The 57,671-nt window shown below is 35.9% G+C and carries 62 protein-coding genes and 1 tRNA gene; 19 read left to right on the forward strand and 44 right to left on the reverse strand.

Translation table 11 applies throughout. From position 1 onward, the window contains the following. From LMC10_RS04190 to recX, 18 genes are all read right to left on the reverse strand, one after another. A partial coding sequence (locus tag LMC10_RS04190) for a KxYKxGKxW signal peptide domain-containing protein (protein ID WP_229269018.1) occupies positions 1–834 on the reverse strand: 834 nt, incomplete at its 3' end. A gap of 81 nt (positions 835–915) precedes the next feature. Beyond that, complete coding sequence (locus LMC10_RS04195; protein ID WP_229269019.1) at positions 916–1,878, reverse strand: glycosyltransferase family 2 protein; 963 nt, start codon at positions 1,876–1,878, stop codon at positions 916–918. A gap of 3 nt (positions 1,879–1,881) precedes the next feature. Continuing rightward, positions 1,882–3,072, reverse strand: coding sequence for a putative hexosyltransferase (locus tag LMC10_RS04200; RefSeq protein ID WP_229269020.1), 1,191 nt, complete (start codon positions 3,070–3,072; stop codon positions 1,882–1,884). Between the two features lie 9 nt (positions 3,073–3,081). Further along, complete coding sequence (locus tag LMC10_RS04205) at positions 3,082–4,728, reverse strand: glycosyl transferase (RefSeq protein WP_229269021.1); 1,647 nt, start codon at positions 4,726–4,728, stop codon at positions 3,082–3,084. Next, positions 4,729–5,835 (reverse strand): acyltransferase, encoded by a 1,107-nt coding sequence (locus LMC10_RS04210; RefSeq protein WP_229269022.1) that lies wholly within the window; start codon positions 5,833–5,835, stop codon positions 4,729–4,731. Positions 5,836–5,855: 20 nt separating this feature from the next. Next, a complete protein-coding gene (locus tag LMC10_RS04215; protein WP_229269023.1) occupies positions 5,856–6,806 on the reverse strand; it encodes a glycosyltransferase family 2 protein in 951 nt (316 codons plus the stop codon). A 91-nt stretch (positions 6,807–6,897) separates the two neighbouring features. Beyond that, on the reverse strand, positions 6,898–8,415 hold the full coding sequence (locus LMC10_RS04220) for a KxYKxGKxW signal peptide domain-containing protein (RefSeq protein WP_229269024.1): 1,518 nt from the start codon (positions 8,413–8,415) through the stop codon (positions 6,898–6,900). 54 nt (positions 8,416–8,469) lie between these two features. Continuing rightward, on the reverse strand, positions 8,470–9,546 hold the full coding sequence (locus LMC10_RS04225) for an acyltransferase family protein (RefSeq protein WP_229269025.1): 1,077 nt from the start codon (positions 9,544–9,546) through the stop codon (positions 8,470–8,472). Positions 9,547–9,557: 11 nt separating this feature from the next. Further along, positions 9,558–10,568 (reverse strand): glycosyltransferase family 2 protein, encoded by a 1,011-nt coding sequence (locus tag LMC10_RS04230; protein WP_229269026.1) that lies wholly within the window; start codon positions 10,566–10,568, stop codon positions 9,558–9,560. A gap of 10 nt (positions 10,569–10,578) precedes the next feature. Then, positions 10,579–11,997, reverse strand: a complete 1,419-nt coding sequence (locus LMC10_RS04235) for an oligosaccharide flippase family protein (protein WP_229269027.1) — start codon at positions 11,995–11,997, stop codon at positions 10,579–10,581. Between the two features lie 139 nt (positions 11,998–12,136). Continuing rightward, positions 12,137–13,255: a UDP-galactopyranose mutase gene (gene glf / locus LMC10_RS04240; RefSeq protein ID WP_229269028.1), complete on the reverse strand. Its 1,119-nt coding sequence runs from the start codon at positions 13,253–13,255 to the stop codon at positions 12,137–12,139. A gap of 56 nt (positions 13,256–13,311) precedes the next feature. Beyond that, positions 13,312–14,193 carry a beta-1,6-N-acetylglucosaminyltransferase gene (locus LMC10_RS04245; RefSeq protein ID WP_229269029.1) on the reverse strand — a complete coding sequence of 294 codons (882 nt, stop codon included), beginning with the start codon at positions 14,191–14,193 and terminating at the stop codon, positions 13,312–13,314. A 17-nt stretch (positions 14,194–14,210) separates the two neighbouring features. Then, positions 14,211–14,831, reverse strand: a complete 621-nt coding sequence (locus LMC10_RS04250) for a Wzz/FepE/Etk N-terminal domain-containing protein (RefSeq protein ID WP_229269030.1) — start codon at positions 14,829–14,831, stop codon at positions 14,211–14,213. Then, positions 14,821–16,011, reverse strand: a complete 1,191-nt coding sequence (locus LMC10_RS04255; RefSeq protein ID WP_229269031.1) for a polymerase — start codon at positions 16,009–16,011, stop codon at positions 14,821–14,823. The genes LMC10_RS04250 and LMC10_RS04255 overlap by 11 nt, the downstream gene beginning before the upstream one ends. A 3-nt stretch (positions 16,012–16,014) precedes the next feature. After that, entirely contained in the window at positions 16,015–16,662 is a 648-nt protein-coding gene (locus LMC10_RS04260) for a sugar transferase (protein WP_229269032.1), read from the reverse strand. Positions 16,663–16,673: 11 nt separating this feature from the next. Continuing rightward, positions 16,674–17,603 (reverse strand): glycosyltransferase family 2 protein, encoded by a 930-nt coding sequence (locus LMC10_RS04265; protein ID WP_229269033.1) that lies wholly within the window; start codon positions 17,601–17,603, stop codon positions 16,674–16,676. Positions 17,604–17,620: 17 nt separating this feature from the next. Then, positions 17,621–18,388, reverse strand: a complete 768-nt coding sequence (locus LMC10_RS04270; RefSeq protein ID WP_229269034.1) for a DUF4422 domain-containing protein — start codon at positions 18,386–18,388, stop codon at positions 17,621–17,623. Positions 18,389–18,462: 74 nt separating this feature from the next. Then, positions 18,463–19,257, reverse strand: coding sequence for a recombination regulator RecX (gene recX, locus LMC10_RS04275; RefSeq protein WP_229269035.1), 795 nt, complete (start codon positions 19,255–19,257; stop codon positions 18,463–18,465). Positions 19,258–19,358: 101 nt separating this feature from the next. Here recX and LMC10_RS04280 point away from each other — a divergent pair, with 101 nt between their 5' ends. Together LMC10_RS04280 and LMC10_RS04285 are read left to right on the forward strand one after the other, a co-directional pair. Next, a complete protein-coding gene (locus tag LMC10_RS04280; RefSeq protein WP_003670641.1) occupies positions 19,359–19,574 on the forward strand; it encodes a DUF1659 domain-containing protein in 216 nt (71 codons plus the stop codon). A 21-nt stretch (positions 19,575–19,595) separates the two neighbouring features. Further along, positions 19,596–19,823 carry a DUF2922 domain-containing protein gene (locus LMC10_RS04285; RefSeq protein WP_003670642.1) on the forward strand — a complete coding sequence of 76 codons (228 nt, stop codon included), beginning with the start codon at positions 19,596–19,598 and terminating at the stop codon, positions 19,821–19,823. A 51-nt stretch (positions 19,824–19,874) separates the two neighbouring features. Here the strand turns inward: LMC10_RS04285 and LMC10_RS04290 are convergent, their stop codons facing one another. After that, positions 19,875–20,765: a YihY/virulence factor BrkB family protein gene (locus tag LMC10_RS04290; RefSeq protein WP_122481473.1), complete on the reverse strand. Its 891-nt coding sequence runs from the start codon at positions 20,763–20,765 to the stop codon at positions 19,875–19,877. A 117-nt stretch (positions 20,766–20,882) separates the two neighbouring features. After that, a complete protein-coding gene (yjeM, locus tag LMC10_RS04295) occupies positions 20,883–22,388 on the reverse strand; it encodes a glutamate/gamma-aminobutyrate family transporter YjeM (protein ID WP_169470857.1) in 1,506 nt (501 codons plus the stop codon). A gap of 330 nt (positions 22,389–22,718) precedes the next feature. Between yjeM and LMC10_RS04300 the strand changes: the two genes are divergently transcribed. Both LMC10_RS04300 and LMC10_RS04305 read left to right on the forward strand, forming a co-directional pair. After that, positions 22,719–24,140: a basic amino acid/polyamine antiporter gene (locus LMC10_RS04300; RefSeq protein ID WP_229269036.1), complete on the forward strand. Its 1,422-nt coding sequence runs from the start codon at positions 22,719–22,721 to the stop codon at positions 24,138–24,140. A gap of 15 nt (positions 24,141–24,155) precedes the next feature. Next, the gene (locus tag LMC10_RS04305) at positions 24,156–25,277 is read left to right on the forward strand and encodes an aminotransferase (RefSeq protein WP_229269037.1); all 1,122 of its coding nucleotides are present in this window, start codon (positions 24,156–24,158) and stop codon (positions 25,275–25,277) included. A 195-nt stretch (positions 25,278–25,472) separates the two neighbouring features. Here LMC10_RS04305 and map read toward each other — a convergent pair whose 3' ends face one another. Then, positions 25,473–26,330, reverse strand: coding sequence for a type I methionyl aminopeptidase (map, locus tag LMC10_RS04310; RefSeq protein WP_003664420.1), 858 nt, complete (start codon positions 26,328–26,330; stop codon positions 25,473–25,475). A 113-nt stretch (positions 26,331–26,443) separates the two neighbouring features. Between map and LMC10_RS04315 the strand changes: the two genes are divergently transcribed. The 3 genes from LMC10_RS04315 (at position 26,444) to LMC10_RS04325 (ending at position 27,879) form a co-directional block, all read left to right on the forward strand. Next, positions 26,444–26,902, forward strand: coding sequence for a flavodoxin (locus tag LMC10_RS04315; RefSeq protein WP_003674777.1), 459 nt, complete (start codon positions 26,444–26,446; stop codon positions 26,900–26,902). Then, the gene (locus LMC10_RS04320) at positions 26,895–27,332 is read left to right on the forward strand and encodes a GtrA family protein (RefSeq protein WP_229269038.1); all 438 of its coding nucleotides are present in this window, start codon (positions 26,895–26,897) and stop codon (positions 27,330–27,332) included. Before LMC10_RS04315 ends, LMC10_RS04320 begins: the two co-directional genes overlap by 8 nt. A 97-nt stretch (positions 27,333–27,429) precedes the next feature. Beyond that, complete coding sequence (locus tag LMC10_RS04325; RefSeq protein ID WP_229269039.1) at positions 27,430–27,879, forward strand: UCP014422 family protein; 450 nt, start codon at positions 27,430–27,432, stop codon at positions 27,877–27,879. A gap of 43 nt (positions 27,880–27,922) precedes the next feature. Here the strand turns inward: LMC10_RS04325 and wecB are convergent, their stop codons facing one another. The 4 genes from wecB to LMC10_RS04345 form a co-directional block, all read right to left on the reverse strand. After that, positions 27,923–29,044 (reverse strand): non-hydrolyzing UDP-N-acetylglucosamine 2-epimerase, encoded by a 1,122-nt coding sequence (gene wecB / locus LMC10_RS04330; RefSeq protein ID WP_229269040.1) that lies wholly within the window; start codon positions 29,042–29,044, stop codon positions 27,923–27,925. Between the two features lie 79 nt (positions 29,045–29,123). Continuing rightward, positions 29,124–29,196: transfer RNA gene (locus LMC10_RS04335), tRNA-Arg, on the reverse strand. A gap of 59 nt (positions 29,197–29,255) precedes the next feature. Beyond that, positions 29,256–30,557, reverse strand: coding sequence for a DEAD/DEAH box helicase (locus LMC10_RS04340; protein WP_229269041.1), 1,302 nt, complete (start codon positions 30,555–30,557; stop codon positions 29,256–29,258). 11 nt (positions 30,558–30,568) lie between these two features. After that, the gene (locus tag LMC10_RS04345) at positions 30,569–31,588 is read right to left on the reverse strand and encodes a Gfo/Idh/MocA family protein (protein WP_229269042.1); all 1,020 of its coding nucleotides are present in this window, start codon (positions 31,586–31,588) and stop codon (positions 30,569–30,571) included. Positions 31,589–31,748: 160 nt separating this feature from the next. Here LMC10_RS04345 and LMC10_RS04350 point away from each other — a divergent pair, with 160 nt between their 5' ends. Beyond that, complete coding sequence (locus LMC10_RS04350) at positions 31,749–32,111, forward strand: DUF4828 domain-containing protein (protein ID WP_003670659.1); 363 nt, start codon at positions 31,749–31,751, stop codon at positions 32,109–32,111. Positions 32,112–32,147: 36 nt separating this feature from the next. Here LMC10_RS04350 and LMC10_RS04355 read toward each other — a convergent pair whose 3' ends face one another. The 5 genes from LMC10_RS04355 to LMC10_RS04375 all read right to left on the reverse strand — a co-directional run bounded on the left by LMC10_RS04355 (position 32,148) and on the right by LMC10_RS04375 (position 36,898). Further along, the gene (locus tag LMC10_RS04355; RefSeq protein WP_219178469.1) at positions 32,148–32,723 is read right to left on the reverse strand and encodes an LOG family protein; all 576 of its coding nucleotides are present in this window, start codon (positions 32,721–32,723) and stop codon (positions 32,148–32,150) included. 4 nt (positions 32,724–32,727) lie between these two features. After that, complete coding sequence (locus LMC10_RS04360) at positions 32,728–33,651, reverse strand: lactate/malate family dehydrogenase (protein WP_020843255.1); 924 nt, start codon at positions 33,649–33,651, stop codon at positions 32,728–32,730. Positions 33,652–33,755: 104 nt separating this feature from the next. Next, entirely contained in the window at positions 33,756–35,285 is a 1,530-nt protein-coding gene (locus tag LMC10_RS04365) for a glutamate--cysteine ligase (protein WP_229269043.1), read from the reverse strand. A gap of 136 nt (positions 35,286–35,421) precedes the next feature. Continuing rightward, positions 35,422–36,453, reverse strand: a complete 1,032-nt coding sequence (locus LMC10_RS04370; RefSeq protein WP_229269044.1) for a DUF3114 domain-containing protein — start codon at positions 36,451–36,453, stop codon at positions 35,422–35,424. Beyond that, the gene (locus LMC10_RS04375; RefSeq protein WP_229269045.1) at positions 36,443–36,898 is read right to left on the reverse strand and encodes a GNAT family N-acetyltransferase; all 456 of its coding nucleotides are present in this window, start codon (positions 36,896–36,898) and stop codon (positions 36,443–36,445) included. The genes LMC10_RS04370 and LMC10_RS04375 overlap by 11 nt, the downstream gene beginning before the upstream one ends. 136 nt (positions 36,899–37,034) lie before the next feature. Here LMC10_RS04375 and LMC10_RS04380 point away from each other — a divergent pair, with 136 nt between their 5' ends. Together LMC10_RS04380 and LMC10_RS04385 are read left to right on the forward strand one after the other, a co-directional pair. Further along, positions 37,035–37,742: a Bax inhibitor-1/YccA family protein gene (locus LMC10_RS04380; RefSeq protein WP_229269046.1), complete on the forward strand. Its 708-nt coding sequence runs from the start codon at positions 37,035–37,037 to the stop codon at positions 37,740–37,742. Positions 37,743–37,754: 12 nt separating this feature from the next. Beyond that, entirely contained in the window at positions 37,755–38,930 is a 1,176-nt protein-coding gene (locus LMC10_RS04385) for an MFS transporter (protein ID WP_229269047.1), read from the forward strand. A gap of 23 nt (positions 38,931–38,953) precedes the next feature. On the opposite strand, the gene LMC10_RS04390 is transcribed toward LMC10_RS04385, so the two are convergent. Both LMC10_RS04390 and LMC10_RS04395 read right to left on the reverse strand, forming a co-directional pair. Next, a complete protein-coding gene (locus tag LMC10_RS04390; RefSeq protein ID WP_229269048.1) occupies positions 38,954–39,523 on the reverse strand; it encodes a hydrophobic protein in 570 nt (189 codons plus the stop codon). Positions 39,524–39,583: 60 nt separating this feature from the next. Further along, positions 39,584–40,093 carry a GNAT family N-acetyltransferase gene (locus LMC10_RS04395; protein ID WP_153706507.1) on the reverse strand — a complete coding sequence of 170 codons (510 nt, stop codon included), beginning with the start codon at positions 40,091–40,093 and terminating at the stop codon, positions 39,584–39,586. Positions 40,094–40,239: 146 nt separating this feature from the next. Here LMC10_RS04395 and LMC10_RS04400 point away from each other — a divergent pair, with 146 nt between their 5' ends. Both LMC10_RS04400 and LMC10_RS04405 read left to right on the forward strand, forming a co-directional pair. Next, entirely contained in the window at positions 40,240–40,674 is a 435-nt protein-coding gene (locus LMC10_RS04400; protein WP_020843261.1) for a LytTR family DNA-binding domain-containing protein, read from the forward strand. Then, on the forward strand, positions 40,671–41,117 hold the full coding sequence (locus LMC10_RS04405) for a DUF3021 domain-containing protein (RefSeq protein WP_122481487.1): 447 nt from the start codon (positions 40,671–40,673) through the stop codon (positions 41,115–41,117). The genes LMC10_RS04400 and LMC10_RS04405 overlap by 4 nt, the downstream gene beginning before the upstream one ends. 7 nt (positions 41,118–41,124) lie before the next feature. Here the strand turns inward: LMC10_RS04405 and LMC10_RS04410 are convergent, their stop codons facing one another. Further along, on the reverse strand, positions 41,125–42,048 hold the full coding sequence (locus tag LMC10_RS04410) for a peptidoglycan recognition protein family protein (RefSeq protein ID WP_229269049.1): 924 nt from the start codon (positions 42,046–42,048) through the stop codon (positions 41,125–41,127). Positions 42,049–42,297: 249 nt separating this feature from the next. Here LMC10_RS04410 and LMC10_RS04415 point away from each other — a divergent pair, with 249 nt between their 5' ends. Beyond that, complete coding sequence (locus LMC10_RS04415; protein ID WP_229269050.1) at positions 42,298–43,380, forward strand: LLM class flavin-dependent oxidoreductase; 1,083 nt, start codon at positions 42,298–42,300, stop codon at positions 43,378–43,380. Between the two features lie 51 nt (positions 43,381–43,431). Here the strand turns inward: LMC10_RS04415 and LMC10_RS04420 are convergent, their stop codons facing one another. The 4 genes from LMC10_RS04420 to LMC10_RS04435 form a co-directional block, all read right to left on the reverse strand. Continuing rightward, the gene (locus LMC10_RS04420) at positions 43,432–43,890 is read right to left on the reverse strand and encodes a methylated-DNA--[protein]-cysteine S-methyltransferase (protein WP_229269051.1); all 459 of its coding nucleotides are present in this window, start codon (positions 43,888–43,890) and stop codon (positions 43,432–43,434) included. A 14-nt stretch (positions 43,891–43,904) separates the two neighbouring features. Next, the gene (locus tag LMC10_RS04425) at positions 43,905–44,558 is read right to left on the reverse strand and encodes a nitroreductase (protein WP_107721442.1); all 654 of its coding nucleotides are present in this window, start codon (positions 44,556–44,558) and stop codon (positions 43,905–43,907) included. Between the two features lie 83 nt (positions 44,559–44,641). Further along, positions 44,642–45,181, reverse strand: a complete 540-nt coding sequence (locus tag LMC10_RS04430) for a hypothetical protein (RefSeq protein WP_003664443.1) — start codon at positions 45,179–45,181, stop codon at positions 44,642–44,644. 97 nt (positions 45,182–45,278) lie between these two features. Further along, positions 45,279–46,610: a dihydrolipoyl dehydrogenase family protein gene (locus tag LMC10_RS04435; protein ID WP_324294040.1), complete on the reverse strand. Its 1,332-nt coding sequence runs from the start codon at positions 46,608–46,610 to the stop codon at positions 45,279–45,281. A 225-nt stretch (positions 46,611–46,835) separates the two neighbouring features. Here LMC10_RS04435 and LMC10_RS04440 point away from each other — a divergent pair, with 225 nt between their 5' ends. Then, complete coding sequence (locus tag LMC10_RS04440; protein ID WP_229269053.1) at positions 46,836–48,017, forward strand: ammonium transporter; 1,182 nt, start codon at positions 46,836–46,838, stop codon at positions 48,015–48,017. A gap of 78 nt (positions 48,018–48,095) precedes the next feature. Next, positions 48,096–48,926 (forward strand): Rpn family recombination-promoting nuclease/putative transposase, encoded by an 831-nt coding sequence (locus tag LMC10_RS04445; RefSeq protein ID WP_229269054.1) that lies wholly within the window; start codon positions 48,096–48,098, stop codon positions 48,924–48,926. Positions 48,927–48,971: 45 nt separating this feature from the next. Here the strand turns inward: LMC10_RS04445 and LMC10_RS04450 are convergent, their stop codons facing one another. From LMC10_RS04450 to LMC10_RS04460, 3 genes are all read right to left on the reverse strand, one after another. Continuing rightward, entirely contained in the window at positions 48,972–49,517 is a 546-nt protein-coding gene (locus LMC10_RS04450) for a hypothetical protein (protein WP_229269055.1), read from the reverse strand. A 533-nt stretch (positions 49,518–50,050) separates the two neighbouring features. After that, positions 50,051–50,368: a DMT family transporter gene (locus LMC10_RS04455; protein ID WP_218046880.1), complete on the reverse strand. Its 318-nt coding sequence runs from the start codon at positions 50,366–50,368 to the stop codon at positions 50,051–50,053. 311 nt (positions 50,369–50,679) lie between these two features. Continuing rightward, on the reverse strand, positions 50,680–51,003 hold the full coding sequence (locus tag LMC10_RS04460) for a multidrug transporter (RefSeq protein WP_229269056.1): 324 nt from the start codon (positions 51,001–51,003) through the stop codon (positions 50,680–50,682). A 291-nt stretch (positions 51,004–51,294) separates the two neighbouring features. On the opposite strand from LMC10_RS04460, the gene LMC10_RS04465 reads away from it, so the two are divergent. The 4 genes from LMC10_RS04465 to LMC10_RS04480 are packed head-to-tail and all read left to right on the forward strand — an operon-like array spanning position 51,295 to position 53,842. Next, positions 51,295–52,146 carry an ABC transporter ATP-binding protein gene (locus LMC10_RS04465; protein WP_229269057.1) on the forward strand — a complete coding sequence of 284 codons (852 nt, stop codon included), beginning with the start codon at positions 51,295–51,297 and terminating at the stop codon, positions 52,144–52,146. Position 52,147: 1 nt separating this feature from the next. Next, positions 52,148–52,999, forward strand: coding sequence for an ABC transporter permease (locus LMC10_RS04470; RefSeq protein WP_003668726.1), 852 nt, complete (start codon positions 52,148–52,150; stop codon positions 52,997–52,999). A gap of 2 nt (positions 53,000–53,001) precedes the next feature. Continuing rightward, on the forward strand, positions 53,002–53,454 hold the full coding sequence (locus tag LMC10_RS04475) for a LytTR family DNA-binding domain-containing protein (protein ID WP_229269058.1): 453 nt from the start codon (positions 53,002–53,004) through the stop codon (positions 53,452–53,454). A 1-nt stretch (position 53,455) separates the two neighbouring features. After that, positions 53,456–53,842 (forward strand): DUF3021 domain-containing protein, encoded by a 387-nt coding sequence (locus LMC10_RS04480; RefSeq protein WP_218046692.1) that lies wholly within the window; start codon positions 53,456–53,458, stop codon positions 53,840–53,842. 631 nt (positions 53,843–54,473) lie between these two features. Here LMC10_RS04480 and LMC10_RS04485 read toward each other — a convergent pair. The 4 genes from LMC10_RS04485 to LMC10_RS04500 all read right to left on the reverse strand — a co-directional run bounded on the left by LMC10_RS04485 (position 54,474) and on the right by LMC10_RS04500 (position 57,399). Beyond that, entirely contained in the window at positions 54,474–54,947 is a 474-nt protein-coding gene (locus tag LMC10_RS04485) for a GNAT family N-acetyltransferase (RefSeq protein WP_229269059.1), read from the reverse strand. A 145-nt stretch (positions 54,948–55,092) separates the two neighbouring features. Further along, entirely contained in the window at positions 55,093–56,712 is a 1,620-nt protein-coding gene (locus LMC10_RS04490) for a plasmid pRiA4b ORF-3 family protein (RefSeq protein WP_229269060.1), read from the reverse strand. An 85-nt stretch (positions 56,713–56,797) separates the two neighbouring features. Beyond that, positions 56,798–57,133, reverse strand: a complete 336-nt coding sequence (locus LMC10_RS04495) for a type II toxin-antitoxin system PemK/MazF family toxin (protein ID WP_229269061.1) — start codon at positions 57,131–57,133, stop codon at positions 56,798–56,800. Beyond that, positions 57,133–57,399, reverse strand: a complete 267-nt coding sequence (locus tag LMC10_RS04500) for an AbrB/MazE/SpoVT family DNA-binding domain-containing protein (protein ID WP_218046694.1) — start codon at positions 57,397–57,399, stop codon at positions 57,133–57,135. Before LMC10_RS04500 ends, LMC10_RS04495 begins: the two co-directional genes overlap by 1 nt. Positions 57,400–57,671 lie beyond the last annotated feature (272 nt).

A 57,671-nucleotide genomic window follows, 5' to 3' on the forward strand; every position in this document is an offset into this window, starting at 1 on the left:
AAAGTAATAGGTATGACCCCAATTATTATAAAAACCATTGTCTAAACGTGACCCATCTTTTTGGAAGTAGTAAGTATGACCCCAATTGTTGTAGAAACCATCGTCTAAACGTACTCCTCCTTCTCCAAAGTAATAGGTATGACCCCAATTATTATAAAAACCATTGTCTAAACGTGACCCATCTTTTTGGAAGTAGTAAGTATGACCCCAATTGTTGTAGAAGCCATCATTCAATCGTGTTCCATCTGCTTGGAAGTAATATGTGTGGTTATTTTGATTTAAGAAATAGTTTTTTTGTTGCTGACCTTGATCATTGAAATAGTAATCTCTTCCATCGATATTTTGTTGGCCAGTTACCCGTTGACCATCCTTAAAGTAATAACTAGTTCCATCTTCGGTTTGCCATCCATTTTGTGGAGTGGCATTTGCTGATTGAGGGACTACCGCAACGTATTTTTCAGTAGTAGGCTGTGACTGAATTTGAGTTTGTTCCCTACTTACCGGTCTGCTAACCTCATTAGATACTTCTGGTTGTTCCAAATTATTAGAATTATGCTCGTTATTATCTTGAACATAATTAGAGCCATTTGTTTCTATTTGTACATTTGATTGTTCTTTTTCAGATGTTATTAATTGTAGTGTACTCTGATTTAGATTTTGTGTAGTGTTTCCCGTGATTGCTTTACTACTTACATTCTCTGTTCTTATAGCATCGGCGTTTGCATTACTTTGAGAAATAGTTAATGCTCCAACAGCTACAGATAGTGTAGCTAATGCCATGTAGCACCAGTTCTTACCTTTTTTAAACATTTTATAATGTTTATAAACACTCATCAGTTTATGTACTCCTTTTTATCTTTAATACTGTTCTATCCTAACATACCTAGTTCCATTTTTAATACCTAAATTAGAAATTCACTTCATTTTTTGTGAGTAGTTCTCATACTTTATATGAAATCTTGGTCTTCTTTTTACTTCAGTGAAGATTTTTCCAATATATTCTCCTAACACGCTTAATGATAGTAATTGTATTCCACCTAATAGCCAAATAGAAATCATTAATGATGACCAACCAGAGACTGTTCCACCATTAAATTTTTGAACCAAAGTATAAACCATTAGAATAATACTAATAAGGATAATCAAAATCCCCAAATTCATAATCAATTTAATTGGCATTGTGGAAAAAGAAGTGATTCCATCTAACGCAAAATGAACCATTTTTTTTAATGGATACTTTGATTTCCCAGCAAATCTTTCTTTTCTTTCATAAAATACTTTACTCGATTGATATCCTACTAAAGGAACCATTCCTCTTAAGAAAAGATTTCTTTCTTGGTATTCTAACAAAGCTAGTACAGCTCTTTTACTCATTAAACGATAGTCAGCTGAGTTAGGTACTAACTGTACTCCCATCTTTTTCATTAAACTATAAAACGCTAATGCAGTATTCTTTTTAAAGAAGGTATCTGTTTGTCTACTGCTACGAACACCATATACAACATCATTGCCTTGATAGTATTTATCAACCATTTCATAAATAGCCTTCACATCATCTTGCAAATCTGCATCGATGGTAATCATTATGTCAGAATATTTAGAAGCAACACTTAAACCTGCCAACAATGCATTTTGATGTCCATAATTTCTAGTGAAGGTAATACCTGTAATGTACGAATATTGCTTACTATATTCTTTTATTAGTCTCCATGTATCATCCTTACTACCATCATCAACAAACAGTATTTTACTTTTAGGCGATACCTTTTTTTCGCTAATTAAATTATTTAAAATGTCCCCTACTTCGCTACGCGTTTCTGGTAAAACTTCCTCTTCATTAAAACAAGGAATAATAATTGTCAATATATTATTATTCATTAATCAACTCTCCTTAGTTGGACTAGTTACAATTCTATATAATTGTAGAGAAAAGATCATATATATAATCACCGCAATATACGATAGTACTAATAAATGATATTGCAATCTAAAAATATACTCACAGTAAACAATAAAACTGTTTATTATCGAAATAGTTGCTAGTATTGTCATTAATCTGTTCTTAGTAGCAATAGAAAGTAAAACTAGCAATAAATCAATAAAAAAACCGTATCGATCATGCATATTTGGTAAAAACATAACACACGTCCAGTTAATCCATAAAGCTAAGTATACTAATTCTAGCTTGCTGAAATTTCTTTCATATTCAAATACGATCATTAATCCAATACATAAAACGGCTAGTGTCAAAAACATCAAAAAGCGATGGAGCATCCAAAGTTGAGCCTCATTGGCATTGATAATACCGAATAATCCTGAAAAATTAGGATAACCCACGTTTAAGCTTGGCATACTATCTGACTGGTTCATATAAATTTTAATAGGATCAAATAATGACCGGCCGTAAATAAATCCAGGAAGACAGCATAAGTAAAACGATACTATTGAAATCAAAAAATAACTGCAACTAAAACTTTTCCTAATTGCATACACTAAAATAAAGAATGGTAAGATGAATATAGTTTGTAATTTAAAAGCTAAAGCGACTCCTAAAAGTGCAAAAGATGTTTTATATTTTCTATTTAGCAAATTAATAATCGACATCAAAATAAACGAAACATATATTGAATCGCATTGTGCCCATAAACTAGAGTTGAAAACAACTGTTGGTAAAAACAATACAATTGCATAGGTAAAAATAAAAAATTTTTTAGACCCACTATTACTAATTAATTGACAAAGACGTCCCGCTGATAACGCTAAAACAAAGTCAAAAAAAGCCGAAAAACTTTTGTACCAAAAAAGGTCTTTCCCTGGTAAATAAGTAAACAGAGCAATAAAAAACTGGTAAGTAATACTATAATTACCAACTTGATGCCGTAAGGCCGGTAAGCCGCCATATCTATCTATTTGTTCATACCACGGATGTAAAAATGTAATATAGTCATCAGTTGTATTGTAGTTGAAAACACTTACTCGGATTAATATCGCAAATATTGTTATAAAAAGAATAAATAAATATTCTTTTTTTGAAACTAAATAATCAACTACACTTGCTTCTTGTTTTCCCATTATATCTCCTTATTTTTCAATATAATCATAGTATTGACCCCTATACAGGTGGTAATCTTTGTGTTCTTTCATAAATTTATTTACATTAACTGTTCTTTTTACTATTAAAATATTTGAATCACCCTTCATTACTTGAGGCAAATCTTTAACGAAAGAATATTTGCCAAACGTAGTATATGGAGTAAAGGCTGCCGGACTCACATTAACTGTCTTTGAATTAAATTCATAAGGACTCATTGGCTTGGCAAAGAGAACAACGGTATATATTCCCGTATACGTTTCATCGCCAGTTACCAAATATATTGGTCTATTACTTGAATTAGCTTTACGAATCATCTTTTGTAATTCAAGTGGACTCTCATGATTTCCATTTACTAACTGCGAATGATATATATGGACATATTCATAACTAAATACCGAAAATAACGCAAAAAAGAACATAAGAAAGATTCGTATAGCAAATGGAGAGCTAAATACACTCATTACCCCCTTACTTTCAAAATAAAGTATTGGCAATATTAAAGCATTTAAATGCGTAAAATTAGGAGAAATGAGCATTACTGTAAAAATATTCGAGACTAACATTATGAACATGAATTGGTCTAACATATTTTTTGAATCTTCAAAAAAATAAATAATTCCTATAATAGCGAACGACACCATTAAAGGATAGAATAATCCAATACCCGGCAAACCATTTTTTAATAAACCATCATTTCCCTGGATTAACACTTTAAATGTTTCAAAAATATTATAAGCAATTGATTCCAATATTGGCTTACCAGACTGAATTATAAACTGAGAATTACCACGCGATTCAGCTAATTTAGTGATTGTCATTCCGCAAATAGTTAATTGCTTGTGGGAAACATAATTTACATATATAAATGCTATTAGTGGCCAATCAATAAAGAATAAAGTTATTAATGAAAGTAAAATAATTTTGATTGAATGGAAAAGCTTCCTGTAGCTCCAAATAAAAAATAGTAAAACAAAAGCAAACAAAAATAACCAATTATTCGAATATGCATAAGCACTAATGCTTAAGGTAAAAATGATTAACCAATACCATATCTCCTTTACTTTCCGTGATTGAGCATAAAGCAAGAATATAAAAAATGATAATATAAAAGTTAATAGAATTGGAAAAATATTGCTTTCAACAGCCCACCGACTAGGAATAATTAATCCAGGACTTAGAAGAATGATAATTGAGTAAATCAAGACTTTCCTATAACTAAATTTTGCATAAAGGAAAGAAATGATTAGCAATAAAGAACTAGCAATACTTAGTAGTACCATTGGTAGCCTATAACTAAGTACAGATAAGCCCAATACTTTTACGAATGGAACCGTTAATAGTGGATAAAGAATATTCATTCCAGATCCCCAAGCATATAAATATACTGGATTATGAACTAAATGAAAGTCAACTCCATAGTTCGCAATTGACCAAGAATTTATCCCTCCCATTGCTTCATCTAGATCTAAACCCTGCAAGCTATCAATTCGATAAGTTCTAACAAAGATAACTAGAATGACAACACCTGCCAATGCTAGTCTAAAATAGATTTCTTGCTTTGATGGATTTTTATATGTTAACAAAAAATAAACTAATCCTAAGAATAAGCTAAAGCATACTATTATATATATCATTTATGCTCCCTCTTTCTTAGTAATTCTAGCTAATATTCGGCTGACAGCCTCAGTTAATTTAGCAATAGGCCATAGTAGTAAAATCCTTCTAAATAAAATATCGATTGCGATACATGCAACAAAAACTAAAAGTGATATTTGTAACCCATACATCAAATATTCCAAAGCATTATTCGAATACTGAGAAGAATCTGATAGTTTTTGCCAAATAATCGGTCTAATGAATGAATTTTCATGCAGTAAATAAACACCAAACATTGAGCCACTTAGGTAATTTATAAAGTTATTATGAAAATCAAACTTTAAAAAACATTTGAAAATACTAATAGCTAACAACAGTGATACAGGATTAAATAAATAGGCCATTATACTTGTAAAGCTAAATAAAGTAGTGCTTCTAGTAAACACTATTACATACATTACGCTGATTGACACTAAAAAAATTATTTTGAGTATTTCTTTTGATAAACTTATTTCACTGATAATACCTTTCTTTCTTAAATAGCCTCCAATAATATAGATAAGTAAGAAATATGTTCCACTAGAATATCCAAAATTACCTGCATCAAAATCCAATTTATAGTTAAAAAGAGTAGTAAATGTAGGAAAAAGTGACCACAATATAAATAACAATGTAATAATATATTTAATTTTTATTAACGAAAAATTTTTTAAGCATAGATTTAATATTGGCATCATCAATAACATAAATAAATAGGAATCAACAAACCAATACCCTGTTGGTGAAGGAAATGGTAATAATGCTTGAAACCATTTTTCTTTATTCCAAATATACTCAGGTGCAAAAGCCATCAAAAGTGAAAAAATAGATAAGCTATATATCACCGTAGTTATTGCAAGATTCACTGGTCTTTTAAAATTAAAAATTTTTCCACTTAAAAAATAAGCGCCAATCATTACAAAAATATCAACAGCTACTTTTCCAAAAAAAAGGAATATCAAATTAACTCGTAAAGCACTAACATGCGAAAAAACAAAATTTGTTCTATTAAAGGTACCATAAAAAGCGTAATGATGAGCAACTATAAAAAACATACTAAAAATTCGTAATAACTCAAAACTAGAATTTCTTTCCTTATGTTTCACAATATTCACCTATTTTAAAATTAATAATTAGGATCAATTCGTTTACCCATTCGATTATGCATACCATCTGAATAAGCTTTAAATAATAAAGGTAAATTTTGTTTTGCATAACCATCAAGAATTGATTTAATCGTTTTGTGGACTAATAATAGTCGGGGACTAATTTCTTTTACTCTCCAATTTTTACCATATTTTCTTTCAAAAATAATATCATTACGTAATGTATAATATGTACGCCACGTATATAAATCTTTATTATTTTTCTTTAAATTTAATGTTTGCTGTTTCCTAGCTAATTGCCTATGCAAGATAGCTTTAGTTACATAGATGATTTTGGAATACTCCTGTAACCTTTGGGCATAGTCTGAATCATCATATTCCAAAAAGAAGCCAGCATTGGGTATACCAACTTTCTTAATTAAATCTACTTTAACTAAAGGACCCTCAAAGGGCATATCAGCAACATAATAAAAATCTTCAGTTAGTGGATATGAAATTGTCTGTTTCCGTGAATAAGGACAATATTTTTTTACACTAGCAAAATCAAACTTACTACAAATGCGATCTTGATAAAATTCATCATTTCTACTAGGGATAGCAACCTGTACCTTAGTTTTATCCATCATTTGTACTAAACGGGCTAAACAATCCTTTTCCGGCAAGACATCGTCATCCATAATCCATAAATAATCATAATCTAAATTTTTAGCTATTTTTATTGCATTTGCGAAGCCACCAGACCCGCCAAGATTTTGCTCACTATTGAAAACATATTTATTATTAGTATTTTCTCCTTTGGAAATATCTGTAAAACCCTCTCTCGTCAAAAAATCAGTAGTTCCATCCGTACTGTTGTTATTGAGAATAAAGATTCCCGACAAAGGATATTCCATTTTTTCTAATGAACTTAATAATTTTTTTAAATATTTAAGACGATTATAAGTTACTAAAACTGCACAAATTTTTTTCATTTTTTTCTCCAAACTTATGAATTATAATTTTTGTGAAAAAGGTGGGAGCTTTTTATTATAAAAGCTTCCACCTTTTAAAATTTTTTGCTGATTAATATATAGTAATAGCTTTGCCAATATACTCTGATGCAACTGCACCCCAAGATTGCCAACTATCAGCACCCCAGTCATAGGCATTGCCACCTGCTGTATGAGCACGTTGACCTTGATTCCAATAACAAGGATCGTAAATATGGAAGTATCCATTATTTTCACCAACAATTACTTTGGCATGGTTTCTCTGGCCAGCTCGTTCAAATGAAGACATTCCATAATATAGAACTGGATGCCCAGCCCAAATCAATCTAGAAATGTCTTCTAAAGATGAACCAGTGATATTACGTACATTTGAATCCCATTTATGGGCATAGTTTGTTAAAGCTTCAGGTGAAATAATTCCTCTAAATGCTCCTGTATTATAAACTCCACCATATTGAGGTAAGTTATTATATGCATCAGCTAGATTAAAGTACTCATTCTTTATACTTAATAGCATTGCCAAAGATGCAACCGCACAGCCTTCAGGCGCATAAATTGGAGTAAACTGGCTAAAGTATCGTGGCGCATTCAATACACCATTAGATAAAGCATAATAGGTTTGTCCACCATGTTGAACAAATTGATTTGTAACTAATGCACCATCATTACCGAAATAGTACATATGGCCCCAATTGCTCATAAAGCGATTATCCCAACGGGCACCATCATTACCGAAGTAGTATGTGTGACCCCAATTATTGTAGAAACGATTATCCCAACGGGCACCATCATTGCCGAAGTAGTATGTGTGACCCCAATTATTGTAAAAACCGTTATCTAGGCGGGCACCATCATTACCAAAGTAGTATGTGTGACCCCAATTATTGTAGAAACGATTATCCCAACGGGCACCATCATTGCCGAAGTAGTATGTGTGACCCCAATTATTGTAAAAACGATTATCCCAACGGGCACCATCATTACCAAAGTAGTATGTGTGACCCCAATTATTGTAAAAACCGTTATCTAGGCGGGCACCATCATTGCCGAAGTAGTATGTGTGACCCCAGTTATTGTAAAAACCGTTATCTAGCCGTGTACCATCATTTTGATAATAATATGTATGATTATCTTTAGTCAAAAAGTAATTTTTCTGAACTACTCCCTGATCATTGAAATAATAATTCTTACCATTAAGTAATTGTTGTCCGACTAATTTAGTGCCATCTTGATAATAATATGTATTTCCATTTTCATTTTGCCAACCTTCTTGAGTAGCTGACGTGGAAGCGTGTGGATCTACAGAACTTATATCGACAAACGCACTATTATTATTTTCTGCTTGTTTAATGTTATCTTTCGTATCTTGAACTACTTGTACATTGTCCCTCTCTGTAGTCCGTAAAGTAGTTGTTGCTGCATCATTTGCAGCACTTTGTTGGCCTACATTCACAGTATTTTCTGTACTAGAGGTATCGGCTTGAATTGACTGAGAAGAAGTTATTAACCCTAACGTCGTAGATAATACTACTATCCCCATATAACACCAAATTTTACCTTTTTTAAACATCTTAAAATGCTTTTTTTCCATTACTTTCCCCCACTTTTACAATTCGAATTCCTAAAGTATGATACCACAATATGCCTATTTTTGCCATGTAAACTTTCGCTCTCTATTATCGTATATACTCTTTAAGAACGGAATTTTAGTAACTACATATATACCAAAGATTGTTATCGCTACATGATAGCAAAGATTAAATAAAGTAATTAACCATATAGGTTTTGTTACTAATAAACCTATATATCTATTTAGACAATAGGTGTTCCCATCAATAATGTGTACACAAAGAACAATAAGTGAATATTTACCATATAAAGAAATAAATCTTAAAATCTCATTGTCTTGTTGACTATTAGTAACATATTGCATCAGTAAAATAAGAAAAAATGAGCCACAAAAGGCACTCAATATAGCTAAAAAAATATTATTGGTAGCTGCAATATTCATCCAAAAATATATTTTAAATACTCCAGCTAAACACCATCCTAGAAATAATAATAATGAAATGATTAATATTTCAATCTTTGAAAATCTCAAAAAATTGCTTTTCTTTAATAGATATCCTCCCCACATAAAACCAAAGCCAATCATCGAAGCATTCAACGACCATGGCAAAATACCATAATGAGTTAATTCAAAGCCTAGCACCAAAAGAATGATTGAAAAAATACTCATAAAGATTCCAAAATATCCTTTGCTTATAGTTTTTTTTACTAAAAAGTTGAACAAGATTTCATCCCACAGTAACGCTATCAAAAACCAAATTGCCCCAATTGCTGGCACATTGATATGGGTACCCATTAAAAGAACCGGCGTTCCCATAGCAAAAATGGACGCCTTAATTACATCCTTTAGGCTTCCCATACTCTTAAAAATCAATTCACCACCAGTTAAATTTGCAACCATTGTATTAAAAGCCATAAAGGCACAGGTAACGATATACGGAAGAAGTAAGTTATAAAACAGCTTATAGACTTGAACACTTATCTTCTGCTCATGATATAAGTATCCTGATAAGATAAAAAAAAGTGGTACATTAACTTCAAATAGCATTGTTCCTAAAAAGCTCTGCGCATTGCTTAGGGAATGTCCCCAAATTATAAAGAACATCCCTAAGCCTCGTAAGAGATCAATCCACAAAATTCTTTTTTTTACCATTATTTCTCCTTTCAACTATGGTCACGTAAATTTAATAAATTCCAAATTCTACCTAGCGTTCTAGGGAAAAACCAATTTACCCAATAAATAATTTTATCCCTTGGCGGAAGTATATCGTTTCTCATGAAATCCTTTCGGTACTTTTTCGCTATTTTTCTTAACGAATCAATAGTCTTTTTATCTATTTCATTTCGATTAGGTGCAGCTGCAATTGATCTCAGTAAGGTAACAGCAAACCAACAAACACGTGCATTTACATCCGAAATTTCCTTAGTATATTTAAGTGGGACAGTTTTTCTTATCTTTGAAAAGGTGTCAAGAATGCTTATCGCATTATTATCAAAAGGGTTACCTATTCGATGGCTATGTAACTGACTATTTGCATAATAAACATAATGATAAACTGGCTTGGGATTAAAGCTAATTTTTTGACAATAGTTAAGATAATTACAGCAAAATAATAAATCTTCTGAAAATTTTGCCTCTTTGTCAAGCCACAAATTATTTGCTTTGATTATACTAACTTTAAATAATTTGTTTACAAGATAACCTTCAAAATTATAGCTGATAAAAATATTGTGAAATGCTTCTTCTTGATTCAAGATAGCTTTCTCACCATTTCCAATCATTGTAATTTGCCCATCAGCTAATTCCTTTTGGTAGCCACAAATAGCTAAGTCGCAATCAGGCAATTGCAAATATTGATTAAGTAAAGTATCAAGATAGTCATCCGCAACATAATCATCGGCATCGACAAAGGTTACAAAATCAGTATTCACTTGCTTTAGAGCAACATTTCTAGAGTCAGATGCACCAGTATTCTTTTTATTAATAATCGAAACTTTAGTATTTGAACGGTATTTACTTAATCGTTCTAAAGTATTATCAGTTGACCCGTCATTTACAATTATTATTTGATAGTGATCTATATTTTTTTGTTTTAGTATGCTAACCAAACATTTATCAATTGTATCTTCTGCATTATATGCAGCGATAATAACTGAAATACTGTCATTAGTCATCTTAAATTTCTCACTTTCTTACCATTTCTTTAGCTTGTTCAATAATTGGAGCTTTTAATATAAATAAGCAAATCCCATAAACTGCAATTCCAACAAAAATTTGTACAACTAAATTAATAATTGTCATATTCATAATTTCATCTATTCTTGATACAACCAAATACATAAATATACCACTTAGCAAATATCGCCAGATAGGTGCAAATAAAGCCCGTCGTCGAATAGTCCCCTTAATATAAAATAGTTGAACTGTTGTTACTGCAAATTCAGAAATAACAGTTGCGATTGCTGCACCATTTGCCCCGTATAATGAGATAAGAAATATGTTAGCAACAATGTTTACTACTGCTCCAATAGTGACCGAAATAGTATACTGGTGCTCACGATGAGTCGGCATAAGATATTGGGTCCCCGTTACGTTACTCCATGCGATCATTAGAATTGCTGGAGCTTCCCAAAAAATCACTCCACCAGTTGGTCCATATTCGTTTCCCAAAAACCATGGAGCAAATTTATATGCAATGGCCATTAGTCCAAACATCATCGGAACAGATACTGCTGTTACAAAGTCAAATGACTTATATAAGCTATCGCGGACACCCTTTACATCCCCAGAGGCAAATTTATTGGCAATATGTGGTAGCATAACCGTCCCTGTTGCTGTCACAATCGCTAGAACTAGTTTAACGATGTTATCCCCGAAGTTAAATTGCGAGACAGCTGCCTGTGGTGCCATTCTTCCTAACATAATCCGATTAACTACTAGGTAAATCTGAGTAGTAATGGTTGGGATAAATAGAAGTAAAGCCGGATAAAAGTGTTTTAATGGGTGCCATTCACTAATTTTCACCCACTGGATATTCTTACGTAAATATGGCCATAAGGTAAGACTTCCAGCTAATTGAGCAAAACCTAATAGAAAAATATACTTAGCCAGATCATTTTGATTACGCACTAAAATAAATATCAAGGCAATTGTTATTAACTTGACAATCGTATTTCGCGAAACAGTTTTCTTAAAGTCTTCCATCCCCATAAAATACCAGGAAATATCAATCCCATAAGCAACAATCCATAAAGCTTGCAGGAGAAAATATGTCTTAAAGGCACTACTAAATAGAAAAACAGCTATTAAGTAAGCAATTAAAGCGATTGAACTGGTAAATATTTGTAATGAGATAATGCTCCAAAAAGTTTTTGACCGCTTATACTTATTCTTACGCTGATAGGCAATTTCCCGATTTCCATATAACGAAATTCCTAACTGCCCAGCTAAATAAAAGAACGTTACCCATCCATTAGTATAAGTATTAATTCCGTTATTATTAGCCCCTAAAACCCGTGAAACATATGGTGTTGTCAATACAGGAGCCAACATCAATAAAATTTGATATCCCGCATTATATAAATAGTTTTTAATGACCTTCATATAATAACCTCATTTAACTTTTTCAAACTAAAGATTAATTTTACCACTGTCTCATTTCAAACAAAAGGTACTACCGACTAACTTTGGCCAATATTAAAAGACGAATTAAGATTCCGATCCTAATTCGTCTTTCAACATCTTATTTAAATTCTTCTTTAACAGCTGTCAAGGCTGCATGTAATACTTGATCCATATTATAGTAACGATATTGACCTAAACGACCACCGAAGATCACATTATTTGCCTCTTCGCTCGCTAACTTTGCATATTGCTTATAAAGTTCGTTATTCCGTTGATTATTAATTGGGTAATATGGTTCATCACCACGATGCCAATCAGCCGGATATTCACGGGTAATCACCGTCTTATCCTTATCACCCTTACCGAATTCAAAGTGCTTATGTTCAATAATCCGAGTATATGGTGTTTCTGCATCAGTATAGTTAATTACCGCGTTACCTTGGTAGTTTCCAACATTCTTTTCTTCAGTTTCAAAACGAAGACTACGGTATTGTAGTTCACCTAACTGATAGTCAAAGAATTGATCAATCATTCCGGTAAAGACAATCTTTGGATAATTTTTAAGATATTCATCCTTCTTATCAAAGAAGTCTACTCTAGTTTCAACATCAATCAAATCACTGTCTAACATTTTTTCAACAATCTGGGTGTAACCACCAACCGGAATTCCTTGATAGGTATCATTAAAGTAGTTGTTATCGTAAACTAATCGCACTGGCAGACGCCGAATGATAAAGGCTGGCAATTCAGTTGCATTTTGTCCCCACTGTTTTTCAGTGTAGCCTTTAATAAGCTTTTCATAGATATCACGACCAATTAAAGAAATAGCTTGTTCTTCTAAATTTTGTGGCTCTTTACCTGCCATCTCTTGGCGTTGTTCATTGATCTTCGCTATTGCTTCTGCTGGTGTCCGTACCCCCCACATTTGGCTAAAAGTATTCATATTAAATGGGAGGTTGTACATTTCGCCCTTGTAGTTAGCTACTGGACTATTTGTATAGCGATTGAATTCTGCAAACTGGTTTACATAATCCCACACTTCCTTGTTAGACGTATGGAAAATATGAGCCCCATATTGATGCACTTGAATGCCATCTACTTCCTTAGTATAGATATTACCAGCGATGTGATCTCGCTTTTCAATCACTTTTACACGCTTACCACGTTTAGCAGCTTCATAGGCAAACGTCGCACCAAAAAGGCCCGTACCTACTACTAGATAGTCATATTTTTGCATAATTTGCTGATTCCTACTTTCTTCTTGGTGTATTTATTATCTTTGTAAAACTACAATTAGTTCTTATCATTGTATGAGTCCAACATTTCTAACAAACGACTAGATTTCGGCAATTCTACTTTTCTTCCCCACCAGTAATTTCCTTTAATAATTTTAGAATAATCATTTTCTGTCAATACCGCGGGATTAGTACTACCATGAATTGTTATTGTGTTTATATAATGATGGATATTCCTATCAATTCTGTCTTTAAACTTTGAATTACACAAAATTGTTTGTGCCCACATTTCATCTGAACAAAAACTTGTTGAAAATATTTTCTCCCATTTCGGGTTGTTTTGATAATAGTTTAGCAAATACTCTAGGGCATCTCGTGGAATATCTATCCATTGTTGTCCAGCATATATTTCCGTTTCACTTACACCATACTTTTTCAACTTATTAATCCGCAAAATAGTTTGCACTAATAGCAGTAGTCTATGGTACACCTTTCCTCCAAAAGTACGGCGATTAATTTGATCGTAATTGAAATAATACTTCGTCCACCAAATTTCTGGCTCACCTGTTTTTTTCATAGATACAGCTTGCCAGTAATTCATAAATATCCTATCTGTCTTTTCAAAAAAATTATATATTTTGTGTAGAGATTGCATTGGCCAATCTTGACCAGAAATCAAATGAAAGTATGTATTTTGCTTATTTTCTAAAGCAACTTTCATTAGAAAAATCGTTGCTTTTACAATACTATAACTTCCCCATTTAACATCATATTTTGAGACTACAAATGTCGAAGCTCTTTTTATATTTTCTTTTTGTTTTGGAGTTAAATTTGTTTTTTTATCTAAGTGAATATAAACGTTAAATGTGCTAGAAAGACGCTCCGCAAGTTCGATTACCTGATTAATATTTTTATGAGCCAATATTAAAACAGCTTGCATGATACTACTATGCTCCTTTAATTAAATTCCTTAATAGAAGTAACCGTAAATGCAACAACCATTCCAGCGATAATTCCTAAAGCTACTCCAACTAAAGTATATTTTTTTACAGATGAGTGAACTTCTACTGCAATATCTTTTGAAGTAGCGGCAGGATACAAATAGATGCCACCCATTCCTCTTTGAATCTTTGGCAATTCTGCCTTTGCCGCTTTTGCTACACTATTTACATATGCAATTGAATCGCTTTTATTATCAGTGGTTGCCTTTATTGAAATAATCAATGAATTGGGATGATTGTTTGTACTAATAGCATTACTAACATCTTCCACACTTGTTCTTTTCTGAAGATTCTTTGGCAATTCTTTTCGTGCATTGAGCATAACTTGACGACTAGTAAGCATATCACGATATGTCGGAATCATCTCCAATTCAGTTCTCAATCTTTGGTAAGCTGCTCGATTGCTTAAATTATTTCTTATCATAATATCCCGTTCAGCGGAATAGGTAACGCTAGTTTTATGCTTTGCAATAGTAAAAAAAGTAAAGCCTCCGACAAATGCAAATAAAATAATAACTATTATGTTCTTCCAGATTATTTTAATTAATTTATTTAGCGTAAAATTTTCATTTTTCATAATTTACCTCCGAGGATTTAATGTTTGCCAGTAAAGCTAATAAAAATGGGTTAAAGGATACTTCAAGTAGGTGTTGTTCTACTAAACAACTAAATGTTATAACAAGAATTATTGCTGTCAACTCATACTGATGACGGCTTAATCCCTTAATTGAAACTAAAGTCATCATTATAATGACAACAATAGTTATTGCCAAACCATACATTAAAATTAAACGTATATATGAAGAGTCAATAAAAAAATACCCATTGTTATGATTATTAAAAATCTTCATACCAGAATTACCACCTAGGCCATGTTCAACTATTCTTTGCCCAAACCACGTTACAGGATATAGCTCCATGGCTAAGTGACCATACCCCAGTCTACCCGATAACATTCGATCTACGGTAAAAAAAAGATGGTTATCTTTATCAAAAAAATATGCAGAGACAAATGCTATAAAGGTAGCAATAGGTATATACATCCAAAAGGTTGAAATAAATTTCTGAAAAATTTTATACCGCTCTGCAAGTTTGGCAATAATTAAAACAGCAATGCTTAATATCATACATAGGACGCTCAATCTTGCATCAGTTATTAATTTAGTAATAATTGCGACTATAAAATAACCTATGTAGTATTTCCAATTAATTTTTCTAAAATTCAGATACTCATGTGCTAGCAATAGATACAAAATATGTGCTGCTAGGTCAGTTGGATAAATTATACCTAATGAATACCTAGTTGCTCGTCCTGGTACTACAAAGACAAGATCTTTAATAACTCCAATTAACGAAAAAAATATCACAAAAGATAAAATAATTATTGCTGTTCCAAAGTAAAACTTAACAATCTTTCTAAAATTCACCTTATCTGCAGCCAAAATAAAACTCATCATTACAATAATTAAATTAGAATTTGAATTTCGCCATGAAATTGCTGCTAAAGTAAGTATAAAGAAAGAGACAATTTTCTGTTTTATTGAAGAATCATCTAAAACAAATATTTTAAAAACTAAAATTAATATCACCAAATAGGAAGCTATATTAAAGGGCCTGCTCCCAATATAAGGATCAAATGTTGTATTTCTTAAAAATAAAACAAATATATAGAATACCATTGTGGAAAGGTATAAATTTTCTCTATTAATCGGTACATTAAATATTTTTTTTATTCTCAACAAAAGTACATCCCACACTTCCTAATATGCTCCTTCACTCTTAAAGATACTAATAATATTTTTAAACATTATTTTCATATCAAATCCAAGCGAAGCCTCATCAACATATTCTAATTCAACATCACAACGTTCTGGATATGGTATATTACTCCGCCCACTTGATTGCCACAATCCCATTGCTCCCGGTTTTACCGATAAAAATTTATCAACCCGGTCACCATATTCTGCTAATTCTGCCTTAACAACTGGTCGCGGTCCAATGATACTCATCTCGCCACGTAAAATATTAATAAATTGGGGAATTTCATCAATTGATGTCTTCCGCAACCATTCTCCTAAGCGAGTAATTCGAGGATCTTCTTCTGGTTCCAACTTATAGTTATTTGCCACATATTTAGCATAAAGTTCAGGATCATCTTCCAAAATTTTATCTGCATTCACAACCATTGAACGGAACTTATAAATCTTAAAGGGCTTGCCATGCCAGCCAATCCGTTCTTGTTTATAAAACAGTGGTCCCTTATTATCACCAAAGCGATTCATTATAAAAACAGCTAAAAACACTGGGCTAAAGCAAACTAATGCTCCTGATGATAGCACAACATCAAAGAACCTCTTCCAGAAAAGGTAGCTCTTAGATTGTTGTTTAATTTTTACCTTCTCACTCATGATTCTCAACCCTACTTTTTCTCTTTAATAATATATATCGGCCGCTTCTTTGTCTGCATATAAATGCGTCCAATATAACGCCCAACTATTCCGAGGCAAAGTAACTGGATACCACCTAGGAATAGAATGATACAAACCATTGACGCCCAGCCAAAAGCGCTACTCGATGGCTCAATAATTTTACGAACAATAACAATAATCATCCCAATAATGGAAATGAAAGCTGTCAAGCCGCCAGCCCAGGTAGCAATTGCTAATGGAGCTTCTGAAAAATCAGTAATCCCGTCAATCGCATATTTAAATAACTTCCAGGTCGACCAATCTGTTGTTCCAGCTACTCGTTCGACATTTTTATAGGGAAGATATTTAGTCTTAAAACCAACCCAGTTAAAAATCCCCTTTGAGAACCGGTTATATTCAGTTAACGATAGCACTGCATCCACCATCTGACGCGTCATCATCCGGTAGTCACGAGCCCCAGAGACAATTTTGGTATCAGAAATTTTATTGATAACATTATAGAATTGGTTGGAAAGGAAAGACTTAAACTTCGCCTCACCCTTTCGATCTGTCCGCCGCATCCCCACACAATCATATTCACCAGTAGAAATATCCTTATACATCTCTGGTAAATATTCTGGTGGATCCTGTAAATCAGCGTCCATCACAACAATATAATCACCTGTTGCGGCCTGTAAGCCGGCATAAAGCCCTGCTTCTTTACCAAAATTCCGTGAAAAAGAAACATAATGAACCCGTTCTGGATCCTGTTTGTGAAGCTTGCGTAGTTCTGCTAAAGTCCCATCACTTGATCCATCATTAACAAACCAATATTCTGTTTCTACTGGCATCTGTTTAACCACTTTTTCAACGGCTGGGTAAAAAAGTGGGATAGCCTCTTCCTCGTTATAACAAGGAACAACTATTGACAATTTTGGCATTCTTGTCTCTCCAATCGTTAATGCTCACCATGACCGGTGACTTTACGTTTTAAGAACTTCGCAATCTTTAACGGCCAGTTTTGCTTTTCAAGAAATACTCGGTTAACTTCCACTGTCTTGTATTGTGGATTAGTCAACAACCAAGTATCGAGTAAAAGCTCACTCAAAAAGCCAAAGACCCGTTGCTCATATGGTGTATAGTCAGAATAATCAACTTTTTTCTCAACTTCGCCTAAAACATCAAACAGCCAGGTACAATATTCGTCCAATGGCTTTTTCTTCATAATCATCATATTGAAATAGTGAGCTGATGTCTGTTTCATTACTTTTTCAAAAGCGGGTAAGTACTGGGGATATTTCTCCTTTAATACCTGCCGAGTAATTTCAAGCGGCTCGTGCTCATGAACATGAAGGTAATGTGATTCATTTGTTTCAATGTAGTAATGCCGCTTCTTTGGCAAGACTACATCGGCATCTGTCAATAACTCTTCAACTTGTTCATGATTAAGGATAGTTGAAAGATCCTTTGAGTGCCCCATCGTTAAGTAACGACGGTAGTGGACCAATCCTAACGCATCCACATCAAGGTTTTGCCATCCCCAGTACAAGGCTGTTAACTCATTGTAGTGCGGATTCTTTTTTGAAATATTATCTCCGGTATTATCACCCTGAAATGTATGGTTAACAGTCGGGTGAATCTCTTTACCAACAAAAACTGGTAAATACATTGGATCACCTGGCATCCGATAATTTTTATGGACAGCCACTAAGATTTTAATATTCACTATTTTACTCCTAATTATTGTTTTTAAACATAATCATTAAAATAATACCAGTAATTCCCAATCTTGGAAAGTTATTATTGGAAATCCTGCGCATCTAGCCAGCTCTGCACGTCATCAAGATCAAAGCCCTTTCGATACATCGCCTGCTTAAAATGCTGCTCACGCTCGTATCCTTGATAACGACGAACACGATGCCATTGCTTTGCTGCTTCTTTTGCTAAAAGGTCGTTCTCTTGCTCCAGATCAGGTTGTGGAACAACTTCATCCTTAATCATTTCATACACACTACTAGAGAAGCCTTTTGTCATAACCCCCTGTTGTACTTTTTGTTCTCGTCGCCGCTCTGGCTGGTTCCGATAACGGCGAAATAACTTTACAGCTAACTTCTTTGCCAATTCTGCTTGAACTTCAGGAGTAAATTGCGTTAAAGCATCATCAATATCGTTTTCGCCAATCCCTTTTTGTCGTAAGTGTTGACGAATTACCCTAGGGCCCTTCAAGTCCGTATTAATCATCGTGCGGACATAAGAAGCTGCATAGGCATGATCATCGATTAACTGTTGACCGCGCAGCTTTTTCAAGATTGGCTCAATAAACTCTTCTGGCGTATCAATTTCTTTTAGCTTCTTAATGATGTCACTTTCCGTCCGCATCTGGTAAGAAAGGTAGTCAAGCATTTGGGAATAAGCCTTTGCTTGCTGGTCAGCAGTCGCAATAGCCGCAATTTGCTTTTCATCTAGCTCGGTCCCCTTCATCAAACGGAACTGAATCAAAACACTTTCTGCAACTGGAAAAGCATACTTACCATCAAGGTATATATTATATCGACCCTTCCGTTTTTGCGCCTCAATTTTCGAAATTTTTGCCATTTTTAAATTTCTCCTTAACATTCTCAATTTTTAATCGTTTATAAAGGTGTAAGCAGTGGCCGCTACTTAACAAATCAAATTAAACAAAGGAAGTTTTTATCATGCAAATGGTTCGTAATTTCAAGTCCGCTAAAATTCAGCTTACCCTCACTAACAGTGAACATCCCAAGGGCGTTAAACATCCCTTTAACAACATTATTGAGGATGTCACTAATGAGCAGGTAGCACAATTTAGTGCGGCAATTGAAATGCTTACTGCTGAAAAATGCCTTGATACAGACATTATCGTTACTAGTCAAGTCGCATTGAACAACTAATTTCAAGGAGGAAACTAACTTATGCGTACATTAAGCTTAACTTTCAAGGGTAGTCTTGGTAAAAAACATTCATTAAAGTTGAACTATGCCAGTGGTGATCTCGATGCCGAAACTGTTCGGAAGGCAATGCAAGAAATTGCGCAAACCCACCTTTTTACTAAAGAAGGCGAAGATATTTATCAGCAACCTCTTTCTGCAAAATACATTGATACTGTTTCTACCGTTATCTTTAACGACGAACAAAAGTAATTAAATATCGAGTTCTAAAGATCTTCAACATTTGGAGGCTAGGAAAATTTCCTAGCCTCCATTTTTGTTTTTTCTTTCTACCAGTTGCCAAAAGTGTTTCTTGGCGTGCAATTCACCTTCATGGCATTCTTGCAAAGCAGCATTGAGAGCCGCCCCCAGCATGATAATATAGCCAGAAAAGTCAAGCCATACCATCATTGCAATAAAAGCTCCAATTGTCTTATAGGAAATTACCCCATGACTAAATAATAAGGTATAGAACGAGAATAAACGTGATAATCCCATCCAAAGCAAAGAAGCCAAGAATGAACCAGCAAGTGCATAGCGCAACCGGACCTTCGCATTAGGAACAAAGTAATACAAGAGCGTAAGAGCAATAAACAAGACGCCAAATGTTACCGGCCACCTTAATGAGCTAAAGATAGCAATGTAATCGCGCCGGAAATTAAAAATTGGCTGGATACTCTTAAGAACCTGCTCCCCAAAACCATACAAAATAATAATGATAAAAATAATTACTAAGACGACAATCATCCAAACAAAAGAGACGATTCGGTTCATCACTGGATTTTGATTCTCAGCGATTCCATACGCATGATTAACGCTTCTTTGAAAAGCGGCAATTCCCTGACTGGTCGACCAGAGAGCAATCAAGGCCCCGGTTGTCAGAACACCACCACTCCCCCGTCGTAAGAAATCATAGATCAACGGCTGGATAAAATCATAGACCGATTCAGGAATTGCAGTTGAGAGGTAGGCTAAAATCGTCTTAGCGTCAATCCCAATCATCGGTAATAAATTTCCTACTACCATCACGGCAGGAAAAATAGATAGCAAGGTATAGTAAGCTAGAACAGCAGCAGAACTTGAAATCTGGGCCATTGTAATATGTTGGATTAATAACGCAATAAATGTCTTACCTTTGCCCGGTTCCTTGTCCATAATAACCTCCAAAATTAATTTATAAAGACAATTATAACAAACTGAACACCCGACAAATATTACAGAATAGATAAAAAAGCCTCATCACCAAACTAATGGTGCTGAGGTTTTTACCAATTACCCTTCAACATGGTGACGCTTTGCGGAGATTTGATAGAAGACCAACGCAACGATTGCAAAGAAGATTGGTCCCGCAAGTGTCCAGAAAGCTGTTTGATAATCTTTTTGTAATAGTGGTTGAACAAACGTAAAGACGATTCCGACAATTAAAATCAATTCAACGAAACATACTAATACATCTGTCCAGAAACGGTTCTTAAAGACAACGAATGGCCGGTCAAGATCCTTCTTTGCCTTAAAGAATGGAAAAGCCCCGATCAAGAAAATATATGGGAAACAAGTTGAAACGTTCGCCATATCAGTCAAAATCAAGTAGAACTGTTGAGCAGCATTGCCCCCAAAGGCAACCAAGAAAACAATAATTGAAACAATAATTGCTTGAAGCCACATTGCATTTGCAGGCATCCCCGCCTTGTTAAGTTTCGTAAGCTTCTTTGGCCATAAGTCTGGATTAGAACCAAGAATGAAGGCCTTGATTGGGGAGTAAAGCAGAATAAACAATGCCCCCAAGAAACCAAGAGTCTGTGCAAAGGCAACGATCCGCGTCATGATAAGTCCAAAAGTAAGGGCAGCACCATGCGACCATCCAAGTGCATCCCCCATGGTAACCCCTAATTGATTAAAGACAACATAGGTAACATTACCAAGGTTAACGCTGCTCTTAGTCAAAGTTTGTTGATAATTTACTGACCAACCGAGCATGAAGATCATTAAAACATAAGTACCAATCGTAAAGATACTTGCAATTATCAATCCACGAGGGAATGTCTTTTCAGGATTTTTCATACTATCAGTAACAGACCCTAATGATTCCATTCCACCGTAAGCAAAAATAGCATAAACAACAAATGAAATAATAGCAATTGGTGTCTGGAATTGTGGATTAGGTGATGTAATGAACGTTGAAGCACCATGAATTGGCTGCTTTAAGATTCCTTTATCAGCGACTAAAACAATAACGCTGACAATAACAAAGATAATGTTAACAACAATTGTAAAAATACCACCAAGTGAACCAACTTTAGCAATGGCGGTCATTCCCCGTGAACTGCACCAAGTTGTTCCAAGAATCAACAGAATCCCAAGAACCCCAATCAATTGAGTCGAGGTCAGACCAAATGCGTGCCATTGCTGGGTGGTATCCTTACCAAAAAGTAAGGCAGAAAAGGTAATCCAAACCCGTGATGCCGTTGATACCATCCATACAATCCAAGATGCTAACCATACGAAAGTACCGACAAAAGCGATTCGTTCACCAACTGAGCCGGCAAGCCAGGAATAAATTCCCCCTTTAGCATCCTTAAATGTGGAACCGTACTCTGCCATCATCAAGCCACAGGGAAAGAAGAAACAAATCCCTGCTAATGCGTACCAAATAATACTACCGTAACCCATTTGTAAGTAGGCGTTTGAAACATTCCCAAAACCAAAAATGGCGGTAATGATCATCGTCACTAGTCCAAAGGTAGTAATCATCTTCTTATTACTACTCTGTTCGTCCAAAATAATGCCTCCAAAGCTTTAGAATTCTTAAATAAAAATAAGAAATTATTTAATAATTATTAGTATAGTCGTCTTTTAAAAAAATAAAAGTCTTTTACAGAATTTCACATTACTTTTATACTATTTTTTGTATTTTTATGCCAACTTAGCAATCTTTATTCGTTTATTTGTATATTTTACTATAAGTGATGTATACTATTTTCATCACTTAATAATCGTTTTCACATTTAATCTTAATGATATGGATAGCGTTTTCCAACGTTGCTATAATTGAGTTAAGCAAATTTATGTGATTTTCACTCTAATATATAAGATCGTGAGGTGGAGTAAATGAGTGAGAAAAAAGGTATTAATACGACGGAACTAACCCTTTTAATCGTGGGATCAACAATTGGTTCGGGAGTATTTGGAATTACCAGTGATTTAGCTACCGCGGCGGCTCCCGGACCAGCAATCATTGCCTGGATAATAGTAGGGATTGGCGTCTTGACTTTAGTTCTCTCCCTAACTAATCTTTCGCAAAAGCGGCCAGACCTTGATTCAGGGATTTTCAGCTATGCGGCAGCTGCTTTTGGTCCGCTGGGCGAATTTATTTCTGGTTGGGCATACTGGCTTTCCGCGTGGCTCGGCAATATTGCTTTTGCGACGATTATGATGAGCGCTCTTGGAACGTTTTTCCCCAGCCTATTTGCCAATGGTCAAAACTTATTCTCAATTATTGTTGCAATTATTTTAACCTGGGTTTTGACATTCTTGGTAAATCGAGGAATCGAATCAGCGGCCTTCATCAATTCAATTGGGACAATCTGCAAGATTATTCCATTAGTCGTCTTTGTTATCTGTGTGATTCTTGGTTTTAAGGCTAAGATCTTTACTGCTGATTTCTGGGGCAATGTAACACAGAATCTCAGTTCAAAAATCGAAACTGGTTCAATCTATGACCAAGTAAAGGCCTCAATTATGGTAATGATGTGGCTATTTGTCGGCGTCGAAGGTGCCTCGGTTCTTTCTAGTCGTGCCAAAACACGGACTGATGCTGAACGGGCTTCCATCTTCGGCCTGGTAAGCTTGCTTGTTATTTACATTGTGGTTTCTATTTTGCCATACGGGGTCATGACCCGGGCTCAGTTAGCAGCTGGTGGGCAACCGGCGCTTGGAGCTATCATGCAACACCTGGTTGGAACATGGGGTGCCGCCCTGATCAGTATTGGATTAATCATCTCAGTTTTAGTTTCGTGGCTCTCGTGGACAATGCTCCCAGCTGAATCATTAATGCTAATGGCTGATGATGAAACCCTCCCAACATCATGGGGTAAGCTAAATGACAAAAAAGCGCCAACACGGGCATTAGTAATCACCGGGGTTCTTCAATCAATTTTCCTCTTCTCTTTGCTTTTCACTACTTATGCTTATAACTTTGCATATACGCTTTGTACAGCTGCCATTTTGATCTGTTACCTCCTTGTTGGTATTTACCAGATGATGTACAGTTGGCAGCACCAAGAATGGGGACAATTTGTTATTGGACTAATCGCCACCCTCTTTGAATTAATGGCGATGGTTCTCTCTGGCTGGAAAGAAATAATGGTCGTTTCAGTCGGTTTTATTCCCGGATTCTTCTTTTATGTTCAAGCATGTAAGGAATTCCATCACTCAATCACAGTAAAAGAAAAATGGGCAATGGGAATTATCGCTGTCTTTGCGGTTATTTCCTTAGTATTGGTAATCAACGGAACAATTTCAATTAATTAAAGGAGGAAAAAGATCATGGTAGAAATAGCACATTTTGGTGTTGAAGCATGGCTAAATAAGTGGGAAAAGAGCGCGACTTATGATATTTCGCAAAGTACAATCGCCTCTTTAAGCATGCACGATCTCTTAAATTTAGATGGTAACAATGGCGAAGAGTTTTATGAGATGCTTGATAAGCAGCAAATGAACTATGGGTGGATTGAAGGATCACCCGAGTTTAAAGAAGAAGTTGCTAAACTGTATCACCATGTTGATCCGGAAAATATCTTGCAAACAAATGGTGCCACAGGAGCAAATATTTTAGCCCTTTATGCCCTAATTAATCCCGGCGACCATGTAATTGCAGAATACCCTTCTTACCAACAACTCTACGACATTCCTAAATCATTAGGTGCAGATGTTGATTACTGGCATATTCATGAAGAAGATGACTGGTACCCACGAATCGATGACCTAAAAGCGCTGGTTAAACCTAATACTAAAATGATTTGTCTAAACAACGCAAATAATCCAACGGGAACGGTTCTTGATAAAGAGTTTCTCGAACAAGTTGTTGAAATTGCTAAGTCAGTCGATGCTTATGTTCTTGTTGATGAAGTCTACCTGCCTCTCGATCACCCCGAAAAATTTGCGCAGATTATTGATCTTTATGATAAGGGAATCTCTACTAATTCTCTTTCAAAGACTTATTCAGTGCCAGGAGTTCGGATCGGTTGGACCGCGACTAACGCTGAAGTTGCCGATATCTTCCGTAAGTTCCGTGATTACACCATGATCTGTGGAGGAGTCTTTAACGACCAGCTCGCCACCTACGTTTTACGTCACCGTGATCAAGTTCTCGCCCGGAACCGGAAGCTAGTTCTTGGCAACCTCGCCATTTATAAGGATTGGATTGATCATGAAGACCGGGCAAGTGTCATCATGCCACAAGCAGTCTCTACTTCCTTCCCAAAGCTTGACGTGCCGGTTGATATTCATACCTTCTGTGAAAACTTGCTTCATGACGAAGGGGTTCTCCTCGTGCCCGGCGATGCTTTTGATACTCCAGGTCACGTTCGCCTCGGCTACTGCGCACCAGAGGCAACTTTAAAAGAAGGCTTAAAGCGGCTTTCAAAGTATATGCATCAATATGATTAGCATTATAAAAAAGAGGCTGAGAAAACTTTTGTTTTTTCAACAGCCTCTTTTTTATACGAATGTTGTTACGATATTGTGGAAATTAACTACAAGGCTCGAGGCTAAGTCCGAACGATAATTAGCCCGTGCCGTGCTAATCACCGCTCTATCCTTAGCCCACCGCCTTGTCGAGAAAGTTAATTCCCACTCACTTTTTTAATTTTCAAACTGCTTAGCAACCTTTTCTGCGATCTCACGGTAATGGTCTAAGTACTTAGCATAATTATCATCGTACATGTAATCAGCATCTGCTTCTGGATCTTGAGACGTCAAAATCTTCGGACCATCATTCGTAATAACTAAGGTATGTTCGTATTGGCAACTCCAACCACCATCAGCAGTCTTGGCAAGCCAACCACTTGGATCACTAGTATCAGCTTCCCAAGTACCGGTGTTAATCATTGGTTCAACAGTAATGGTCATCCCGTTACGAAGACGAATTCCTTGACCGTGTTCGCCGTAATGAGGCACCATTGGATCTTCATGCATCGTTGGTTGAATACCGTGACCAACAAATTCACGGACATCCCCATAGCCATTCTCATCTTCTGTGTAGTGTTGAATCACCGCACCAATATCACCAATCCGGTTACCAGGAACACATTGGTCAATTCCCATAAACAGTGACTTCTTAGTAACGTCCATTAACTTTTGGATTTCAGGGGAAACTTCTCCTACCGCATAGCTCCAGCAAGAATCACTGAAAGCACCGTCAACACTGACAACCGTATCAACCTTTACTAAGTCGCCCTTCTTTAAGATTAACTTCTTACGAGGGAATCCGTGACAAATTTCATCATTCACACTAACACAAGTAGCGTACTTGTATCCTTCAAAGCCAATTTGTTCAGCTTTAGCTCCAGCAGCCTTGAAGTACTTCCGAGCGAATTCTTCAATCTTCCAACTTGAGATGCCTGGCTTAATAATTTTACGAAGGCCAAGGTGCATTGCCGCTAAGGCTGCCCCGGCCTTTTCCATTGCATCGATTTCTCGAGGTGATTTTAAACTAATCATTTTCGCGATCTCCTTATTTACAATCTAACATAAATAGTATACCACTTGTCTGCCCTGATATCGCAAACCGTGCTATACTATATGAACGTTATAGATTTAATGGAGGTTATAAAATGGCAAAAGCACTTGTAGTATACGCAACCATTACCGGTAATAATGAAGACGTTGCGGATATCATTACTGACGCTCTGGAAGATTTAGGAGTAGAAGTCGATGAAGTTGAAATGACAATGGCTGATCCAGCTGACTTTGAAGAAGCTGATATTTGTGTGATCTGTCCTTACACTTACGATGAGGGAGCTCTTCCAGAAGAAGGAATTGACTTTTATGAAGACTTGCAAGAAGAACAACTAGCAGGCAAAGTTTACGGAGTTGCCGGCTCTGGTGATACTTTCTATGGGGATGACTTCTGTGTCGCCGTCGATAAATTTGGGGATGCCCTTGCCAAGACGGGTGCAACTAAGGGCGCTGAAAATGTTAAAATCAACCTCGCACCAGATGAAGAAGACATTCAAAAGCTCGATGCCTTCGCTAAGCAATTAGTAGAGAAGGCGGCTAAACTGAATGATTAAGGATCTGTGGGTAAAATATAAGTCAATCATCGCCTACCTTTTCTGGGGCGTTGTCACAACGGTGGTTAACTTAGCAGTGTTCCAGCTTTTGAGTTCTGGGATCCATTGGAATTATCAAGTAGCTAATGTTATTGCCTGGTTTTTATCGGTTTTAGTAGCTTACTTCACTAATAAAGTCTGGGTATTCGGATCACATTACACTACCGTTAGTGACTTTATTGTTGAGTTTCTTCGGTTCTATTTCTACCGAGGCCTCACACTTGTATTAGATATAATTATTATGTATGTTGGGGTTTCTTTATTAGGATTCAATGATCCTCTCCAACAATTTATCGTTAAATTTATTGATAATGTCATTGTGGTAATTGCTAATTACATTTTCTCAAAGTGGTTAATCTTCAAAGATAACCGTGATATTGCAGATAAATAAATGATAGTATTCGGACTGTAAACTTACAGTGCGAATTTTTTATTTATTTTGCGAATCCCAACTATAATAAATATGAAGAAGGGACTGACCTAAAACGATGAAGAAATTCCCACCAATTGAAAAAATATTAGAAGCTTATACAGCAATTGCTGACGGTCACGTTAAACTTGAAAACGATCAAGCACTCGTAACCTCTTCTAATGAAGCGAAAACTTATACCGTCACCTTTCACGATAATACCTATACTTCAAATGACAATGCCTCTTACTGGCAAGGCTATCTTGGCTATCCTGGAATCGCGGTTCTGATGCTTCAGGGAAAGTTGCCCTATGATAAGAAATTAGCTCAACAATTTGCTGGAGTTGATTGGAATAAAATCAATCAAGAATATAAGCGTAATTATGCGCAAGCTGCTGATGCTGTTATGACTGCTAAAGGAATTGATAAGAAGAAAGCAGAGACGGAACTTCATCATGTTTACGATGCCCTAAAGCAATTACCAATTATCGTTAAACGTGGATCATTACGACCACCTAAAGCAAACTAAAGGTGAATAAGAGACTACTCTTTTACATCTCTTATTCACCTTTTTATTGTTGTGATAAGTATTTTTCAACAATTTTAAGAATCTTTTCGCTTGCGTGCCCATCCCCAAATGGTACTTCCGCTAGTTCCATTTGCCGATACTTCTTCTCATCATTTAACAATTCAAAAACCGCTTGTTGAATCGTTGTCGGATCAGTACCAACAATTTTTACGCCCCCTAGGCTGACCGCTTCCTGACGTTCTGTTTCATCCCGTAAAAGCAAAAGAGGGCGATGCAATGCTGGAGCTTCTTCCTGCAAACCGCCTGAATCAGTTAACAGAATCGAACTCCGGGCAGCAATATTTAAGAAATCGTGATGATTTAATGGTGTAATAAGATGAATTCGGTCGTGATCTCCTAAAATATCATTAGCCAGTGATTCTTCTTCTGGATGAGGATAGACAGGAAATATCAGGTCAAGATTGTTGTTAGTTTCCACAATATCACGCATTGTATGGAAAACACGCTTCATGGGGGCGCCGAGGTTATCTTTGCGCCGCATTGTCATTAATAAAATCCGATTATTTGCTGGGATAGACTGCAGTAAAGGATGCGTAAAATCTTCTTGTAAATTATGCTTCACGCTATCAATTGAAGTATTTCCAGTAACATAGATTCGTTTTGCCGGATGGTGCTCTTGCAATAAATTATCGCGGGTACTTGTCGTTGGCGCAAAATAAAGGTCTGCTAGATTATCTGTAAGGCGCCGATGCATTTCATCAGGGAATGGTGAATACCGTTCATAAGTACGCAAACCAGCTTCGACATGGCCAAGTGAAATATGATGATAAAAGCTGATCAAGCTGGCAGCTAAAGTTGTAGTAGCATCGCCAACCACAAGGATCATATCTGGTTGTCCGGCATTAATCACATTATTTAAGTTATGTAAAAGCTGGCTCAACAACTCAACTTCATTTGTGCTTGTTGCGTTCGATAAATCAACACTGAAATCAATTTGAAAATCCAAATATGCCAACGTGTCGTTTAATAATTGTGAATTTCCCGTTGCAACAAGAACCGGTTGCCAGGTCGCAGGATTTTGATGCATCAATCTAATGATCGGCGCCAACTTCAAAACCTCAGCCCGCGTACCAAACAAAAACATAATCTTATATGGTGGCTGCATTAATGACTCTCCTTTCAGCTTTTAATAAAAAAGACGTAATCACTAAACAAAGCAATCACGTCGACAGTGCATTATCAAATGGTCCCATCCGGATTTGAACCGGAATCGACCGCTTAGGAGGCGGATGTACTATCCAATTATACTATAGGACCAAACTAAAGAATATTATCGCATTTACGAGGGATTTCGTAAAGACGGTAATTATTCTTTTTTAGTTTTCGTTATTTTTACGACGATGCTTCAAACGAATTCCTTTATTTTTGCGATTCTTTTTCTTCCGCCGTTTCTTTGGCTTAGAGAATCCACTGAGGGTTTGATTCATCTTTTTATGGGTTTCCCCACTTAATTGTTCTTTTTGCAAGTGACGACTAGCCTGCTTTTTGATTGAAACCACCCGTTGCCCTTCTTCTGGTTTCTGGTTGGTTAATTTATTATCACCAATATAGAGCTTAGTTAGTTCATAGTCACTATCAGTAAGTAGCTTCTTAAGGTCACGAATATCATGATCATCACCTAAACTAAGTGCTAACCCTGGTTCTCCTTGTCGCCCAGTACGGCCAACCCGATGAATATAGGTATTGAGCGATGTTGGCAAGTCAAAGTTAATAACGGCAGGCAATTTAGGAATATCAATGCCCCGGGCTGCCAAATCCGTCGTCAACAACAACTTGATTTGCCGCTTCCGAAACATCCGCATTGCTTTTTCCCGTTGTACTTGTTTCTGCCTACCACCCAAGGTATCGACCGGAACATGTTCGTGTCGCAACCGACTTGCAGCATAGTTAAGAGTACGGGTACTGTTGAAGAAGACAAGCGCCCGAAAATCTTTAATACTTGTCATCCGGCGTAAAGTTGCTGTTTTTTGCGCATTGGTTCGTGCACTTAAGTAACCATGTTCTACCGGTCCCTGAGAAGTATCCTCATCCCGCACATCAATAGTTTCAATATCGCGACCAAACATCACATTCAATTCATCCAGAACAGGAGACTTTGTAGCAGAAAAGAATGCTAGTTGAGTAGATAACGGGGTTGCACGCTCAATATCTTCTACGACAGCTAAAGTATCGTCCTGAAGCATGTCATCAGCTTCATCAATAACCATTGTCATTAGATGGCCGAGCTTTAAATGATGGTTATCAAGCATATGGAGTACCCGTCCAGGTGTCCCTACTACGACATCAGGGTGTTGGTGCAAATTCATAACTTGTCGCCGTAAATTTGCCCCCCCTGTCAGGGATTGAACGCTAACACCAATTAAAGTTGCCCATTCACGGATTACCTTGGTTGTTTGAATTGCCAATTCTTGTGAAGGTGCGAGAACCAATAATTGAGTTCCCTCGCCTGGCATAATCTTAGGCAAGAGTGGCAACGTAAAGGCTAGGGTCTTTCCAGAGCCAGTCGGTGCTATTCCAAGGACAGATTGGTCAGTTTTTAATGCCGGCGCAACTGCTTTTTGGATTGCTGTTGGTTGCTTGTATTTTTCATCAAAGTGTTTTTGAAATTGTTCGATCAAATTAAATCATCCTATTCTTGATCGTTATCAGATGGGAAAACTAGTTGAGCAGATTGACGAAGGGAGTACATAACTGAGTTGACCGTCTTAGATAATTCTAACCAATGCTTGTACTTCTTCATTTCTTCTTCATCATCAGGATTGTTAAAGAGGTCTGCGAAATCATTCATTTCATCAGTCATTGAATTTTCTTCAACTGGTGCTTCGATTGGGTGCGCATTTTGGTCAGCATCATAGTAAGTAACCTTTCGCGTATCAAAAATACTATCAAAGACTAAAGTATCCTTCAAGCCGTAAACTTCAGAATAAAGGTGGGAGTTAGCTGTCTTACCAAAATTGAGAGTGACAGTAAATTTGTCATAGTTAAGAATTGCAACCCCTTTACCATCAACCCCGGTTTTAGTGAGAGTTGGGAAGTAAACTACAGATTCTGGTTCACCATAAATAGTAACGGCACCATAAACAGCATATACACCGAGGTCCATTAATGCTCCCCCAGCATACTTAAGGGTAAAAATATTTGGATATGGTTCACTGCCATTAAGAACTTTATCAAAACGAGATGAGTATTTCATTACAGTGATGGTTGCTCCTTGAACATAATGTTCCTTCATCTCATCAACTTTCTTCAAGGCAGCTTGATAAATCTTGGTATGGATATGACGGGCTGCTTCAACTAAACGTGCCTTAGGATGGGCTGCCAATAATGATTCAATTGCACTGTATTCACTTGGATTTACGAAAGCTGGCTTTTCAACAATAATAAATTTATCGTTTTCAATTGCTTTCCGTGCTTGTTGGTAGTGCAAACTATTTGGTGAAGCAATATAAACGACATCAAAATTACCCTCTTCAAAGAACTTATCAATGTCATCGTAAAATTCAGTTGCCCCATATGGCTTGCCAAACTTCTCAGCATGTTCTAATGTCCGAGAATAGACAGCTGTCAATTCATATTTCCCTGTTGTCTTGGCTGCATCTAACATCTGATCAGTAATAATATTTGTTCCAATAACACCAAGTTTTAACATAAAATCAACTCTTCCTTTTCAAATATTTCTTTGCTTACATCTAATTTTAACAATTATTGCGCGTTTTTAACAGAAATGAAATCTTCTGATAATAGAAATGTGTGTATAATTAGTTATGTTATAGAATGACTTATCACTTAATTGAGGAGACTGATAAAATATGAGAAAAAAAGGAATGTTACTTTTCGGCGCGGGGCTAATGGCTGGACTCACCAGTACTTTAGGGTTCAGTCGCGCAAAGAAAAGCAATAATACGATTTCGTTACCTATCTTTTATGCGGGCACATGGCAATATTATGATAAAGAACGAGATCGCTCTCATAAAATAACTATCTCTCCTGAATTAAAGCTCGGCATCGATAACCAAATCATTCCGGCAACGGTTCAACAAATCAAACCTGATAAGTTAGTTTTTCTTGATCGGTTTGGCTATCACATTACTATCCGAGCTAATGAGCAACGACCAGTTTCACTAACTGATGAAGCTGATGACCAAGTTTATACTATTCAACCATTAAAATAATGTTGGCGCTGTAAGACAGCGTTTTTTATTTTTAAATTATTTTTGAGTGTACTGACGATGTGCCGGTGCTTTGTAATTTTGCATAAATGCCAAAATCTGGTCGAACTGGTCACTAAAACAGATACTATTCAAATAAGGATCTTCTACAAAGCCAGCCTTATTCATTTGCTTAAATAGATCGTTTAACGAATCATAAAAACCATTAAAGTTGTAAAAAGCAACGGGCTTATGATTGTCGCCCACTGTTGTCCATGAAGCAGCTTCGGTAATTTCCTCTAATGTTCCAAAGCCACCAGGGAAAGCTAATAATCCATCCGCAAGATTCATCATCGTTTGCTTGCGAATATCCATATTAGGAACAATTCTTACATCTTTTAATTCGTTATAAATGGCTCCACGTTCAGCTAATTCAGTAGTAATTACCCCGTGAACAACGCCCCCATTTTGCAAGACCGTCCGAGCAAGGGTTCCCATCAAGCCAAACGCACCGGCACCATAAACCAATTCAATATCGTGTTGGACCAACCATTCACCAAATCGGTGTGCTTCATGATTAAATGCCGGATCATTACCATCACGTGCACCACAATAGACTGCAATTCGTTTAATCATACAACTACTCCCCTTTAATATTTTTTAGAGAATCTAATTGATGCTTAATTGTTGCTGCCGCACTCTTAATCTCTTCTTCTTCCAATGGATAAAGTTTTAAGAGCAGAAGGTTGCCAATTCCTTGCCGACCAATTAACGCTGGAAAACTGATGTAAGTGGAATACTGCGGCTGATAAATTGCAACTGGCAACGCTAATTGTTCATCCGCGAAAATTGCCGTAATAATTCGTAGAGTCCAGGCAGTAACAGCACTAACATTATACCCTAACCCATCAAGAGTGTACCAATTACTAAGGTTCGCCTTAATTTTAAGCTGACTTTGATCTAAGTGGTGGCCATTGATTGCCGCGGTTAAGGGTTGTCCATTTACGCGAACAGTTGACCAAGCGAATACTTGATGGCCATCATGCTGACCATAGACAAAGCCAGTTACATTAGCAGCGGCTACCTTTGCAGCTTCTGCAATTGCCCGATAAAGGCGCGCAGTTTCAACAACCGTGCCAATCCCAATTACTTGCTTTTGCGGCAAGCCAACTTTTTGCTGAAGAACAGCAGTAATTGCCTCATTCGGATTAGTAAGGTTAATTAGGATCCCACTAAAATCACTCTTAAAAATCTTATTACCAACTTGTAAGGCCTGCTGATAACTGGTCTCAAGCTCAGCCATTGGTTGTTGCTTCATCAAAGCACTCTTTCCAAAGGCGGTAATAAGAACATCCGCATCGGCTAAGGCAGCGTAATCTTGAATAATTATTTTTGTATGGGTCGCCAAGACCGTCTGCGCATCATTTAAATCGGCCTGAATTGCAATTGCTAGTTGATCTTTCTCATCAATCAAAACTAATTCGTCAACTTTTCCGTTCATTACCAACTGGTTGGCTAACATTTCACCCACATGACCAAGACCAATAATTCCAATCTTTCTCATTTATAGCGCTTCTTTCTATTTCCCGGGAAATAACGAAAGTGAAGATAAGGTTATTACCCTACTTTAAAAAGATAGAGACTAGGAAATAATCTCCTCAGTCTCTTTTATTTTTCCTGAAAATCCTGAACTTCTGGGAAATCACTAAGAATTACATCACGAGCACCCTTTGAGAAATCAAAAGCTGCTTGAGCATTATAGCTTTCTTGATGATTCCCTATATGTAATACTACTTGCGTTGGTTGCAAATCTACTTGAACGCCTAACTCAATGGCAGCTTTGACCAATTGTTGAACATCATCTGAGTAAACATCGCTAATTGCTTGCAGAGGATGTTGGAAATTAATATTTTTAGTATAACGATCATTAGCAATCTTCAATCCAAATGATAATAAGTCACCATTTTCAAGTTGATCTGCTAACTGACCGCTAAGAGTTAGGGAGGGGTCATCCACTCGTCGTTGAACGAACTTCAAAGCAAGCTGATATTCTCGCGGAGCATTAAACTCAACAATAAAGTTTTGCAACTCTGCGATTAATTGCATTGCTTCTTCATGCATCCACGGTAACTGCTCCTTCGGTTTTTGCAAGGCCACTTCATTATTCCGCTTTTTTGCTTCCGCTAATCGTTCCTCCAAATTATCAGGTAATGGTGAAAGAATACTATTTAAAAGCATTAATTCAAGGAAGTTAATCGTATCATCACTAATTCCTGTCCGCGACAACGGATCAAGGTCAAAATTACGAAACTCAAGATAATCAATACCTTCTTGTAAAGCCCCATCAATGTCATGCATATCATGGTTATGCCGTCGTAATCGTACTGGACCAAAGAATTCCTTCATACTATAGTAAGTGCCATTATCCATGAAGTGCTTTAGTTCTGTAAAATGCTGGTCGTATGAAGTATAGGTAACTTGCTCATTGGTAAAATTGTCATCCCCATAATCACTACAACGCAAACTACGAACTGGCAACTCCAAATCCTCAGGAATACTATGTGGCATATCTTCAGAAACCGGACTTGCGCCATACAAGTACGTAAATAACCATTGATAAAGGTAGAATTTTTGCGCTAATTTAAAGTAAAGATGATTTTGAAAATCAATGCGGTTTGGATACCGGTCCGCATAAAAGCGGTGATAAATCTCGTCGATTAATCCACCGTCTAAACTAAAATTAACATGAACATCCCCCAAGATTTCTTGAACAATGCCGTATTTTTTGCCTAGATAATCATGAGTCTGTTGGTCCCATTTTTTTGTAAATGCCGTTTGTAAATACTCAAGATCATGCTGATAAGTCGGTCCCGGTGCCATACTTAGCGGCCATAAGCGTTCATCACTCCGTAAATGTGAGATAACAATTTGTTCTAACATCTTTAGTTGCCGGACTGCATTCTTAGCTCCAACAACTGGACCCGTTTCAAAGTCCATCATGTCATCCGTATAGCCTGAGTTCAAATAAATATTATATTGCCGTGAACGCAGATTTTCAGGATATGGATAACGACTTGCCCGCCCATTGGTCAAAATTCGGTGCTTCTTTGCCTCTAAACCAAACTGTGAAGAAAAAAGTTTGGCATTTAATGACGGTTCTTTTAAAGCTGCTTTAAGTTGATCATAATCGGTTCCCATCCAAGAATCCCTCCAATCAATCATTTTAATTTTATTCAAATTCAACCATAACACTTTTGGAACATAATAGACAATAATAACTTAATTATTTCACTGGATAATCACTTCAAAATAGATTAACGCTTTCTGTCCTTAATTATACCAATCTCCGCCACCAAGGAACATAAAAGTGCTGATAAGCTTTCTTCTTAGCAAAGAAATGATTAATCCCTCTATTCTTACACTGGTGTTCCTTTAATGAATTGACATAATCAGCATAAACTTCTATTCGCTGCGAATCTGGAACGCCCCGCCACGCTATAACATCCTGCATATTTTTTACTAAGTCAGCATAATTGCCGCCCTCATCATAATCAATAGGTGCCTGCCAATATTTTTTAGCGACTCTTCGAAGCTGACTATCGGTTGGTTGAGTAATATCAAGCCGTTGATGAGTATGCCGATATTTACCGGTTACATAATACTCTCCATAGGGAATCCCATAGTTAAAAGATTCTGTATCAGCAATTTGCCGTAATTGATTGGTCGAATAATTAGTTGGATCCGTATCAATTCTTCCTTGTTCATCAAAGTGATAAACATTCCATTGACTAATAAACTTTCCTGTTTCGATATCAACAATAAATTCAATCATTCGGGCTGGATTAGCATACCAACGATATGAATTACGAACTAATTGAACCTTCATATTAGATGGGTAAGTAAATTTATGATGATAACGATTATGGTAATTAGCACCAGTTTTAAAGTCTAATTTAAAGTGATTATCTTGGGCATAGGAAATCAATCGTTGAAAATCTGTCGCTTCTGGTGAAAGAGAGGGACGCTGATATTGGCGAATAAAAGTGATGTTTTGCCGATCAAGATAACTGCGAAACAGATGAATTTTACGTCCTAATAAATCCGCTCTTAGTCCTTTCTTCCCTGAGTAGGCTGTTACAACTAAATCACGAAAATAAGGATAGAAAAAGCTGGTAGGGGCTAACTGAGATGAAAATTGATAGATGGTTGGGGGAAATTGAAGAAAGCCATAGTTATCAATATAAGCTTGTAAATGGTGATTAATAATTAAGTCAAGCTGTTCATGAGCATTAAGATCGCTTTGTTTCAAGGCTCTTACATAGTTAACAGAACCAATTTGATTTGCTTTCATCATGTTATTTATCACAAATTTTGTTTAGCGGTTCATGAACCATCGTAACATGCTCACGTTCGGCCTCTATAAAATGGTCACCGACAGATGCAAAACCATATTTTTTATAAAATTCTTCAACATAGGCTTGAGCATGAATAGTTATCTTAAATTGGGGGAAATTTTCTTTAATTCCGCTTAATAAATGTTCAATAATCTTTCCACCTAAACCAATACCGCGTGCTTGTGGAGCTACAACTACACGGCCAAAAGTTACAACATCATTCTGAATAAAATAACGTGCATAAGCAACTACTTCACCATTAGTAGTCGCAAAAACATGGTGCGCAAGTGGGTCCCTATCGTCTGGATCAGGATAGGAACTCTGCTGTTCTCCATTAAAAACTTGTGCTCGCAACTTAAGAATGGCAAAAAGCTCATTAACTGTTAGTGCATTAAATTGTTTATCAGACCATTGCATAATTTATTCCTCCTATAATTTCATATATTATACAAAAACTAGCAAGTTAGCATAATTTTTCTGCAAAACAATTTTATTATTAAATTTAGGGAATATAATAAAGGTAAGAATTTATTTGTGAAGGGAGCGTGCAATAATGGATAATTTTTCACCTAACCGTCGAAACGTTGTTGATATTACCAGCTTAAATAAGTTTTTAACAAAAATGTATTCTTTAATGACCCTGGCAGTATTGCTTTCTGCCTTAACCGCTTGGCTCGTAATGACTGTTTTCGCTCAGCAATTCACTGCTTTTATGGTCAATAACCGCTGGGGAATGTGGTTAATTATTCTCTTGCCAATCATCCTGACGTTGGGGATTAATTTTAATGCCACCCGTAGCCCTGGCCTTTGTCTGTTCCTATTAATTTTAACAGCGATCGTCTACGGAATTACCTTTGCTTTTATTGCAGGCGCTTACGCTAGCACCGATATTGCAACAGCCTTTGTTTCCTCAGCGGGTGTATTCTTAACAATGGCGATTATTGGTACTTTCTCTCACCGTGATTTTACGCGAATTGGTTCTTATGCTAGCGCAGCATTAATTGGCTTGATTATCGCCATGCTGGTTAACTTTTTTGTGCAAAGTCCAATAATTAATTATCTGCTTTCAATCGTTGCGGTAATCATTTTTACGGCATTAACAGCTTGGGATGCGCAACGAATGAAAAATATCTATACCGAGTGTAATGGTCAAGTATCATCCAATGGGCTAGCTGTCCTTGGTGCATTGCAGCTTTACCTTGATTTTATTAATCTCTTTATTAGTTTCTTAGACATTTTTGGATCAAGTAATGAAAGATAAAAACAGTAAATCATGAAATCAAATACAAATATTCACCACTTACCCTATAAACTCTCACTCTTAGCAATTTCATTATTTATAATGATGTCGGCAGTAATTTCGCCAGCACTTCCTTTAATGATGCACGCATTTCCTACAATTAGTCATGTAAATATTGAATTGCTCGCTACTATTCCAAACCTTGGTATGATTTTTGGATTATTAATTAGTCCTTTTCTCAACAGGAAATGGTCACCAAAAAGGATTATCCTTATTAGTTTACTTACTGTTGGGATTGCTGGTACTCTTCCGGCTATCTTAAATAATTATCTACTAATTTTAATTTCGCGGATCTTTTTAGGAATTGGAATCGGGAGCTATAATTCGTTAGCTGTGAGCTTAATTCCGCAATTATATACTGGCAATCAGCATGAATTGAATCGGATGATTGGTTTTCAAAATATTATGAACAACTTAGGCTATGTCGTCGGCTCATTAGCAATCTGTTATTTAGTCACTTTATCCTGGCATGCTGTCTTCCTTGTTTATATTATTGCAATTCCAGTTTTACTAGCATTTAAAATCTGGGTACAATTACCAAAGTCTACTAAAAAGGCAAAAAATAACTCACTATCGTTTCATGATTTAACTAAATTAGTCCAACCAGTTATTGTCTGGATTAGTATCATGGTATTGCTAATTTATATTTTTTACATGGCCCTTGCCTACAAACTACCGACATTAATTGTCGATGCCGGTTTAGGGAATGAAAGTACTGCTTCCCTCTTGCTGGCCCTTCTTGCCGCCATTGGTATTCCAATTAGCGCTGCCTTTGATTGGCTTGAACAACGGCTTCATCAATTTGTATTTCCACTTTGTTTAGCATTTAATGCTGGCGGCTTCTTCTTGATTAGTACCGCTCACCATTTCTGGATATTAGTAACCGGGTGTATTATTCTCGGAAGTGGTTTTGGCCTTGTAATGCCCTTTATTTTTAAATGGATTGATAATGTTAGCGATAAAAATGCCGTTAATTTCTCAACAACCATTGTCTTGATCATGATGGATATCGGATGTGCGATTTCTCCGCTGACAATTGCCCTGATTGATCGTACCGCAAGAGGAGCGTTATTCTCATCTGCTATTTTCTTCACATTATTAACAATTTATGGCTTACTTAAGAGCCTAAAACACACTTTTATTAGATAACAAAAATGGTCAGCGAAAAAATGCTAGTTTTTTCCTGACCGTTTTTTCTTAGTATATTTTTTCCACACTAATGCCTCTTTAATACACGGATAGTGACGAATAAGGATTAATGTGTATGTACCAGTTGTAACCGTAAGTAATAGCCAAATTACCCACCCATTATCTGGCAAAAATTTAAAACGTTCTCGTAAAACTTCATCTAATAATTCAAATAATAGCCCTTTAAAAGTCATCTTTAACCCTAAGAGGTGATCCGTTGCAATTTCAACCATAAATACGAGGGCAAATCCATATAAATAGGCCCAACCACGCCGATATTTAAATATATGATTACCATATTTATCTTTTTTCGCTGTTTTTACAATGCGAACACTAAATGTTTGAAACCAGCCAAGCATAATGCCAATTAAAATTAGAACAATCGTAACCAGCAAATGCCATTCCTGTCGCTCCGTAAAAATCGAAATAATCGTCATGACTAATGCATAAAGCGGAATAATTATAAAACTAGTCTTAGTCACAGTTTCTAATTGAAATGTTCCTTTAATGAAATTATATAAAATCAATAGACAAAAAATTATTAAGAGAGTCATTAAACATCCCTCCTAATATAAATATAAGATAGATTTTAATAACTCTCCACTATTACACTTTTAATCGTCTAAAGTAATTCTTTTTTCAAAGCGAAACATTTCATTATTACTATCCTGAATTTCGAAATTAGGATCTGGATGGCTTTGGTTATAAAATTCTACAGCAGCAAAGCCACAACGATTGATATAAAAATGAATATTTCGTTTATCAAAATACGGGGTACATGTCTCCCAAAGAACTGTTTGTGGATATTTCTGCTCTAATGCAGTCCAAATTTTATAACCAATTCCTTTATTTTGATGTGCAGTATCAACATATAAGAAGTCTAAATGATTGTGATGAGTTTGATCATCGATTTGTACAATTGCGCCACCCACAATCTCATGATCTACAACCGCTTTAAATCCATGGGCATTATCACAAGCAAGAGATGCATAAATATCTTCAGTCGGTAATACATCTTCTAATGAGCTATCCTGTACTTGAGCTGCTTGATTAAATGAATCTTTCATTGCAGGAACAAAAATTGGTAAATCTTTTTCATTAAGTGGCATAAGCTTAAAATCCATCGTTTTACCTCCTAAAATACATAAAACTAAACGACCAATAATTTAAGGAATTTTACCATCTACTGCGAATTTTTGACCACTTATTACATATATAATGTAAGCAATGGCAAATATAATATACTTAGCTTAGAAAGGAAGTGGGAACTATGAAAGTAAACTGTCATATCGACCCTAATATTGAAGAGGAACACCTCGATTTATTTGTCCGTGAAATGAATCCCCAAATCAATAACCTCTTAAAAAGTTTTACAAGTACCGAACCAGTATTATGGTGTTATGACGCCGATCAAATCATCCCCATTAAATTCCCTGATATCTTTGAACTAACTGTCGCTAAGACCGGTACTAATATTTCAACAAAAGATCATACCTACTTTTATCGTGAACGATTATCCCACTTCAAAAGCAATCTTCCGAATGATTTTATTGAAGCATCTGGCAGCACTATTTTTAATTATCATTACCTTGATCACCTTGAGTTATTAGATAATGGTTTGATAGATGCAATTTTAACAAATGGTAGCCATATTCAGATTTCGCGACGAAAAATCAAAAATTTGAAAGCGAGGTTAGGACTATGAAAAAATATGTCAAATATACGATTGGTTTCTCAGGAATCGGGGTTCTAATTGGTTTAGCAATCTCTTTGGTTTTCAACTATCTTAATGGCAGTACCACTTACTACCCATCATCCCCTAATTTTGTTAACCAATTCGCCCATCCCCTTAACAGCGTAACTGTTTCTGTTATTTTATGGATGCTAATTGGCTGTGTTTTTGGGTTTGGCAGTTTAATTTTTGAACTTAAAAATTGGTCACTGCTAAAGAAAACAATCATTAATTTTTGTGCTTACTATGCTGGCTTTGCGCCATTAGCAATTCTATGCGGTTGGTTCCCATTGACTTGGATTAATTTTGCTATTTTCACGCTTATCTTTATTGTAATTTATGCCATAATTTGGAGTCTTAATTGGTATTCGATAAAAAAAGAGATTCGCTCAATTAATCAGCAAATCAAAAAGTAGTTTTCCCTCACATTTGATTGTAATAAGCCTGGACCAATTCAACAAAGTTATTAATGTTATAAGTTGTTCCAAATAGCTTACGAGCCGTTGTCGACCAATAAGAAATCGGGTCTTCGTGATCAGTTCCACCAAGATAGCTTGAAATCATTGCATGTGTCCAAACAGTGCCACCACCATCTTTGGTTCCTTTCGTCACGGGCAAATTATTCTGTTTTAAGATATAGGCTGTATAGTAAGCAGCGTTGCCAAGCTGGTTTGCAAAAGATGCTGCGGTATATTCATGAGGCATTTCAAACTGGACAAAGTATGGATTAGCATATGGCCCCGCTCCTTCTGCCATATATTTTGTATCCGCAATATTAATAATTTGTTGATTATCAATAAATGTATGAACAAACACTCTAGTTGAACTATAATTTTGCTTCATGTAAGATACTTCACTACTAATCGTTGAATTTTCATTCCCAGTATCATGAATTACGACCCCACGAGGATTTCCAGATGAAGTACTATACCCGCGTTGTTCAAATATACTTGAAATTTGTTTAGTAATTTTAGCGTGTGGAAGACCAGATTGAGTAAGATAATTATTGATTTCGTTGTTCATTTTCAATTCAATATCGGTGGCCCGAACAAAATAATTTTTTCCATTATAGTTAATCCGTGCGTAAGTATCATCGTTATCATTAGAAGTCAGATAGTAGCGATTGACCTTAACTAATGCTTGATCAGGCAGGTTGACGCGTTGAATTGCTGAAAGTGAATTATATACTCTTGCGCCACTGCTTAACGCAGCCGTTTCACTAACAGCATATGAATTACTGACCTCCCGCGTATGATGAGAATAAAACCAACTTCCGCCGATTATTGCCGCGATGATTATAATAAGTGATAGATATATTAAATTTTGTTTTTTCTTTCTCTTTGCCATATTAGCTATTGTAACGAATAAATTTGAATTTTGTAGGAAAAAGCTAATTATTTATAAGTAAAGTTAAAAATCCCTTGCCGTCATCAATACTGAAAGCAAGGGATCATCTTTATTTACCAACCATTAATCAATCCCACAGCAAGCACGATCTTTACGTGATTAACACCTATGCAAGTGACATTGTTAAATAAAAATATTTATGATATTATACACTTACAAAAAATAAGCAAGAGGAAGGAGCAACTAATTATGAATGTCGAATTAGGAATCTCAACATTTGGTGAAACGACCCCACTCGAAAAAACAGGTAAGGCAATTAGCCATGATGAACGGATTAGAAATCTTATTGAAGAAGTAGAATTGGCCGACCAAGTAGGAATTGATGCATATGCTATCGGTGAGCACCACCGCAAAGACTTTGCAGTTTCGGCACCTGAAATCATTATAGCGATGGCGGCCGCAAAAACAAAACAAATTCATCTTTCAAGCGCCACTACTAATTTACCAACGATTGATCCAATTCGGGTTTTTGAGCAATATGCCACAATTGATGCAATGGCTCCTGGAAGAATTGAAATTATGGCTGGCCGCGGATCATTTACTGAAGCTTTTGACTTATTTGGTTACGATCTTGATAATTATGATGAACTATTTAAAGAAAAATTGGATATGCTAGTTGAAATTAACCGGAACGAAATTCTTGATTGGCCAAAAGGAAAGTTCACGCCAAAGGTTGACCACATTGGAATCTATCCTCGGCCAAAGAAGCCCTTGAAAATATCGCTAGCTACTGGCGGCAATCCTAACTCGACTATTAGAGCGGCCGAAATGGGACTACCAATCGTTTATGCAATTATTGGTGGTCAGATGGATGCCTTTAAGCCATTAGTACAGCTCTATCGTGTTGTGGCTGAAAAAACAGGTCACAAATTAAGTGAAATGCCAGTTTCTGCCCACTCGTGGGGATGGCTAAGCGATGATAAGGAAAAGGCAATCAAAGAATATTTCTATCCAACTAAATTGCTTGTTGATACGATTAGTAAAGAGCGGCCACAATGGACTGGCATGACATATGAACAATACCTTGAAAGCATTGGCGAAAATGGTGTTATTTTTGTTGGGGATGCCGATACAGTTGCTGACAAGATTATTAAAATGATGGAATTACTTGGCTTGAAGCGTTTCTACCTTCACTTGCCAATTGCCTCAATGCCACATAAAGATGTATTAAAAGCAATTGAAATTTATGGGAAAGAAGTTGTACCAAAAGTCAAAAAATATTTCAAAGATAAAAGCAAATTGAATGACTTTTCAATTAAATGGAAAGAATAAAAAGATAGACGTGAGTGGGAAAAACTTTTTCTCACCCGCGTCTTTTTATTATTAAGGTTTAATATTCTCAATTGCTAACAATTTCTTTTTGCGTTCAAGGCCACCGCTATAGCCCGTTAATTTACCATTTTGTCCAAGAACACGATGACATGGGATAAACAGTAAAATTGGATTTTTACCAACAGCATTCCCCACTGCCCGTGGACTACTATTAATTCTCTGAGCTAGTTGCCCATAAGTCACTGTTGTCCCATAAGGAATCTGTCTTAATTGTTGCCAAACTTTTTGTTGAAAATCTGTACCGTTCAAATAGAACTGGGGGTATGTTAAAGGGACATTTCCCAGGAAATAATCATCTAACCATCTAACAGCCTCTTTAATTGAAGGATAATTAGGATTGAAAATATCCTCTTCAGGTTGATCAACAAATTTTACCTCAGTGATTCCATATTTATCTGCTTGAATTCCAATCTTTCCTAAAGGCGACGAGTAATTAAACCTTGCAATCATTATGACCTTTCTCTTTAGTTAAAATGTAAAATTTCATTTACAGGACGACGCTCTGAATGGTAGCTATTAATTGTCGTATCGGCCGAATAACCAAGCGAGATACCAACGATAAACCGTTCATCGTCTGGCACATTCAAAGTTTGGTGAAGAATAGCCGGGAAACGAACGCTGTTATAGGTTGGAATCGTTCCCAAGCCATAAGCAGTTGCGGCTAACATAATATTTTCAGCAAACAAGCCCGCATCAAAAATCGACCAATCTGGTGAAGCTTTAGGAATAGTAATATAAAGAATTACAGGCGAATCATATAAAGTATTACTGGCATTTGTCATCTTTTCATGAGCTTCATCAAAATTAGCAAAATGATGAACAATTCCATGCCGCCATTGCTTCATATTATCTTGGGTTTGCGGTGCCCAATCTTCACGGCTCATCACTGGCAAATCTGAATTCCCTTGGTTACCTGCAATATCTTGATCACGATAAGCATTCTTAATCGCTTGTAATGTATCGCCCATCGCACAATATACTTGCCAAGGTTGGGAGTTTACCCATGATGGAGCACGTTGAGCTAATTCAACAATTTTAGTAATCATCTTCTTTTCAACTGGTTTGTTCGTAAATTGACGAATTGAATGGCGTTGATTAATTGCATCTTGTAAATCCATTAGATGATTCCTCCTAAATTACATACTCTTACTAAAGTTTAGCATATTTAGGTTTACTTTAATAAGATCTTGTATTGGTCACTTTATTTCTTTCGCCGCACCGCTTCCCTAATCTTGGGATAACGAACCATTAAGCAGGCTCCATAGGTAAAACTAGTTGCAACATTTAATACCCAGATGAACCAGGCATTGTGACTGCGGAAAAAGGCGATAGTAGATAAGTCTTTAAGGACCTCTTCAAACAGTTCATGTGATATTTCCGTAGCGTTAATATGTGCACCATAAAATACTTCAACGCTAATCCCAATCGCAAATGAAACAAGCCAACCCACAAGATACGGCCAATTTCTTTTAACCTTTAAAATCGGCCGCTGGTGGGAATCTAGTTTATTGGTGTCTTTAATTTGCGTTTTGCTTGCCTGTAGAAAGCCAATCGAAGCTCCTAAGATTAGAAGAATAATTGTAAGTCCAGCTGCCGTTAAAGATCTGACGTTTTCTAAACTCAAAACCATCATAATTGCGGAATACACGGGGATAATTATTAGCTCAAATCGTGTTACCTTTTCATATTCAAATGTTCCCTTAATGAATTTATAGATTAATAGAATTACAAATATAGTCATTGATAATACCCTAACTTTTAAGTTTGTATTTGTATTGTACTATAGGACAAATACTAAAAAAATCTCTTCAAACTTAATAGAAGAGATTTTTTAGTATTTACGGTAATAACCCAGCAACCTTATCGCCTAACGTTGGATAAATCGCCATTACTTTTTGGCGATACTCATCCCCGCTAATCTTTAGACCAATAATTGGCAAAAAGTTATTAATATCATCAGCCGCGTAATCGCCAATTTCACTTGCCCCGACCAATTGCTGATCCTTAAAGACTAAGGTAAGGGTACTGATTTGATCGTTTTGGCCCGCGTAAAGGCTACCATATTTTAGTGAAACTGTCTTAACTTGATATTGTGAGTCACCAGCGACATCATCTGGATTAACACCGGCGCGGGCAACCTCTGGAAAAGTAAAAGCTACTTGACCAATTGTCGGATAAACAATATCTTGATCCGTTTGACCTGTTAAGTAGTCAAAAAGATATTGGCCTTCAAATTCGGCGACCGGTGTTAATTTAGGTTGTTTCCGATTAATAACATCCCCAACTGCGTACACACCGTCAACCGTTGTCATCAAGTGACCGTCGACATTAATACCATGACGATCATATTCAATATCAGTATTTTCAAGCGCTAATTTTTCGATATTTGGATGACGACCAGTTGCATCAAGTACATAGTCAGCCTGTACTTCACCATGATTAGTTGTAACGAGCAGGCCGTCTTTACCTTTACTTACTTTTTGGGTATCAGTATTAAAGCTAAATTTTATTCCCCGTTGCTTCATCGCATTAACTAGCGCTTCATCTTCCGCCTTGGTAAATTCACGAAGGACGCGGTCAGAATGAACAACGATTGTTACTTCAGCACCAGCAGCTGCTACAAGAGTTGCTAACTCTAAGCCCACAAAGCCAGCACCGATTATCGTAACCCGTTGTGGAAGTTCTTTTAACGAGAGAAGGTCATAACTGGTATGAAGATACTCTTTACCCGGAATATCCAGAATATTTGGTGTTTGCCCTGTCGCAATGATAATATGATCGGCCTGGTATTGATGACCGTTTACAGCAATAGTATGGTTATCAACAAAACTTGCGTAACCATCTTCAACATCGTGATTTTTCTTAATAATATCGCGAGTTTCACCTGGCCATGGATCAAACCGCTTAAGCTTAGTCTGCATTAATGCTTCCCAATCTAATTTTGCTGGTTGACTAATGCCTCGACCAAGAAGTTGCTGAGATTGGAGGACAGTCCGGGCTGCTCCCTCCAGAAAAATTTTGGGCTCGCACCCATAATTAGGACAAGTGCCCCCATATTCAAAACCCTCAACTACCAATACTTTACGGTCGGTTTTAACCAAAAGATTAGCCATTTTATAGGCAGCTGGCCCTGATCCGATCAGAATATCATCATACTTTTTCATGTTCATCCCTCCAGATTCTTACATTATTGAATCAAGTGTAACTTAAGTAGTGAAAAGAGTACAAACGTTTTGTTTCGTCGTATAAAAATATTAATCAAAACTCAATTAATACTTATCCTCTTTCATCATGAAAACGAATTCAACTAATGATTTAACAGTATTTTGTCTAACCTATTGTATGATCCATTCAAGAATGATAGATTAGCCTTTAATTATTAGGAGGTGGTCTACATGTTAAAAGTTAATACATTATTTATCATGACCGCCAGTATTCTCGTGTTATTGATGACACCAGGACTGGCTTTTTTCTATGGTGGTCTAGTTAATCGGCGCCATGCTAATAACATGTTGCTAACTGTTTTTATGATGTGTGGCTTAGCCGTGATTCTCTGGATTACAGTAGGCTACTCTCTTTCATTTTCTGGCAACCATTGGGGAATAGTCGGAAATTTAAATAATATATTAATGATTCATGTGCCAATCGATGCTATCACTAAAACCGGTATTCCAATTGGCGATTATGCAATGTTTATGATGATGTTTGCAATTATTACCCCGGCAATCTTTTGTGGATCGGTCGTCGGCCACGGACGCTTTAATTTTTTAGTAATGTTTACCATTTGCTGGTCTATCTTTGTTTACTACCCCCTTGTGCATATGGTTTGGGCACCACATGGACTATTGGCAAGATTAGGGGCAGTTGACTTTGCTGGTGGATTAGTTGTTCATGTAAATGCGGGGATAACGGCCTTAATCCTTTCAGCCTGGGTTGGTCGACGGAAAGATGTTCATTCTCAACGCAATAATTTATCGTGGGTATTAATTGGAACAGCCCTTTTATGGATTGGTTGGTATGGCTTTAACGCTGGTTCGGCCCTCGCCGTTAATGATACAGCCGTGCAAGCCATGTTAACAACGACCATCTCATGTTCAAGTGCAATGGTAACATGGATGTTATTGGATCGTTATCAGTTTAATCATGTTACCCTCGCTGGAGTCTGTAACGGTGCAATTACCGGTTTAGTAGCAATCACTCCTGGAGCGGGCTACGTTACACTAGGTGGTTCAATGATTATTGGAATAGGCGGTGCAATCGTTAGCCAATACTTTATTACTAAGATCAAACCACAACTGCCAATTGATGATGTTGTTGATGCATTCGGTTGCCATGGGATTAGTGGTATCTGGGGAAGCATTGCAACTGGTATTTTTGCTAGCCATCAGATCAGTCATCTAGTACCTAATGGGCTTTTATTTGGTGGCGGTTTGCACCTTTTGCTTATTCAAATCTTCGTTACCTTATTGACAATTATATTTATCGGTGTGATGGATATTATCTTAATAAAACTGCTCTCAATTGTTTTACCGGTTTCGATTGATAATGAAAAACTGGCGGCAATTCAAAGTAAGTGAACTTAAATTTTTTGGTGCAAAATTAGATTATTTACGTATATATTCCTTTAGAAGCAAAAATACATAAGGAGTAAATTTATGAATAATCTATCACGAGAAGAACAAATTGCCTTAATTTATGACAAATGGCAAAAGATGACAATTACTAGTGATCCAATGTTTGGACTAGTAATGCAAAATAAAGAAATCTGTTTAGAGTTAATTAATAGAGCCCTGCCAAATATTAAAGCAAAACAGATTATCCAGTTAGACACCCAAAAAGATATTAATATCGTTAGTGCCCATCGTGTTCGCTTTGACGTTTATGTTCGTGATGATAAAAATAATATCATTGTTATTGAGATGCAAGTTAATAATCAAAATAACATACCAGCACGGTTACGTTATTACCAAGAACAGGTTGATCATGAGCTATTAAGACCTGGAGATAGTTACTCAGTACTCAATAATTACCCTACTTATATTATTATGTTTTGTAATTTTGATTATTTTAAGCAGGGATGGGCACGATATGAATTTAATCTTACTTGTACTAGAGACCATAATCTAAAATTTGGTGATAATCGGACAGTCGTTATCTTCAATGCTCTTGCTAAAAAATTTGATAAAAATGATGAACCGATTAAGAACTTCCTTGCTTTAATGTGCAATCAAGGCGACAATAAGAATAGATTTATTGCACAGATTCAAGACGAAATTGATAAAGTCAAACAAGATCCAGAAAGGAGAAATGGCTTTATGAAGTACGAATTAAACTTGATGGACGCTAAAATGGAAGTTCGCGAGGAAGACATAAAAAAGCTAATTGACTCTCTCTATGAACTCAATATTAAACCAGAGATCATTAAACAAAAAGTTATGGAAAAATATAATTTAACTGATGATGAATATGATAAATTTCTCGAATAATAAAAAGAGTGCATACAAATAAACTTTTTGTATAGCACTCTTATTTTATTGATGTATCTGATATCTAGCTGCCCAGGCATCAGCTAATGAATCAAAATAAACCACATTTTCAGGGGCAATTCCAGGATCTGGATATTGCCCTGGTAAGTAACAATACATTGTGGAACTATCACCAATAATTGAATTCGGTTCATAGTTATCGGGATCAACCCATGGCTCTAGTTCCTTTGGTGGAGTTGTCGTTTCATTATTAGGCTGCTGAATTGTTGAAGGGACTGTCTGATTACTATTATTTGAATAGCTTTTCTCATTATTCGGTTGCTGAAACTGTTGCTCGCTTATTGAGGTTGCCGGCTGACTATCACTGGAAGATTTCGTGACAGAACTATCTTTTTCTTTGTTCTTAGATTCTTTTGTCGACTTTTTCTTCTTATCTGATTCTTTGGTTGTTTTAACGACTGAATCCTTTTGCGTTTCCTGTGCCTGATTACGGTTACTAATAAACCATCCACCACCAACTAGTAATAGGGCAACTACTATCCATAGCCATGGACGGCGGTAAAATGGTTTCTGATGTTGATTTCTTTTCATAACTAACCTCCCTTATATCCATGCTTTCAATTTGTATCAATTATTTTCTGCTTTGATTATATAGAATCCACATACGAATAAGATACTGCTTTTACAAAAGATTAATGCGGTTAATTAATTTTTAGGAGATTAGTTATAGGATCTTCACAAGAGATAAACAATTTTTCAGGATTAATAAAAATTTTTTCTAATTCCACAATTTCCATAAGAGGTGACAAGCGCTTTATTTTTATATCTATTTATATCTTTACTTAAATTTTATATCTGTTTATATCTTAAATTTTATGTTTGAAAAGCCAAGTAATAAACTACCTTCTCTAAAAAGTTTGGTAATTACTTGGCTTTTTATCAACTATTAGTTTTATTACTTATGTCTTGTCACTCGTATATTTCCTTCTTAAACGCATCCCTGTTGCGTATAGCATCTTAGGTATTTTCGTCCACAAGCATTTAATCTTTGATGAGATCACCAGGTTCTTGATATGTTTTATTTATGGATCTGTAGTACAAAAAGAAAATATCATTCCAATCAGCTAGTGACTTGTCATCTTAATTCCAATGATACCAATAATCAATAAGGCAATGAAAAACCACGTGGTTGGGCTTAGCGAATCATGAAAAAGAAGAATCCCAATGAAGATTGACCCAACAGCTCCAATTCCGGTCCAAATAGGATAAGCTATTGATAAATTTATTCCTTTAAGAGCTAGCGAGAGAAAAACAAAACTTAAAATCATACCGATGATGGTGATAACTGTCCACCACAAGATTGAAAAGCCATTACTGAGTTTCATTGTAGTGGACCAACAACATTCTAGTAATCCAGCTAATAACAAATAAATCCATTGCATAATAAATTTCTCCTTTATAAAAAATAAAAAAGATAGTTATCCTTTTCCTTCAAAGACCTAACGGAAAAGGTAACTATCTTTTTGATTCCCGGTGGAATACCTTTAATTTATTTGATCTTAGCACGTCTGAAATTTATTATCAATAGTAAAAATGACCAAGCAGTTTCCCCCTATTTTCGTAATGCCAATATACTTGAGTAACGGTAATGATATCACCGTTATTTAACGCGTATTCTTTACCTATTTCCATGTAGTTTAACTCCATTTAGCTAGCTACTATTATTACCCATCAAGATTCTCAAAATATTAGATTAACCAAATTGTTTAATAACAGCATTAATATCATCTCTTAATTCTTTGCTGAAGCCACTTAAATCTTCATCTGTAATTACTTTCTCTGACATTAACTCCAGTAAAGTTTGAAACATATAACTTCTTGATACTTCAACAATAACTCCAGGCGATTTTCGATCCGCTTTTATTCGTTTTTCTAGCTTCCAAAATTTATTTGATGGTAAACTATCACTCTCTAATATTTTCTTGTATTCCTGATTAAGGCGATTCATATACCTTTCTTGCCATTTAGGGAGCAACTTGTTATATAATTGCCAGTCACTTTTAGAGATATTATTCATTTCTTCTCACCTCATTTTTACTTTAATTATACGATAAATCGTTTTATGAAATTCAACTTCTTTTGCGCCTTATACCAACACCAAAGCCTAATCCTACTCTAACATGAATCCACATTCAAAGATGGTATTAAAGTTTACATAGCAATCAGCTCTTCGAATTTGGGTGCTATTTTTAGTTAACCATAATTGCATTTCATATTCATATATTAACCACTTATCTTTCTATCAATCACAAATATTGTTTTTACTGATATATTCACACTATCAAATATATCAGGAGGCATTCTAATCATGTTAATTAAGGCAAATAATCTTACTAAAAGATACGGAACAAAATTAGCTCTAGATAACGTAAATTTACAGATCGATCGTGGTCAATTAATTGCTTACCTAGGTACTAATGGTGCAGGGAAATCAACTACTATCAATCTTCTTACTGGTTTAATGACGCCAACCTCCGGGATGATCACACGCCGTCAAGGAATAAAAATTGGCGTTGTCTTCCAAGATAGCATTCTCGATAAAGAGCTTTCAGTTAAAGATAATCTTAACTTTAGATCAAACTTATATCATGAAGATCATACTGAATGGGTTCACCAGTTAATTAGCCTAATGGGCCTCACCCATTTTCTAAATCAGCGCTATGGAACATTATCTGGTGGACAGCGACGCAGGGTTGATATCACTCGTGCCTTGATTACCGACCCAGATATTCTTTTCCTTGATGAACCGACAACTGGATTGGATTTACAAACGCGACTTGTTATTTGGAACCTCCTTCAAAAGCTCCAAAAGGAACATGGTCTAACTATTTTTCTAACAACTCATTACTTAGAAGAAGCCGAAAATGCCGATCAAATGTATATCTTAGAAAACGGCAAAATTTTAGTTTCTGGCTCAGCAACCGATATTAAACAACATTATGCACCAACTAAATTAGTGGTTACAACAAATGGACATAAGCTACAAACTAACTACCCTGAGAAACAATTAACACCTCAAAAATTTTCTTTTGATGGTCTTAATTCTTCAGAAGTTATTACATTACTACATAGCAATCAAGAGTATATCATTAACTTCTCATATACCCCCGGTTCAATTAACGATGCTTTTGTCAAAATTACCGGAAAGGAGCTTCAATAATATGATTGCGTTAATTAAAAGAAACTTAAAGATTTACTTTGCTAATAAGATTGGTGTCTTGATGTCTTGCCTTGGTGCTTTAATTTCATTCTTTATTTATATTGGTTTTTTGCAGCAAAACCTGATATCTTCATGGCAATCATTGCCTCATGCAAAGGAAATGTTAGATTTATGGATGATTAGTGGAATTGTCGCCATTGCCGGCATTACCACTTCATTTCAAGCTCTTGGTCAATTAGTCAAAGATCGAGAAAGTCGAACATGGGATGATTTAAGCCTAACTGATTTGACACCGTTCCAAATTAATTGTAGCTATTTAACTGCAACAATATTTATTAGCACATTAATGCAGATTATTACATTCTTCATCATGGCAGTTTACTTTATTTTAGTGGATAGTATTACTATTCCAACTACTGCATTGCTTCCCGGGTTAGTTTTTATTGTTTTAGGTGCAATTGGCGCAAGTGCTGTTAATTTAATTATTGTTGACCTAATCCATTCTTCTACGACTTTTAGCCGCCTTTCTGCCATAATCGGAGCAGCTTCCGGATTTATGATTGCTACTTATATGCCCTATGGAACATTATCCAAATCAGCACAATTTGTAGTAAAATTATTTCCAAGTAGTTATGAGGCTGCTAGCTTGCGAAGCCTTCTGCTAAATAAACTAAGCAAAAAATTTTTACCGCCATCCAGTCGGTACCAAATGATTGAATATCTGGGTATCCACTTCAAGATTCATGGTTATCAGTTAAATAATTATAGTAATGCATTAATGATTGTGGGAATGTCTATAGTTTTAATAGGTCTTGGAGCTGTTTTGGCAAATCGATATCAGAGGAAGAGTTAATTGTGCAAATTCATTTTCAGTCAGATCCATTACTAGGTCCTGACGATCTTAATATTACTGTGAACGCTGTTACTAAAAACGACAAAGTTATTAACCTGCTTAATTATTTAGATAAGTATGATCAAAAAAGTAGCTCTTTAATCCCAATAAAAACAGAAGACAGGATTTTAACTATAAAACAAACAGAGCTTATCAAGGTAGAGGTAACCAAAAACATTCTCACTTTTTATACAAAAAGTGATGTAATTCAAACAAACGGACGACTATATCAGGTATTAACAAGGCTTAACGAAAATTTTGTTCAAGTATCAAAACACGGCATTATTAATTTAAATCATTTACTTTCCTTAGAAGCCGGATTTACTGGCAACATGATTGCTAAATTAAATTTTGATCAACGTGCCGATGTTTCACGGAAATATCTACCAGAGTTAGAAAGAAGATTGGGACTATAAAATGATAAATTTAAAAAGGGGTATCCGTTACTTTATTCGCGGGATGGGTTATGGATCTATTACTTATCTCGCAATTATTGCATTTCTCACACCTAATATGACTGTTTCTACTACTAGTGTCATTACAGTGTTCGTTATTAGTGGATTAATTGGGGAATTAAGTTTTGTCTTTCAAACAGAACTACCGTATTCGATCGCTCTCGTTATTCACTTAATCGGGACTTTTATTCTATATTCTGTAATGATGCTAATCAATCACTGGCCTCTTAATTGGCAAACCATTATAATTTTCATTATCGTCTATATCGCTATTTGGCTTTTTATTCGTTTGTTAGAAGAGCAACATATTAATCGAATTAATAAGCAAATTAGAAACAGGCAAAAATAAATTTTGTATCATAATCATCGCTTCGTTACTAAAATGAGGTGATGATTTTTGTATAGGTTGAAGATTTAGTTTTTACTGTTTTATGCAATAATGAAGCTGTTTTTTCTTATGAATAGAACAAAAATGCTTAGCATAGACATTTTAGGAGCAAAAAATTACTTCAAAATGTAAAAGAATGTAAAATAAAATCAAAATGTAAAAGAATGTAAAAATAAGTGATCAATCAGCTAAGAAATCCATTTGATCCAAGCTTTTGGCCCCACCTCAAATTATTCTTCCCAACTATCAAAGTGATTTTGAAAATCCTATCTCAGTTGACTAAGCGATTACATATGATGATCCTAATCGAGTAATTTTCATTACGGGTTTACGCAGTTCTGGCAAAACTGCTCTCCTGACTCAAATTAAACAATAAGTAGTGAAATTGCCTAACACATATGGTGGCTTTGTAAATACTCTGAGAAATTATTAGCTTTAATCGCTACCTACAATTTCCGTTCAAAGATGAGGAAGTAATTAAAGTTAAGATGTAGATATAATTTTGTAATTATTGCTCTCAGTTAATTTAAATGGGTACCATTTTTGTCTAGACTAGCTTGATTAAGAATATGGCAAGCAATTACACTATTGATTATAGAATTTTACACATCAAAAAATTAGTAAGTTTAACCCCATTTCTGACAACTAGATTCTTTTGTTTGATTGCATATCCCCGGTGAGCGAAAAATGGAACAACCGTTAATGATGCATACGTGGTAATCAAACCTGCACTAACTTTTTCCTCCAAAGCATTACAAATAGCGGTGGCAATTCCTTGGCGTTGAAAATCGGAATGCACAAATAGCCTATCCAAATATCCTGTTTGATCAATATCACCAAATCCCACAATTTGATCATTAACAATAGCCACAATTGTATAGTGAGAACTCAGTGAACGATCCCATTCAATCGGATCTTCATTGCCAGTTGCCCAAACATTTAACTGCTGCTCCGTATAATCTGCCTTATTAATTTGGTGAACTGTCTGATAAAACAAAGCAATAATGTCCATACAATCAGATGTTTGATAACTTCTTAGTTTCACATTTGCTTGTCGATCTGTCATTTTGCTACCTCCTTTAACAATTTTCTTTTATTAATAATATAAAACGTTGAGTACACAATTATCCTATAAGCGCCTACTCGACTATAGAAAAAAGCACCATCTTTCAACGTTACATAAAGTTCACGTTCAAAGATGGTGAGATAAATCATTTAATTAACTGGTTTAATTCGGCAATGTCTACAGCATTGAGGTCAATTGGTTCTCCACCTAACCAGTCTAAAAGGTCTGGATCAACTTGCCCTTTTTGGTAATCATCATAATACTGCTCTAAACCACCGACACCACCAATATCTTCAATAATACCGTAACCACGGGCTTTTTGAACATGTGGTAGCTCCTGATTAGTAACTGGTTGAATTTTTTGGACATGAAGTTTAAACTCCCAGCCGTCCCCATAGTCATAATGAATAGTTAATTTATCTTTTTCATTTAATAATGAGACTGTTGCCAGATCAAGCTTAACTTTTGTCATCCCGCCTGGCACAAAATCCTCTGACTGAGTATAAAATTCCTCAGTCTGTTCGTTAATTGCATCATACAAGTGTGCCAAGTCGCCATGAAACATCAAAATCACTGTTTCAGCAAGTTCCTCAATTGTACTACTACCCTTAATCACGAACGTACGGCTTACTAGCGGTTTAAAATCAGCTAATTCAGCAGTAATTACATATGCTTGGTCATAGTTTTGCGGATTAATCAATCGACGGTTCTCAACATCCACTGACATATCTGCTTGCGCCGGAGTTAGTTCATCAAGCAATTGCTGAATAAGGGAATCTTGATAGTCATCTTCGGATGCAGCTAATTCCGGTTCTCCATAGATAATATCGTAGCTCGTCCGTAGATAGTCTGAAACATCCCTAGCAGCAGATTGACTCACGATCCCCGTATGACTCAAAAAATTATAGAAACTGGATAACGTAACAGAAAGAAGATCCTCATCAATTTGATCTAACGTTCCAGCGAAAAAGATGTTTGGCGCAGCTAGGTTAGTAGTGACCGTGCAAATTTTATTTTTTAACATAAAGTGGTTCAAAAATTGGTCCAAGATACGACGAGCAGTCTTATCATCCCCCATTAACTGACCATCAGAACTGGCGATAAACTGGTCAATCATTTGCTGGTTGTTTTGGCTAATCGCTTGAACTGTTGCTGGATTATCTGCTGAGGCTTTTCCTTCGTCATCCGCCCAAATACGGGGATCTTTAAATTGTGGCTTGATAGTACAATATTTGGCCCCCGGTCGTGGAGCTTTCACCTTTACCGGATATTCTTCATTAACCAATTGGCAAAATTTCATTAATACTTCCTGATTGTTTCCAGATAAAGCTAACAATAAGTAGACAAGATCATTGAAATCCTCAGTTGATGAAAAATCATCATTATCGTTAAGGGTTTCCTTAAATTCTGCTTGGTGGCTAGCAATTATCTGCAAATAATTTTTAAGCTTTTTGTTTTCAGCAGATGGGATTGGCCGGTATAAATTAAATGAAAAAACATTTTGTATTAACCAAGTACGTTGCGGATCAACCAAAAAGGGCATTTCATTTAGAAAGTTAATGGCAGCTTGACTAAAATTACCCTCGCCTAATTTGTCAGTAAAGACTGGCAAACCAGTTTCCTCTTCTACATATAGATAGTATGTTTTATTATCAATCTTTACCGGACTAAGCTGCCACCGTCGTAAAGGTTTTTGGCTAATCTTACCAGTATTATTATGAGGTAGTCGATCAGCTAGGTCAGGACTATAAAATAACTGCGCCATGATTACTACTCCTTTATTTTTGAATGTGTAAGATGAATTTTTTCAATAAATTGTTCCACCCGAACAAAGCTGAAGTGGGATCTCATTAGCTATTCTTTAACTGATTGATAAATTCAAACAAACCTATACGATCAATATCCGTTAATTTACCAATCGGTTGTCGACTAAAGATCCATTTCTTAGCTAGTCGATACATTTTATGTGTATCTACATAAGATTTTTTATAGAGGCCAGCCTCTTGCCATTCTTTAATTGGGTAATAAAGTCTCTTTATCTGAGTAGACTTATTCTGATATTGACTCGTAATTTTAAAAACTATTACTCTCTCCCTCTCGACTTCTATTACCAAAGCTGGTCGTATTTTACGATCTGTTTCCTCGTCAAATGGAACATTAGCAATATAAATATCCATTGGTTCCATTAGCCATTAACCATCCAGTCATGAAAGTCCGGATACTTTTTGGGATCATAATGACCATTCTCATCAATTTTAACGTCTTCTACCGGAATCTCTTTGACCAAATCGGCCCAGTCAAGTGCAGTTGGTAACTTTTTAATGTGAATTTCGTTATCTTTAACCTCAAATGACACTTCCGTTCCTTTTTTCAATCCTAGTGCTTTACGAATGGCTGCTGGAATTACCACTTGGCCTTTTTGTGACATCTTACCAGTTAATGCGTTGTCCATAATAATCCCTCCTCAATACATCTCACGTCTTACGTTTTACATCTTACTTATATTATAAACAGTATCTTGAAATATTTCAAAAAGATAATTCTTTAGTTGATTACTTAGCGCCAGCTGAACTCAACTAAATTAAGATTAAAGAACAATGATTCATTAGTTCAAATTTGTCCTAATAGAGTAAGTAATCTCTACTTTTGAAGATGATGGATTATCTAGCAAAATGAGTTCTTTTTCCTATTGGTCCAATAATCATCTGTGCAACAATACGGTAC

Origin of the sequence: Limosilactobacillus reuteri subsp. simiae (genome assembly GCF_020784875.1) — a bacterium.
In the GTDB taxonomy this organism is placed as follows: Bacteria; Bacillota; Bacilli; order Lactobacillales; family Lactobacillaceae; genus Limosilactobacillus; species Limosilactobacillus reuteri_H.

Excerpts from the sequence above, each read along its gene's own strand:
- LMC10_RS04195 (WP_229269019.1), bottom strand. The coding sequence starts at position 1,878 with ATGAATAATAATATATTGACAATTATTATTCCTTGTTTTAATGAAGAG.
- LMC10_RS04200 (WP_229269020.1), bottom strand. The coding sequence starts at position 3,072 with ATGGGAAAACAAGAAGCAAGTGTAGTTGATTATTTAGTTTCAAAAAAA.
- LMC10_RS04205 (WP_229269021.1), bottom strand. The coding sequence starts at position 4,728 with ATGATATATATAATAGTATGCTTTAGCTTATTCTTAGGATTAGTTTAT.
- LMC10_RS04215 (WP_229269023.1), bottom strand. The coding sequence starts at position 6,806 with ATGAAAAAAATTTGTGCAGTTTTAGTAACTTATAATCGTCTTAAATAT.
- LMC10_RS04220 (WP_229269024.1), bottom strand. The coding sequence starts at position 8,415 with ATGGAAAAAAAGCATTTTAAGATGTTTAAAAAAGGTAAAATTTGGTGT.
- LMC10_RS04225 (WP_229269025.1), bottom strand. The coding sequence starts at position 9,546 with ATGGTAAAAAAAAGAATTTTGTGGATTGATCTCTTACGAGGCTTAGGG.
- LMC10_RS04230 (WP_229269026.1), bottom strand. The coding sequence starts at position 10,568 with ATGACTAATGACAGTATTTCAGTTATTATCGCTGCATATAATGCAGAA.
- LMC10_RS04235 (WP_229269027.1), bottom strand. The coding sequence starts at position 11,997 with ATGAAGGTCATTAAAAACTATTTATATAATGCGGGATATCAAATTTTA.
- glf (WP_229269028.1), bottom strand. The coding sequence starts at position 13,255 with ATGCAAAAATATGACTATCTAGTAGTAGGTACGGGCCTTTTTGGTGCG.
- LMC10_RS04245 (WP_229269029.1), bottom strand. The coding sequence starts at position 14,193 with ATGCAAGCTGTTTTAATATTGGCTCATAAAAATATTAATCAGGTAATC.
- LMC10_RS04250 (WP_229269030.1), bottom strand. The coding sequence starts at position 14,831 with ATGAAAAATGAAAATTTTACGCTAAATAAATTAATTAAAATAATCTGG.
- LMC10_RS04260 (WP_229269032.1), bottom strand. The coding sequence starts at position 16,662 with ATGAGTGAGAAGGTAAAAATTAAACAACAATCTAAGAGCTACCTTTTC.
- LMC10_RS04265 (WP_229269033.1), bottom strand. The coding sequence starts at position 17,603 with ATGCCAAAATTGTCAATAGTTGTTCCTTGTTATAACGAGGAAGAGGCT.
- recX (WP_229269035.1), bottom strand. The coding sequence starts at position 19,257 with ATGGCAAAAATTTCGAAAATTGAGGCGCAAAAACGGAAGGGTCGATAT.
- LMC10_RS04280 (WP_003670641.1), top strand. The coding sequence starts at position 19,359 with ATGCAAATGGTTCGTAATTTCAAGTCCGCTAAAATTCAGCTTACCCTC.
- LMC10_RS04285 (WP_003670642.1), top strand. The coding sequence starts at position 19,596 with ATGCGTACATTAAGCTTAACTTTCAAGGGTAGTCTTGGTAAAAAACAT.
- LMC10_RS04290 (WP_122481473.1), bottom strand. The coding sequence starts at position 20,765 with ATGGACAAGGAACCGGGCAAAGGTAAGACATTTATTGCGTTATTAATC.
- LMC10_RS04300 (WP_229269036.1), top strand. The coding sequence starts at position 22,719 with ATGAGTGAGAAAAAAGGTATTAATACGACGGAACTAACCCTTTTAATC.
- LMC10_RS04305 (WP_229269037.1), top strand. The coding sequence starts at position 24,156 with ATGGTAGAAATAGCACATTTTGGTGTTGAAGCATGGCTAAATAAGTGG.
- map (WP_003664420.1), bottom strand. The coding sequence starts at position 26,330 with ATGATTAGTTTAAAATCACCTCGAGAAATCGATGCAATGGAAAAGGCC.
- LMC10_RS04315 (WP_003674777.1), top strand. The coding sequence starts at position 26,444 with ATGGCAAAAGCACTTGTAGTATACGCAACCATTACCGGTAATAATGAA.
- LMC10_RS04320 (WP_229269038.1), top strand. The coding sequence starts at position 26,895 with ATGATTAAGGATCTGTGGGTAAAATATAAGTCAATCATCGCCTACCTT.
- LMC10_RS04325 (WP_229269039.1), top strand. The coding sequence starts at position 27,430 with ATGAAGAAATTCCCACCAATTGAAAAAATATTAGAAGCTTATACAGCA.
- wecB (WP_229269040.1), bottom strand. The coding sequence starts at position 29,044 with ATGCAGCCACCATATAAGATTATGTTTTTGTTTGGTACGCGGGCTGAG.
- LMC10_RS04345 (WP_229269042.1), bottom strand. The coding sequence starts at position 31,588 with ATGTTAAAACTTGGTGTTATTGGAACAAATATTATTACTGATCAGATG.
- LMC10_RS04350 (WP_003670659.1), top strand. The coding sequence starts at position 31,749 with ATGAGAAAAAAAGGAATGTTACTTTTCGGCGCGGGGCTAATGGCTGGA.
- LMC10_RS04355 (WP_219178469.1), bottom strand. The coding sequence starts at position 32,723 with ATGATTAAACGAATTGCAGTCTATTGTGGTGCACGTGATGGTAATGAT.
- LMC10_RS04360 (WP_020843255.1), bottom strand. The coding sequence starts at position 33,651 with ATGAGAAAGATTGGAATTATTGGTCTTGGTCATGTGGGTGAAATGTTA.
- LMC10_RS04365 (WP_229269043.1), bottom strand. The coding sequence starts at position 35,285 with ATGGGAACCGATTATGATCAACTTAAAGCAGCTTTAAAAGAACCGTCA.
- LMC10_RS04375 (WP_229269045.1), bottom strand. The coding sequence starts at position 36,898 with ATGCAATGGTCTGATAAACAATTTAATGCACTAACAGTTAATGAGCTT.
- LMC10_RS04380 (WP_229269046.1), top strand. The coding sequence starts at position 37,035 with ATGGATAATTTTTCACCTAACCGTCGAAACGTTGTTGATATTACCAGC.
- LMC10_RS04385 (WP_229269047.1), top strand. The coding sequence starts at position 37,755 with ATGAAATCAAATACAAATATTCACCACTTACCCTATAAACTCTCACTC.
- LMC10_RS04390 (WP_229269048.1), bottom strand. The coding sequence starts at position 39,523 with ATGACTCTCTTAATAATTTTTTGTCTATTGATTTTATATAATTTCATT.
- LMC10_RS04395 (WP_153706507.1), bottom strand. The coding sequence starts at position 40,093 with ATGGATTTTAAGCTTATGCCACTTAATGAAAAAGATTTACCAATTTTT.
- LMC10_RS04400 (WP_020843261.1), top strand. The coding sequence starts at position 40,240 with ATGAAAGTAAACTGTCATATCGACCCTAATATTGAAGAGGAACACCTC.
- LMC10_RS04405 (WP_122481487.1), top strand. The coding sequence starts at position 40,671 with ATGAAAAAATATGTCAAATATACGATTGGTTTCTCAGGAATCGGGGTT.
- LMC10_RS04410 (WP_229269049.1), bottom strand. The coding sequence starts at position 42,048 with ATGGCAAAGAGAAAGAAAAAACAAAATTTAATATATCTATCACTTATT.
- LMC10_RS04415 (WP_229269050.1), top strand. The coding sequence starts at position 42,298 with ATGAATGTCGAATTAGGAATCTCAACATTTGGTGAAACGACCCCACTC.
- LMC10_RS04420 (WP_229269051.1), bottom strand. The coding sequence starts at position 43,890 with ATGATTGCAAGGTTTAATTACTCGTCGCCTTTAGGAAAGATTGGAATT.
- LMC10_RS04425 (WP_107721442.1), bottom strand. The coding sequence starts at position 44,558 with ATGGATTTACAAGATGCAATTAATCAACGCCATTCAATTCGTCAATTT.
- LMC10_RS04430 (WP_003664443.1), bottom strand. The coding sequence starts at position 45,181 with ATGACTATATTTGTAATTCTATTAATCTATAAATTCATTAAGGGAACA.
- LMC10_RS04435 (WP_324294040.1), bottom strand. The coding sequence starts at position 46,610 with ATGAACATGAAAAAGTATGATGATATTCTGATCGGATCAGGGCCAGCT.
- LMC10_RS04440 (WP_229269053.1), top strand. The coding sequence starts at position 46,836 with ATGTTAAAAGTTAATACATTATTTATCATGACCGCCAGTATTCTCGTG.
- LMC10_RS04445 (WP_229269054.1), top strand. The coding sequence starts at position 48,096 with ATGAATAATCTATCACGAGAAGAACAAATTGCCTTAATTTATGACAAA.
- LMC10_RS04450 (WP_229269055.1), bottom strand. The coding sequence starts at position 49,517 with ATGAAAAGAAATCAACATCAGAAACCATTTTACCGCCGTCCATGGCTA.
- LMC10_RS04455 (WP_218046880.1), bottom strand. The coding sequence starts at position 50,368 with ATGCAATGGATTTATTTGTTATTAGCTGGATTACTAGAATGTTGTTGG.
- LMC10_RS04460 (WP_229269056.1), bottom strand. The coding sequence starts at position 51,003 with ATGAATAATATCTCTAAAAGTGACTGGCAATTATATAACAAGTTGCTC.
- LMC10_RS04465 (WP_229269057.1), top strand. The coding sequence starts at position 51,295 with ATGTTAATTAAGGCAAATAATCTTACTAAAAGATACGGAACAAAATTA.
- LMC10_RS04470 (WP_003668726.1), top strand. The coding sequence starts at position 52,148 with ATGATTGCGTTAATTAAAAGAAACTTAAAGATTTACTTTGCTAATAAG.
- LMC10_RS04480 (WP_218046692.1), top strand. The coding sequence starts at position 53,456 with ATGATAAATTTAAAAAGGGGTATCCGTTACTTTATTCGCGGGATGGGT.
- LMC10_RS04485 (WP_229269059.1), bottom strand. The coding sequence starts at position 54,947 with ATGACAGATCGACAAGCAAATGTGAAACTAAGAAGTTATCAAACATCT.
- LMC10_RS04490 (WP_229269060.1), bottom strand. The coding sequence starts at position 56,712 with ATGGCGCAGTTATTTTATAGTCCTGACCTAGCTGATCGACTACCTCAT.
- LMC10_RS04495 (WP_229269061.1), bottom strand. The coding sequence starts at position 57,133 with ATGGAACCAATGGATATTTATATTGCTAATGTTCCATTTGACGAGGAA.
- LMC10_RS04500 (WP_218046694.1), bottom strand. The coding sequence starts at position 57,399 with ATGGACAACGCATTAACTGGTAAGATGTCACAAAAAGGCCAAGTGGTA.